The following is a 57,069-nucleotide window of genomic DNA, read 5'->3' as shown; positions in this document are numbered from 1 at the left end:
TACCAGTCCGATGGTCGGCGGCCGCATTGGCGCTTCCTCCTGCCCAATTTCACCAGCGATCCTCTGCAGCCGGAGCGCACCGAAATCCACTGGAACGACCTGGTGCGCGGCGAGGAAACCGTCGACCTTGCCTCGCTTTCCGACCCGGTTCTAATGCGCGAGGACGGCACCTATCTCTATACTCTGCCCTCGGTGGTCGATGACATCGAGATGGGGATCAGCCATGTCATCCGTGGCGACGACCACGTCACCAACACGGGCGTGCAGATCGCGCTGTTCCAGGCACTGGGTGCCGAGCCGCCGGTGTTCGGCCACCACAATCTGTTGACCACTGCATCGGGCGAGGGCCTGTCGAAGCGGAGCGGCGCGCTGTCCATCGAGAGCCTACGCGAGACCGGCATCGAACCGATGGCCGTTGCCTCGCTGGCCGTGCTTGTCGGCACGTCGGAAAACGTAGTGGCGGTGCCTGATATGACCGAACTTGCCCGGCGCTTCGATCCGGCCGCGACGTCGAAATCCGCCGCCAAATTCGATCCGGACGAGCTCTTCGTGCTCAACCGCACACTGCTCCACCATATGCCGTTTTCCGAGGCGCGCGACCGGCTGATGGTGCTCGGCATTTCCGGCGAACAGGCCGAGCCCTTCTGGCTGGCGGTGCGCGGCAATCTCGACAGGCTGGCCGATGCAGCCATCTGGTGGCGCACACTTCGCGACGGCCCGCAGGAGCAGCCGGACTTTTCCGACGTAGACCGCGATTTCCTTCGCCAGGCGTTCGACCTTTTGCCGGAAGACCCCTGGAACGGGTCGGTCTGGAAGGAGTGGACGGGCAGGATCAGGGAAGCGACCGGCCGCAAGGGCAAGGCGCTGTTCATGCCGCTCAGGCTGGCGCTTACCGGGCAGCCTTCGGGGCCGGAGCTTGCAGATCTGTTGCCGCTGCTGGGTCGGGAAGGAACGTTGGCCCGACGACCCTGACCTTGCGCCGTCCCGGCGGCGGCAAAGTCGTCGGCGAGGGTTTGACGGCGAGGCGTTTGATGGCTTCGCGTTCGAGCCCGCCTTCGACATTTGCCAAAGCCTCGGGGTCGGCGCCTTGATCGGCTTTGGCGACAGGCACCGGAATGAGCGGCTTGGTCTCCACATCGGCCTCGGTCTGTTCCGGGCTTGGCGGATTGCCGGCAATGATCTCGAAATTCTGTGCAGCGTTGCAGCCGCAGGCCGGCGGGCGCAACGTTTCGGGCTGCTTGTAGAGATAGGCGGTCGGCAGTTCGCTGTAGGGCCTGCCGGTTACCGAAGACGTCATGTCAGCCGAGTCGTCGCCAATGCCGCGCGTATAAAACACCTGCATCTTGGTGCCGGGGCAACTCGAATCGCAGTTCTTCTGGTCGCGCTCGAAATCGCCCAGCGAGGCGGCATTCGACATCGGGAAGAAATAGCCGTCGCAGGTGCGCACGCACATTGTGCGGAATTCGCCGCCAAGGCGTGGCAGGTCCATGCCGTCGGGCTGATTGATCATGGTGCGGACACCGCGCTCTTCGTCGGGATCGCTCGGCTCGTCCAGCGCATCGGGGTGATTTGTGGCGTCGCCCAAAAGCCGATCGAGCAGGCTTTCTTCGCCGTTTTCACGGTTCGCTTCGAGGACAGGCGCACGCCTCGAAGGCATGACGCTGTCGCGACAGCCATTGGCGTCGAGTGAGGCCAATATGCGTGCGCGATCGCGGCGCGAGCCGCCGCCGGCGAGCTGCGCGCGCTTGACCTGCAGGGCATAGAGATTGGCGTTCATGCGGTCGAGCGTGGCCTCGAGTGCGGCGCAAGCGTTGCGATTGCGGCCGAGCAGCGAAAAGCCGCAGCCGGCGCTGTCGGACTGGCGGCTTACCTTTGAAATCTGCTCGCGCTGCCGCACGATCGCATCATCGTATTTCCTGAGCAGGGCCGGCTTGCCGCCGCCACCGCGCGAAGCGGTCGCGAGATCCGCTTCCAGTTGCCGGCAAACTCGGGAGGCGGCCTGCGGCTGAGTGACGGCAAAGCCTGATAACGCCAGGGCACCAAGCAGCGCCGCGGCATTCGTCAGCTTCCACCCTCCGCCCGTCATTCGCCGTGAACTCCCTTTAACCGCCCGTCGCGAAAGCTACCGCTTTGCGGTCATTTATCAGCTTACCGCGAAAAGCCGTTTTAGCCCAGATTTACGACCGCCTGCGCCTTATGGGCCGCTTCGACCACGGCGAGCGCCGTCATGTTGACGACGCCACGTGACGTCACCGACGGCGTCAATATATGCGCCGGTCTGTCGGTGCCGAGCAGGATCGGGCCGACATGCAGCGCGTCCATCATCGCGCGCAGCGCGGTGAGCGTGACGTTCGCCGAATCGAGATTGGGGAAGACCAGCAGATTGGCTTCGCCCTTCAGCCGCGAATGCGGATAGACCCGCTGGCGCAGCTGCTCCGACAAGGCCGAGTCGGCATGCATCTCGCCGTCGCATTGCAGGTCTGGCGCGATGCGCGCCAGGATTGCCGCTGCCTGCCGCATCTTGAGCGCGCTTGGCGAATCGCGTGAGCCGAAATCCGAATGCGACAGCAGGGCGGCCTTGGGTTCGATGCCGAAGCGCTGGATTTCTTCGGCCGCCAACACCGTCATCTCTGCGATCTCCTCGGCCGTCGGATCGACGGTGACATGGGTGTCGGTGAGGAAAATGATGCCTCGCTGCGAGATCAGCATGGAAAGCGTCGACAGGTCATGATCCTTGATACCGGCGCGCGGGCCGATGATCAGGGTGACATTGCGCAAATGCCGCTCAAAACGTCCTTCCAGGCCGCAAACCATGGCGTCGGCATCGCCACGCTTGAGGGCAAGTGCGGCGATCACCGTGTTGTCGGTGCGCACCAAGGTGCGGGCGGCCTCCGTCGTGACGCCGCGCCGGCCGGCGAGTTCGATCAAAAGGTCGACATAGTGGCGATAGCGTGGGTCGTCCTCGGGATTGATCAGGCCGAAATCGACGCCCGGCTTGATGCGCAGTCCGTAGCGTTTCAGCCGCACCTCGATGACGTGCGGGCGGCCGATCAGGATCGGCTCGGCGATGCCTTCCTCCAGCACCACCTGGGCGGCACGCAACACGCGCTCATCCTCGCCGTCGGCATAGATGACGCGCTTGGCATTCGACGTCTTGGCCATCGTGAACACCGGCTTCATCACCAGGCCGGAGCGGAAGACGAAGCGGTTCAGCGTGTCGATATAAGCGGCAAAGTCGGTGATCGGCCGTGTCGCGACGCCAGTGTCGCAGGCGGCTTTGGCCACCGCCGGAGCGATGCGCAGGATCAGCCGCGGGTCGAAGGGCGAGGGGATCAGGAAATCAGGCCCGAAGATCGGTGTTTCGCCGGAATAGGCGCGCGCGGCGACATCTGACGGTTCCTCGCGGGCAAGGGCAGCGATCGCCCGCACCGCCGCCATCTTCATCTCTTCGTTGATGGCGCTGGCGCCGCAGTCCAGCGCGCCACGGAATATATAAGGAAAACAAAGTACGTTGTTGACCTGATTGGGGAAATCGGAACGGCCGGTGCAGATCATCGCGTCGGGTCGTGCCGCCCGTGCCGCTTCCGGCATGATCTCGGGATTGGGGTTGGCCAGCGCCAGGATCAGCGGTTTTGGCGCCATATGCTGGAGCAATTCCGGTTTCAGCACGCCGGCGGCTGAAAGCCCCAGGAACACGTCGGCGCCCGGCAGCACATCGGCCAGCGTGCGCGCCTCGGTGTCCTTCACATAAGGGTCCTTCCAGCGGTCCATCTCATCGACGCGGCCCTTGTAGGCGACGCCGAAACGGTCGGTGACCCAGATGTTTTCGATGCGCGCGCCCAGCAAAACCAGCAAGTTGAGGCAGGCAAGGGCCGCTGCCCCGGCGCCGGAGGTGACGATCTTGATGTCGGAGATCGTCTTGCCGGCGAATTCCAGCCCGTTGAGCACGGCGGCGGCGACGATGATCGCGGTGCCGTGCTGGTCGTCGTGGAAGACCGGTATGGCCATGCGGGCCTTCAGCCGTTCCTCGACCTCAAAACATTCGGGCGCCTTGATGTCCTCGAGGTTGATGCCGCCGAAGGTCGGCTCCAGCGCCGAGATGGTCTCGACCATCCGCTCGATGTCAGGCGCGTCAATCTCGATGTCGAAGACATCGATGCCGGCAAATTTCTTGAACAGCACCGCCTTGCCTTCCATCACCGGCTTGGAGGCCAGTGGGCCGATATTGCCCAAGCCGAGCACCGCCGAACCATTGGAGACGACGCCAACGAGATTGGCGCGCGCCGTGTAGTCGGCGGCCGCCGCCGGATTGTCGCGGATTTCCAGACAAGGCGCCGCGACGCCGGGCGAATAGGCAAGCGCCAGGTCGCGCTGGTTGCCGAGCGGCTTTGTTGCCTGGATTTCAAGCTTTCCAGGCCGTGGATGCTTGTGGAAATAAAGTGCGGCTTCGTCGAGGTCCGACCGGGCTGTTTTTTTGTTTTCGCCTTCCATACGGGCCTCCCTGCGATCCTGCCTTGAAGCCCTTTTAGCATGCAGCGTTGGATTTTCACGATGCCAAATGACGCAACCGCCAATTAGGCAGAAGAATTGTCAAAAACTCATTTATGTCAGATTGTTGCGCTGAAATCCTCACCTGCCATGTCGCTGCCGGGCTGATAACATGGGAGCGCATTGCGCGACCGCGGTATGTCCGATCGCCGGCGGTCAAGTCACGTCTGGCCGACCGTCAAGCAGTTTCCAGACGCTATCGACGATGGCCGGCCGTGGCCGCCGTTTCGCGATCACCGCAAGTGGCCACGCGGGCAGCGATGCGTCGGCGATCGCTGCATACCGGACGCCCTGAAATACAAGGCGCTGAGTCGATCGTGGCAGCAGGGCCGCGCCCAAGCCTGTGGACACGAGCGATAGCGTGGTCAGTGCCCGCGTCGCCTCCTGGACGATCCGAACGTCGAGGCCAGTCTTGGTGAATGTGTCTACGATGCGGGCATGGAGCGCCGGGCCTTGTGCAGCCGGAAACATGATGAGCCCGTGGCGGGCGATGTCCGCCAGCGTCACCCCGTGCGTCTGCCGGTCGTCAGGCAGAACGGCAATAAGGTCTTCAGCAGGATAGTCATGGACGTCGAGACGTTCGTCGGTCCCGAGCGGTGGATGCACGAAACCGATGTCGATCTCACTGCGCGACAGCGCCGCAATCTGCTCATTGGTGGACACCTCGATGAGCTTTGGATGGATGTCCGGATATTTCTCGCGAAGCCGGGACAGGAGGTGCGGCAGATGCTCGTAAAGGGCCGCCGACACGAAGCCGATCCTGATCTCGCCAGCTTCGCCGTCATGCGCTGCGCGGGCGACATGAAGCGCCGATTCGGCGTGCCGTATGGATGCTCGAGCCTCTTCGACGAAGGCCGAGCCGGCGCGCGTCAAGGTCAGGCGGCGGTTGGCCCGCTCGAACAGCTTGACGCCGAGCTCCTTCTCCAGGCGCCCGATCGATTGACTAAGCGGAGGCTGCGCCATGGCCAGCCGCAGTGCGGCACGACCCATATGCAAATCCTCCGCAACAGCCAGGAAATGTCGCAAGTGCCGAAGTTCCATATCTTGACGATATCAAAAACCCTCAGACGCGTCATCGATAAGATATCGAATAGCTGGCAGTCTTTGCGGAACGCAATTGCGACCGGAGACGTCATGATGTCCCATTTTACCGCCTTTCCCCTCGTGCTCACAGCAGCCGCTATGATCGCCGCTCCAGCACCGGCAGGAGAGCCGGATCTCGTCCGGGCCGACAGGTTCGTCGAACTTCGGACGGGCGAGCGCCTCTTCGTCCGGGAGGTGCGCCGTCTTGGCGCAGCGTCCGAAGCCAACTCCGCCGTCCTCCTCGTCCATGGCGCACGCGTGCCCGGCGTTGCGTCCTTCGATCTGCCTGTTGCGGGTGGGTCGCTTGCCGCCGACCTCGCGGCGGACGGGCACCTTGTCTATGTCCTGGATGTTCGCGGCTACGGCGCATCGAGCCGCCCTGCGGCCATGAACAGGCCGCCGGACAAGTCCGCTCCCCTGATGCGTACCGAAGACGTCGTGGCGGATATTTCCGCAGCGGTCGACGCTATCGCCAAATGGAGCGACGTTTCGAGGGTCAGCCTCGTCGGCTGGGCCACCGGCGGACATTGGGCCGGCGCCTACGCCAGCCGCTTTCCGCAGACGGTTGACCGGCTCATCCTCTACAACACGCTGCACGGAGGCTCAGACCAGCACTCCACTCTTGGCACCGGCTCGCCGCTCGAAAATCCCGACCGGCCCGGGACGTTCAATGTCCATACGTTCGGCGGTTATCGGATGAATACACGTCAGAGCCTATTCACTGCCTGGGACGACAGCATCCCGGTCGCGGACAAGGCCCAGTGGCGCGATCCCGCGGTCGCTGCGGCCTATGGCGATGCAGCACTCGCCTCCGACGAGACGGCGCCGACGCGCCAGCCGCCGAGTTTCCGGTCCCCAAGCGGCGCCATGGCCGACAGCTTCGAACTCGCCCTCGGTCGCCGGCAATGGGCGGCGGCGGCACTCACCATGCCAGTGCTCGTCATCCGCTCCGGACGGGATTTCTGGAGCCGGCCGGAGGACGCGAAGACAATCGTGGACGAAGCACCAAAAGCGGAACGTCTAGACATCCCAGACGCCACGCACTTCGTGCATCTCGATCGCGAGGCCGCAGGGCGCGGTGTGTTCCTCGACGCTGTGAAGCGGTTTCTCGATCGGCAGGAGGAATGACCATGAAGGGTAGTTCATGTGTCCTGCGGGAGCAGCAGCCGCAAAGGTGTCAGGTCGACCGCTTCCAGGCTTTGCGGCTACCTTCCACCCGATAGCTACTCACCGCGCGGTTGCGGGGCTACGCCTATCTCCGCCGCGCCACATCTCGACTCTCCCGTCTCCGCCATTTCCCTGCGCGTACAAACGTCAGACTTCGCTAGGCCGGCGCCGTTTCCTTGGATGTTCATGCTTTTTTGTCATCGATGAGCGCACCCATCGCGGCGAGGTGGTCGGCGAAGCCGGCAACGAACCGCCTGACCTTCAACGGAATGAAGCGGTTCGATGGATAGACCGCATGCACATGGTGCGACGCATAGTGCCAGTCCGGCAGCACATGTTCGAGCAAGCCTTCGGCGATGAGCGGATCGAGTATCACCCTGTGCCCGAGGCCGATGCCGACGCCGGACAGCAACGCCTGATGATTGAGCAGCGAATTGTCAGAGCGCATGGCCGGCCGGATTCGCACCTCGGCCTTTTCGCCGCCCGGGCCGGTGAGCGGCACGACATCGCGCTTCCGGATGTGGGCGTAAAGCAGATAATCATGGTCGGCGAGATCTTCCGGGCGCCGCGGCCGGCCCCGGCGGTCGAGATACTCTGGCGTCGCCGCGAGGCAGCGCCCGATCACGCCGAGCTTGCGCACGATCAGCCGGTTGTCATCGATGGTCCCCATACGGATCGCCACGTCGAGCCCCTCTGCGATCACATCGACGAAACTGTCGGTCAGCGCCACGTCGAGCAACAGTTCCGGATAGGCGCGCTTGAACTCGATCAGATAGCTGCCAAGCACGCCGGCGCCGAAGCTGGCCGGCGCGCCGACGGCGAGACGTCCGCACATCTTCGATTCGAGGCAGCCGACGCTGCGGTCCGCCTCCTCAATGCGCTCAATGATGTCGCGGGCGCGCTCCAGATAACGCCGGCCGGCTTCCGTTGGCGAAACATGGCGGGTCGTACGGTCAAAGAGCCGGACGCCTAGACGCTTTTCCAGTGCGCGGATCTGCTGGCTGACGGCCGGCTGGCTCAAGCCCAACTCGCGCGCTGCCGCCGAGAAGCTGGCGGTATCGCAGGCGCGTACGAAGCTGGTCAGCTCGGTCAAGCGGTCCATGATGGCAACCCTCCGTCGTGATTAATAAACAAGAGTAATAAGACATATAAGGAATCGGCAAGTTCAAAAAGCTGAGCCTATGACATAGATCCGCCTTGCTCCGCCTGGAGCTCTGGATCCCCAAGCTGGAGACGATGCAATGCCGCTTTCCCGCCGTCATTTTCTCGCCGGTGCCGGCTTAGCCGGCGGCACTCTCCTAGCCAATGTCTCCGTTCCGGCGTTGGCCCGCGCGCCGCTGGTCGACGCCGCAACGCTTGGCGCGCTGCGCCGCAATGTGGGATCGGTCCAGGTTACGGCGCTACTAGACGGCTATATCGACATTGGTTCCGAGCTGGTCATCGGACTCGCTGAGGCCGATGCGGAGCGGCTGGCTGAGGCCAGCTTCCAGAAGCCCGGACCGCACCGCGCACCGGTCAATGCCTATCTCATCAATCTGGGCGACCGTCTGGTGCTCGTCGACGCCGGTACGTCGGACAGCATGGGCCCGTCACTCGGCCGACTTCCGGCCGCTATCGAGGCGGCGGGCGTTTCTCCGGACCAGATCGACACGTTGCTGATTACCCACATGCATCCCGACCATATCAACGGCGTCCTGACTCCCGCCGGCCAGGCGCTGTTTCCCAATGCCGAGCTCATCGTCACCGCCGCCGATTACGCCTTTTGGCATGACGACGCGAACATGAACCAGGCGCCGGATGGGGCAAGGCCGTTCTTCATCGGCGCCCGCCAGGCCGCCGCCGCCTATGCGAACCGCGTGCGGCAGGTGGCTGGCGAAGGCGAGGCGGTGGGCGCGATCCGCACCGTGCCGCTGCCCGGCCACACTCCGGGCCATGCCGGCTTCATCGTGGAATCGGACGGCGAGGCACTGTTCATCTGGGGCGATGTCGTGCATATGGCGACCTACCAGTTCGCGCGCCCGGACTGGAGCATCGCCTTCGATGTCGATTCCAAGCTGGCTGCCGAAACGCGCAAGCGGACGCTCGACCGGGTCGCTGCTGACCGGATGCTGATCGCCGGCATGCATTTGCCGTTCCCCGGCATCGGCCATGTGGCGCGCGATGGCGACGCCTATCGCTTCGTGCCGGAAGAATGGCCCTATGCACTGTAGGGCGGCCAGCGCGGGCAGGGGCCATCATAGCCCAGCTGCTCAACACCACACCCGCCCCTCGCCAGCGCAGCCGATGTCTTTGAGACTTCGGACGATAAATCGGCTCCTTATGGTCTGGCACGGCAGAAGCCTGCTCACCTCCCTCGCGCCGCGCGAAACAGCGGCGTCGCCATCGACCGTTCGTCAGCCATCAGCTCAAACTGAACCGGCCGACCACTTTTCTGCTGCACCACGATCGCACGCGCCCGTATCTGCGGACCGACGACCAAGCTTCAGATCTTGATCTTCACGAGGTCGCATCGGTATCGTGGCGATAGGCGCGATCGGCCTCGGCTGCCAATTATGATCTGTCGCGAAATTCAGTTCTGCACCCGACTTCTGCGACAGGTATGATCCATGACGACGGCCAACTGCAAGGCCTGCTTCAGAGCCGTCACGATCGTCTCGCGGCGTTCCCAGCGGGTATCAAGCGTTCGGTACTAGAACGCGCTGACATAGGCGCCGCCGTCGACCGGTATGTTCTGCCCGGTCAGGTAGCCGGCATGAACTGAGCACAGGAAGGCGCAGATCTGGCCGAATTCCTCCGGCGTGCCGAGCCGCTTGGCCGGAACGTTGGCTGCTGCCTGGGTCTTGCGTGCGGCGGCAGCAGCCGGATCTTCGGGGGTGCCGGCTTCATGCGGGGGGCGCAGCCGATCGGTGTCGATCTTGCCCGGCAGCATGTTGTTGATCGTCACATTGCGGTCGATCACCGTCCGCGCGACGCCGGCCAGGAACGAAGTCAGGCCTGCGCGCGCGCCGGACGACAGATCGAGGCCGGGAATGGGAACATAGACCGACAGCGAGGTGATGTTGACGATGCGGCCGAAGCCGCGTTCGGCCATGCCGTCGATCACAGCCTGAACCAGTTCGACCGGGGTCACCATGTTCTGGGTGACGCCTTCGAGGATTTTTTCGCGGTCGAGTTCGCGGAAATCGCGAAGCGGCGGGCCGCCATTGTTGTTGACGAGGATATCGGGATCGGGACAGGCGGCAAGCAGCGCCTTTTGCACCTCGGGCTTCGACACGTCGCCGACGATTTCGGTGACCTCGACGCCAAATCTTTCCCGCAGTTCGGCGGCGGTCTTCGCCAATTGGTCGGCATTGCGCCCGTTGACGACCAGATCGCAACCGGCTTCGGCCAGCGCCATGGCGCAACCGCGCCCAAGTCCTTTGCTCGAAGCACAGACGATGGCCTTTTTTCCGCGAATACCGAGATCCATGGCGATTTCTCCTTTGATTGGCGCGGCAACCTACTCTTGAGGCTGGACCAATCGCAACCGTCATACGGTTGTTGCATGAATCGGGGCATAGGCTGCACGAGAGCAACGGTGAGAATCCAATGCCTGGCGCAGAGCCCCGCACTTTCCGCAGCATGTTCATCTCCGACGTCCATCTCGGATCGAAGGCGGCGAAGGCCGAGTTCCTGATCGATTTCCTGCGCCATCACGACGCCGATATCATCTATCTCGTCGGCGACATCGTCGACGGCTGGCGGCTAAGACGGAGCTGGCACTGGCCGCAGAGCCACAACGACGTCGTCCAGAAATTGCTACGTAAGGCGCGCAAGGGCGCCAGCATCACCTACATCGCCGGCAATCACGACGAGTTCGCGCGCCAGTTCCAAGGCGTGCATTTCGGCGGCATCGTCGTCGCCGACCGCGCCATTCACGAGACCGCCGACGGCAAACATCTTCTTGTTATCCATGGCGACCAGTTCGACACTGTCGTCCACAATGCGCGCTGGCTGGCCTATCTTGGCGACTATGCCTACGACGCGGCTATGCTCGTCAACCGCGTGGTGACGCGGCTTCGCCAACTGCTTGGCCTGCCTTATTGGTCGTTTTCGTCCTGGGCCAAGGTCAACGTCAAAAAGGCGGTAAATTTCATCGGCTCGTTCCAGACCATGCTAACCGAGGAAGCGCGCCGCTCGCATGTCGACGGCGTGATCTGTGGTCACATCCACCATGCCGCGATCGAAAATTATGAGGACGTGCAATACATCAACACCGGCGATTGGGTGGAGAGCTGCACCGCGGTGGTCGAGCATTTCGACGGCCGGATGGAGATCCTGCACTGGGCGCACGTCCTGCCGGAGGCCCCGGTCGGCAACGAAGTGCTCGTGCCGATCGACATCAAGGGCAGGGCAGTCCAGGCTGCCTGACCAAACCCTACCTCACCTCGCTTTAATGGATTAGTCCAAGCGGTTCCGCCGACTTTTTCAGCATGTTATGGAATTGGCGTGCGCTGCAGACCGACTCGGCTGAACGCTGCGCCGACGGATTGCCTGTTATGTCCTCCCTGCCGCCGCTTTCACCCGAACAGCTCGTCAAGCCGCGTCATTTCGAACTGCGCATGGGCCTGATCTTCTTCACGCTTTTCGTGCCGCTCGGGATACATTTGCCGTACTTCCCGCTGTGGTTGCAGGCAGAGGGTTTCGATGCCGAGCAGATAGCGGTCATTCTCGCAGCACCAATGTTCCTGCGCGTGGTGACGACGCCATTGCTTACAGCACTGGCCGACAGGGCGAGCGACCGCGCCCATGTTTATGTCGCGCTGATGGCCGCATCTGTGGCGTTGTCCGCCGGTTATTTTCTGACGCCGAGCTACGCCATGGTGCTCGCTGTTTCGCTGGCGCTCGCTGTGGTCTGGACACCGCATTCGCCGATTGCCGATTCGCTGGCACTGTCGGGAGTGCGCCGCTTCGGCTCCAACTACGCAGGCATGCGCAAATGGGGATCGATCTCCTATCTGTGCGCAAATCTTGCGGGCGGTTTCATCCTGTCGGCGACGGGCGCCCAGGCTGTTCCGATGATCATCTTCGTGGCGTTTGGCGCCGCACTTGTCGTCGGATTGATCGCGCCGCGGCTCGGCCGTCCGCGCCGTGCCTCGCTGCTTTCGGCGGCCGACATCCAGCAATCGGCGCCAAAACTCCTCAACGCCTATTTCCTGTATTTCTCCATCGGCGTCGGCGTCATCACCGCCAGCCACGCGTTTCTCTACGGCTTCGTGTCGATCTACTGGAAATCGATCGGCATCGGCGATCAGGTGGTCGGGCTGCTTTGGGGTTGGGGCGTGGTGGCCGAGATCGGCATGTTCATGGTCTTTACCCGGGTTTTCGGCTCCTTCTCGGTCGTGTCGATCATGGCGATGGCCGGGATAGGCGCGATCGTGCGCTGGATTGCCTTCCCCATGATCTGGCCGCTCGGCCTTGGCGTCGCCGGATTTTTCGCAGTCCAGACGCTGCATGCGGTCTCCGTGGCGCTGGTGCTGATCGGCCTGCAGAAAATGATCGGTGAGACGATCGCGGAGGAGCGCACCGGGGCCGCGCAAGGCATCGCCTATTTCTCCAACGGCTTTTTTACGGCCGTGGTGACGCTCTTGTCCGGCCGGCTTTATGACCGCTTCGGCGTGGACGGCTTTTTTGCCATGATCCCGATCGCCCTTATCGGCCTTGCGTTGATCGGGCTTGCCGCGCGTTCAGCCCCACAGCGTCGTATCGGGCGGTGACACCAGCGAACCCTGGTAGACGAGACCGGGAACACGGTCGCGGGCCAGCAGCAGCGGCCCGTCGAGATCGACGAAATCGGCATCCTGCGCCAAGAGCACGGCCGGCGCCATGGCCAATGACGTGCCGACCATGCAGCCGACCATGACGTCAAAACCAAGTACGCGGGCGCGATCGCGAAGGATGAGGGCAGCGGTCAAACCGCCCGACTTGTCGAGCTTGATGTTGACGGCATCGTAAAGGCCGACAAGCGAGGCAAGGCCCTCTGCCTCATGCACGCTTTCATCGGCGCAGATCGGCACCGGATGCGCGATTTGGCGAAGGATGCCGTCATGGCCCGCCGGCAGCGGCTGTTCAACCAGGGCGATGCCGTATTCGGCGGCAAAGGCGAGATTTGCAACGATGTTGTCGTCGCTCCAGCCCTCATTAGCGTCAAGGATGATGCGGCTCGCCGGTGCCGCCTCCCTAACCGCGCGGATACGGGCCATATCGTTGTCACCGCCGATCTTGACCTTGAGCAGCGGGCGCTGGGCGTTGGCGCGGGCCTGGGCTGCCATCGCTTCGGGCTCACCGAGCGACAGCGTGTAGGCCGTCTCAAGCGCGTTCGGCGGAGCCGTGCAGATGCTGAAAGCGACCGGCTTGCCTGTGATCTTCGCCTCCAGGTCCCATAGCGCGCAGTCGATGGCATTGCGGGCGGCTCCGGCGCGCATGGCATCGAGCAGCGCGGCCCGGCTGATGCCGCCAGCGATCTCGCCGCGCATCGCCTCGATCGCATCGCGCACACCGTCCATCGTTTCGCCATAGCGCTTGTAGGGGACGCATTCGCCGCGCCCGCTCTGGCCGTCCTCGTGGATCGTCACTGTGATAACCTCGGCTTCGGTTTTCGAACCGCGCGAAATGGTGAAGGTCCCGGCGATGGGAAAGCGCTCGGCCTCGACCGAAATGACACGCGCCATATTTTTCTGCTCCGGCTGTGCGACAACGAGCTTGTCGGCAAATCGACAGGTGGGTTCCGTCAGGTTAAACAGATTGGCCCGTCAGGCTAACAGGACGCCATGTTTACCATCCGCAAACGCCACGCAAGCGGCACGACCGCCAAGGAGGCCGACCACCAGCCGCGCATCGCGGTCGGTGAGGAGGGTGGCGTTCTGGGCTGCGCCTTCTCCGGAAACTGGACGACGCGCACCGTGACGCTGGTCGACGCCGAGATGCGCAAGATCGAGAAGCGCAGCGGGTTCCAGACGCTGGCGCTCGACCTTTCGCATATCGAGAAGATGGATACCGCCGGAGCCTGGCTGATCGACCGCCTGGTCAGCGCCTTCGAAAAGAAAGGCGTCGAGATCAGGCTGCAAGGGCAAAGCGAGATTGCCTCGATCCTGCTCGGCGCCGTTGGCGACGCGGTCCGGCGCGAACCCGATTCCGGCGGCACAAAGCCGCCCAACATCATCATTCGCGCGCTAGAGGCGGTTGGCCGGCGCGTCTATGAAATGCGCGACGATTTCCTGGCCGCGATGAACATATTGGGCGCCACGATACGCGGCGCGCAGATGAAGCTCGGCCGCGGCCATGCGGTCAATCCCGCGGCGATCTTCAACCAGATCGATCGCATGGGCGTCGGCGCCATCCCGGTGGTCGTGCTGATGTCGGCCATCGTCGGCGCGATCGTCGCCCAGCAAGGCGCCTACCAGCTCAGCTATTTCGGCGCCGATATCTTCGTCGTCGATCTGGTCGGCGTGCTGATCCTGCGCGAACTCGGCGTGCTGATGACCGCGATCATGATCGCCGGCCGTTCGGGCAGCGCCATTACGGCTGAAATCGGCTCGATGAAAATGCGCGAGGAGGTCGACGCGCTGAAGGTCATCGGGCTCAATCCAATCGGCGTGCTGGTGTTTCCGCGGCTGGTCGCGCTGGTGATCGCACTGCCTTGCCTGACGATCATCGCCAATTTCGCCGCACTCGGCGGCGGCATCCTGGCCGCATGGCTCTACTCCGACATCGCACCGGCGGCGTTCATCGACCGGCTGCGTGTCGCCATCGATCTCAGCACCATCTTTGCCGGGCTGATCAAGGCGCCGTTCATGGCCATGATCATCGGCACGATTGCCTCGGTCGAAGGCATGAAGGTTGGCGGCAGCGCCGAATCGCTGGGACAACACGTCACCGCTTCGGTGGTGAAGTCGATCTTCGTGGTCATCATCCTCGATGGGCTTTTCGCCATGTTCTACGCGGCGATCGAGTTCTGACATGGCGACGCAGGGCAGCACAAAGGCGACTGGGGTTGCGGAAGGGGCCGACGAAGACGAGATCGTGCTTTCCGCGCACGACATCACCGTGTCCTTCGGCGACAAGGTCATTCTCGACAGATTGTCGCTCGATATCAGGCGCGGCGAGATCCTCGGCTTTGTCGGCGCCTCCGGTGCCGGCAAGTCGGTTCTCCTGCGCACCATCCTCGGCCTGGTCCACAAGCAGTCGGGAACGATCAAGCTGTTCGGCGTCGATGTCGAAAAGGCGAGCGAGAGGGAGCGTCTTCGCATCGACATGCGCCTTGGCGTCCTCTTCCAGCACGGCGCGCTGTTTTCGGCGCTCACGGTTCTCGAAAACGTGCAGGTGCCGATGCGCGAATATCTCGACCTGCCCAGAAAGCTGATGGACGAGCTGGCGTTGCTCAAGGTCGAACTGGTCGGGTTGCCGCCGGATGCGGCGCAGAAATTTCCGTCCGAGCTTTCCGGCGGCATGATCAAGCGCGCGGCGCTGGCGCGCGCACTGGCGCTCGACCCCGACATCGTGTTCCTGGACGAGCCGACCTCCGGCCTCGATCCGATCAGTGCGGCTGAATTCGACGAACTGGTCGTCAAACTGCGCGATACCATGGATCTGACCGTGTACATGGTCACGCACGATCTCGACACGCTGTTCACAGCTTGTGATCGGGTGGCCGTGCTCGGCAAAAAGAAAGTGCTGGTCGAAGGCACGATCGACGACATGCTCAGAAGCGAGGAACCCTGGGTGAAATCCTATTTTCGCGGAAAACGTGCGCGGCAACTTGATCTTGCGGCCCGCGCGTAGCCATAAGTGGATAAATGGAAACCAGAGCCAACTACGTCATTGTCGGCATTTTCACGCTAGCCGCGATCCTGGCAGCGTTCGCGTTCGTCTATTGGACGGCCGCGATCGGCGACAGAGGTGAGACGGCGATGCTGCGGGTGCGCATTCCGGGATCGGCTTCCGGCCTCGGCCGCGGCAGCTTCGTGCTGTTCAACGGCGTCAGGGTTGGGGATGTCAGGCGCGTCTATATCGACGTCGATAATCCGACCGCCGCCATAGCTGACGCCGAAATAGACCGCATGACGCCGATCACCAAATCGACGCAGGCCGACATCGGCCTCGCCGGCCTCACCGGTCAGGCCAATATCGAACTCAAGGGCGCCGACCCCAAGGAAGTAAATCTTCTCGACCAGGCGGAGGCGGAGGGCCGCGTCGCCGAGATCGTCGCCAACCCGTCGGCGGTCACCAATCTCTTGCAGACGGCGCAGAACATCTTCACCCGCGCCGATACGGTTCTCACCCAGCTCGAAGGCTTCACCAGGGACGTTCGCGGGCCGCTGACGCAGACCGTCAACAATGTGCAGACCTTTTCCGACGCGCTGGCCAAGAACTCCGACGGCATCGACAAATTCCTCGCCAGCGTCAGTTCGCTTTCGGACGAGTTGAGGGGTGTCTCGGGCAAGCTCGACGGCACGCTGAAGGCGGCGGAAGGACTGCTCAACGCCGTCGACAAGGACCAGATCAAGAGCATCGTCGCCAACGTCGACACGGTGACCACGAACCTGAAGGAAACCAGCAAGCAGTTCGACAGGGTCGTCAGGAATATCGACACGGCGGTAGGGTCGATCAACAATTTCGCTCAAAGGACGCAAGGCACGCTGGCCAAAGTCGACGGCGTTCTCGACGGCATCGACCCGGCACAGGTTCGCACCGCGCTGGCCAACATCCAGAAGGCCAGCGAAAACGCCAACGAGGCTGCCGCCGACATCGCCAAGGTGACCAGCAAATTTGCCAACCGGGCCGACGATATCGACCAGACCATCAAGGACGCGCAGCAGCTCGCGGAGCGTCTCAACGACGCTTCGGTGCGCGTCGACGGCATCCTCGCCAAGGTCGATACATTGCTCGGCTCAGGTCAGGCCGACGGCATGATAGCCGATGCCAGGAATACGCTGAGATCGTTCAAGCAGGTCGCCGACACCCTGAACGCCCGCCTCGGCACCATCACCGACAATCTGGCCCGATTCTCCGGTCAGGGCCTGCAGAACGTCGAAGCGCTGGTCCAGGACAGCCGCCGTTCGATCAGCCGCATCGAAGAGGCGGTGACGGATCTCAGCCGAAATCCGCAGCGTATCCTGTCAGGCGGCGAAGGCGAGGTTCGGCAATTCGACGGCAGGGTGCGGCGTTGACTTCGGCCTTCGCCCGCCCCAAGAACAGCGGGCAAGTGCGCTACGGATGCGGGTTGCTCATACGATTCGGGGACAACGGGGATCGCGTGTGAAGTCGGTCGTGCTTAAATTGGGCGGGGTCAAATCGGGCGGGCTTAAAGCGGGTGTGGCATTGCTTACGCTTTTGGTAGCCGGTTGCGCGTTTTTGCCGGGCGGCGGGCCGGCGCCTCTGGACACATTCGAACTGTCGGCGCCGCCGCTCGATGCGCGCGGCCGCAGCCGCCGCCAGATCCTCATTGCCCAACCCTCCGCGCTCAAGGCGCTGGACAGCCAGAACATCGTCATCAAGCCGTCCGTGCGCTCGATCCAGTACCTCAAGGGCGCGCAATGGGCCGATCGGCTGCCGCTGATCGTGCAGGCGCGGCTGGCCGAGACATTCCAGCGCTCGGGCAGCTTCGCCGGTGTGGGCAAGCCGGGCGAGGGGCTGGCGATCGACTACCAGGTCATCGTCGAGGTCCGTTCCTTTGAAGTCAGGGTCGACCGCGGCGAACATGCCGAAGTCGAGCTGTTCGTGCGGATACTGAACGACCGCAATGGCGAGGTGCGCGCCTCGAAGAGCTTTACCGCGACCGCGCCCGTCTCGGGCAGCGGCAACCAGGCCTATGTCAGCGCGCTCGACAATGCGTTCGGCGATGCAGCCAAGGACATCGTCCGCTGGACCGATTCGGTGATCTGACACAGCCAGGGCCGCCGGGCGGAGCTTAGGATCAAACTCAATCATCTGGCTGCCGCCAATGGCCGAGACGGGTGGGGAACTGCCGTCCGTTTCGACGACTGGAACGAGCAGGGGGCGCCAATTACCGACCTTCCCGGCGCTTCTCCAAAGCCGCCCTTCGCGCCACAGCTTTGAATCGACCTCGGACGTAGACAGCGACTTGCATGAAGGTCTGACTTGGCTACGGCCAGCGGCTTTGGGGGCGATGGAAAGCCGCAACGTTCGCCTGCTTCGCCGCGGAGAGGCTGTGTGTTCGGCCGGGGACATAGCGCCAGCAAACAAGCTCCGGATCCGCTGCCTTGCCTCCCGCAGCGACGACGCCCAGAGCTCCAGCGCCTCGATCGAAACGCCCGTCATCCATGATCTCCGAATCATGGCGACCCATCGATTCAGCAACCAGAAAAGAACGCAGCTGCAACGCTAGGACGCGTCGGTGGAGAATTTGTGTATCGTAGTCGACTTCAGCGTTTCGCCCGGTTTCAGCACCGTCGTCGGAAATGACGGCTTGTTCGGCGAATCCGGGAAGTGCTGCGTCTCAAGGCAGAAGCCGTCGGTCTGGCGGTATTGCTGACCGGCCGCGCCGACGAGCGTCGAATCGAGGAAGTTGCCGCTGTAGAACTGGACGCCAGGCTCGGTAGTCGAGATCTCCATGATCCGGCCCGAGCGCGGCTCGTAGACTCGGGCGGCGAGCGAAAGTCCACCACCCGACCGGTTCAGCACGAAGTTGTGATCGTATCCGCGGCCATAGACCATCTGTGGGTCGTTCGAGCGGATGCGTGCGCCGATCGGCGCCCCTTGGCGGAAGTCGAACGGCGTGGCGGTCACGGAGGCGAGCTGCCCGGTCGGGATCAAGGTCGCGTCGACCGGCGTGTAGCGATCGGCGTTGATCGTGAGGATGTGATCGTCGATCCCACCCGTGCCGTCGCCGGCGAGATTGAAGTAGGAATGACTCGTGAGATTGACCACGGTTGGTTTGTCGGTCGTCGCCTCGTAGTCGATGCGCAGCTCGTTGTCGTTGGTGAGGCTATAGACGACCTGGACCGTGAGCGTGCCGGGATAGCCTTCCTCGCCATCCTTGCTCGTGTAGTTGAGCCGCGCTGCGGCGCCGCTGACGCTGCTCAGCGGCTCGACCGCCCAGACGACCTTGTCGAAGCCTTTCGTGCCGCCGTGCAAGCTGTTCGGCCCGTTATTGGCGGCGAGTTGGTATTGCGTGCCGTCGAGCGTGAACTTCGCGCCGCCGATGCGATTGCCGTAGCGCCCGATCAAGGCGCCGAAATAGGGGTTCATGGATTCGTAGTCGGCGAGTTCCTTGAAGCCGAGCACGACGTTGTCGAGCTTGCCCCAGCGGTCGGGCACATTGATCGCCGTGATGATACCGCCATAGGCGGTGAACTTGACGGACGCGCCCCTGTCGTTGGTGAGCGTGTAGAGATCGACGGCTTTGCCGTCCTGCGTGTTTCCGAATGGGGTCTTGTCCACAGAGCCGGCGCCGGCGCTCGTTCCCGTCAGCAGCACGCCCATGCCGAGCACGGCCGCGCCGAGCACTGACCTATGCCAGGTACGCGACCTGTTTGGTTCAATCGGCGTCATGGTTTCCTCCCTCGATAGGCCTCTTCGCCGGCGGCTTCTGACGAGCCGCCTGGAAGACCAATTCTAAGCCCATCGGGGTATCAAGGTAAGCGCGTCCTGGTAGAGATCGTACAATAGCACCCGTGCTTGAAAAGCGTGTGCCGGATACCGCCGGTCGCATCAGCTCATTGCCTGATCAAAATTGCCGTCGGTGCATGAATCGCAGGACGGGTATCCGCCTGATTCCCGACTTCGACTTGCTGCTAGTTGGTGTCGCAAAGCCACCCAATTGAGACGTAGAACGCTCCATTAGCGGTAAAATCCGAGCCGATACCCAGGTCGGCTCGGTTGCGACATTTCCGGACCAACATCGAGGCGACCCTGTCGGTCGCCTCTCCGACCCGTTGGCCGACCTTCGTGTTGCTTCGCTGCAAGGACCGCACAGGGGTTAGCGGTTCGACGTCGCTGCGGGCGAACATAGTAGAACGGGGTGCCAGATCATTATCAAAAGATCTGACCGTCATTGAGCTTCCTGAAAGGCAAAGGCCGCTTGGACGTGGGTGCGGGATTGGCATCTTCCAGTGTCGCTCGCGATGCGGTCGGGGCGGAGATGGCGAACCCGGCGCTTTCGGACCAGCGGGCCGAGGCGGTGGCGACTGCGCTGACCAACGTCTTCGACATCGCGCCCGAGAACATGGAGACGCAACGGGTCGAAAAGCGGTCGCAGGAGCCTAACATGAAGGTCTGCGGCCCCGGTTCCAAAAAACCTCAGAACTTGTGTCGGATTGGTCAGGACCCGTTCGTCCTTGGGCAGGATCGACACTCCAATCACAAGGATAAATGATATGCCCAGTACCGTACGCCTGCACCGCGTCCTGGCAACCAGCCCAGAAAAAGTCTATCGCGCATTCGTTGAGGCGGACGCGCTCGCGAAATGGCTACCGCCCAACGGCTTTACCTGCACGGTTTATCATCTGGAACCCAAAGTCGGCGGCACATTCAAAATGTCGTTCCGCAACTTCACAACGGACAAAAGCCACTCGTTTGGCGGCGAATATATCGAGCTCGTTCCGGGCGAACGCCTGCGCTATACGGACAAGTTCGACGATCCTGACTTGCCCGGCGAGATGCAGGTGACGGTGATACTGAAGAGAGTATCAGTCGGCACGGAGCTGGATATCACGCAGGCAGGCGTGCCGGACGTCATTCCAGCTGAGGCGTGTTATCTCGGTTGGCAGGAGTCGCTGCGAAACCTGGCAAGGCTCGTCGAACCGGAGATCAATCAATAGAGCATCATCCCAAAGGGGTCGGCACGGCATGAAAAGGCGGGAAAATTTCCCGCCTTTTTCCTGTTCCCTTGTCGTCTGATCAATGCAGGCGGCCACTGGCGTGGGCAAGCATCGTATAGACCTTGCCGGTGTCCGACGTCAGGTAGGTCTGCGCCATCATGTTGTCGCGGTCGTTGCGCGACACGTCCTTGAGCAGCTTTTCGAAATCGTCGCAGTAGCGGTCGACGGCGACGCGGAACTCCGCCTCCATCTGATATTTGCGGCGAATCTCGTCGAAAGTCTGCTGGCCCTTCAGCGTGTAGAGACGCCGCGTGAACACGTCACGCTCGCCGCGCCGGTAGCGGTTCCAAAGCTCGATCGAGGCGTCGTGATCGATGGCGCGGGCGATGTCGACGGAAAGCGAGTTAAGCGACTCCACGACGTGAAGCGGCGAGCGCTGGGCAGGTGCCGAGCGTGGCGCTTCCAAAGGTGCCGCCGGCTTGGCGCCCTCTTCGCGCGATGCCCCGGTCAAAAGATCGCGCACCCAGCCGCCCTGCGGCGTACGGCCATTGGGGTCCCGCTGGCGCGGCGCCGTCTCAGCCGGGCGTTCCAGGTCGAGCGTGCCGCGCAGTGCGGTGTCACCCGATGGCGCCTGCGGGCCAAGAGGCTCCGGTTGCGGGCCCGGAGGACGGCGCTGCGGCTCAGCGCCGCGCGCCGCAGGCGCCTGCGGTGCCGGACGCGGGTTGCGCGGCTCCGAGGAGTCGGTGTTGCGGCCCGATTTCGCGACGATTTCAGATAGTTCCTTCAGCGCGTTGATCTGCTCGGAAACGGCGCGGCGGATGGCGGTGGTCGATTCCTTTGCCTCTTCCGGCATCTCGATCACGCCCTTCTTGAGCTCGGCGCGGGTGAGGTCGAGCTCGCTCTTGATCGAGCCGGCGGTGCGTCGCATCTCCTCGGTCGCGTCGGCGAAGCGCTTCGTTGCCGAATCGACGACGTCGGAGATGGCGGTCCGGATCTTGTCCGCCGACTCCAGCGTCTTGCCTTCGGCGTTCTGCAACGTCTGGCCGACCAGATCCTCGAACGAGCGCATGACCTTTTCGAGATCCTCCGACTTCTTGACCAGGCCGACGGCGAGATCCTCCAGCGACGACTGCCTTTCCAACGTGTGTTCAAGGTTGCTCTGGGCCGAGCTCAACAGATCCGAAGCACTGGACAGCAATCGGCTGTGCTCGTCGAACTTGGTGGCGATCGAGGCAACCTCGCGCAAGGTCGCGGATGACAGCTCGGTAAGCCGTGTCGTGTTCGAATCGACCAGGCGTGCCGAACTGGCGAAGGTCTGCGCGGCTTTTTCCGTGGTCGCTGCAAAGCTTTGCGTGCTGCCGGTCAGGCGTTCGTCGACCTGGCCGAGATTGGCCGCCGCCTGCTCGATCAACTGACCGAGCTGCGAGCTAGAGGTGCTCATACGGCCGATGAGATCGGCGACACTGTCGGCGAGCGTCGAGCGCGCGCCTTCGACGGCCGACAATGTTTCGGCCGTGCGGCTGGCGAGCGCATTGACGAGGGTGGCGTTTTCACTGCGGAGCTTCTCGGTGGCGCGTTCGGTCACCTCTTCCATGCTCTTTTGCAGTTCCGAGCCGCCCTGGGCGAAGCGCTCGACCAGCGGCCGTGCCGTTTCGTCGAGGATTTTCGAGATCTCGGCCGAACGTGCCGCAAGCATCGTGTTGAGCTCGCGGGTGTTGGTGCCGATGGTCTTCGCCGCGTCGTTGGTGCTCTGGCCGATATGTTGGCCGACCGCAGTGAAGGTTTCGGCGATCGCGTTGGCGCGCGAAATAAGTTGCGCCTCAGCGGTCGAAACCTGTTCGTTGAGCTTCTGGCCTATCGTTTCGGTGGTGTAGACGAGACGGTTTTCGACGCCGGCAACCTGCTCCTCGACGCGAGCCGCCGCAGCCGCCGCGCTGGATGCCAGGCGCTCGTCGGCGCCGGCGAGCGCCTGCTCGATTTCACGGGCGTGGACGGCAAGTTCCTCACCGGTCTGCCGCGCACGTTCGGCAACCCGCTGCTCGGTGCTGGCGAAGGCCCCGACGATGTTGTCGGCATGTTCTCCGATCGTCGACGTGCTGTCGGCGATTCGGGATACCAGACGGTGATCCGCCTCGTCGAAGATACGGCCGATCTCCGACGCGCGGGCCGACAGCGCCTCCGAACCTTCGGCGATGCGCGAGATCAGCTGTTGGTCGGCGGCATCGAAAATGCGGCCAAGGTCCGATGCTCGCGCTGCGAGCGCTTCGGCCGATTCGCCGATGCGCACGCCGAGCCGTTCGTCGGCGCCTTCGAAATTGCGCAGGATGTCGCCGGCCCGTGCCGCCAGCGACTGCGCCGTTTCGACCGCGCGGGCAACCAGCTTCTGGTCCGCCGCATCGAATGTACCGGCGATCTCGCTGGCACGAGCGGCCAGTCGGTCGGCCGTCTCCTGGGCGCGCGTCAGCAAGGAGTTCGATGTGTCGTCGACCCGGGCCATGATTGCGCTCGATGTATCCTCGGCGCGGGCAATGAGCGCAGTCGACGTGTCTTCGGCACGTTCGGCGAGGCGGCGGTCCGCCTCCTCGAAGGTGCGGGCGATATCCTCCGCCCTGGCGAGCAAGGCGGCCGAGGTCTGCTCGGCACGCTCGGCGATCTTGCGGTCGGCGTCGCTGAACGCCGCGCCGGCCTGCTCATGCAGCGCGCTGGTGACTTCCATTACCTTTTCACGCAGCGCTCCCGCGACGAAGACGGCGCTCTTTTCGAGCACGCTGCGGACGTTGTCGACACCGGTCGACAGCGCGCGCTCCATGGTTCCGGCGCGCTCCTCGATGATGCCGGTCTGACGGCTGAACGCCTGCTCGATCTTTTCGACGTCAGCGGCAATGGCGTCCGAAATGTCGGTGCTTCTGGCGGCGATCTGGTCGATATGGCCGGACAGGGAACGGTCGACTTCCTTGCGCGTATCGGCGAGCTTGGAGAGATCTTCCTCCAGCGCACGGGTCAGCGCGTCGCGGCCTTCGGCCAGCTTGCCGACATGCCCGGCGATGATGTCGTCCACCTCGCCGCGGCTCGCCGCAATTTTCTGCAGGTCTGCTTCCAGCGCTCGTCTAAGGATATCGCGGCCTTCGGCCAGTTTCTCGACCTGGCCGGCAACCAGCCCGTCGATGCTCGACCGGCTTTCCGCCAGTTTGGCGAGGTCGTCTTCAAGCGCCTTGGACAGGATCGAGCGGTCCTGGATGAGCTTCTCGGCGTGGCTGTTTACGAGACCGTTGACGCTGCCGAGATCGGTCTCCAGCGCCCGCGCAAACTCTGCACGATTGTCGGTCAGCTGCTGCGACTGGTCGGCGACGACACCCTTGAGGGTATTGAGGTCTGCTTCCAACGCGCGTCTGAGGATGTCGCGGCCTTCGGCCAGCTTCTCGACCTGGCCGGCAACCAGCCCGTCGATGCTTGACCGGCTTTCCGCCAGTTTGGCGAGGTCGTCTTCGAGTGCCTTGGACAGGGTCGAGCGCTCCTGGAGGAGTTTCTCGGCATGGCTGTTTACAAGACCGTTGACGCTGCCGAGATCGGCTTCCAGCGCCTGCGCAAACTGAGCGCGATTGTCGGTCAGCTGCTGCGACTGGTCGGCGACGACACCCTTGATGGTATTGAGGTCTGCTTCCAGCGCACGTCTGAGAATGTCGCGGCCTTCGGCCAGCTTTTCGACTTGGCCGGCAACCAGCCCGTCGATGCTCGACCGGCTTTCCGCCAGCTTGGCGAGGTCGTCTTCGAGCGCCTTGGACAGGGTCGAGCGGTCTTCCGCCAGCTTTTCGGACTGGTCTGCGATAACGCTCTTGATCGTGTTGAGATCGGATTCCAGCGCGCGCTTGAGAATGTCGCGGCCCTCGGCCAGCTTCTCGACCTGGCCGGTGACCAGACCATCGATGCTCGACCGGCTTTCGGCCAGCTTGGCGAGGTCGTCTTCGAGTGCCTTCGACAGGATCGAACGGTCCTCGGCGAGCCTGTTCATGTGATCAGAGATAAGGCCATTCACGCTCTGCAGGTCCGTTTCCAACGCCTTTGAGAGCTGACCACGATCTTCCGCCAGCTTTTCGGACTGGCCTGCTATGACGTCCTTGATCGTGTTGAGATCGGACTCCAGCGCGCGCTTGAGAATGTCGCGGCCTTCGGCCAGCTTCTCGACCTGGCCGGTAACCAGACCATCGATGCTCGACCGGCTTTCAGCCAGTTTGGCGAGGTCGTCTTCGAGTGCCTTCGACAGGATTGAACGGTCCTCGGCGAGCCTGTTCATGTGATCGGAGATAAGCCCGTTCACGCTCTGCAGGTCGATTTCCAACGCCTTCGAGAGCTGGCCACGGTCTTCCGCCAGCTTTTCGGACTGGCCTGCTATGACGTCCTTGATCGTGTTGAGATCGGACTCCAGCGCGCGCTTTAGGATGTCGCGGCCTTCGGCCAGCTTCTCGACCTGACCGGCGACCAGCCCGTCGATGCTCGACCGGCTTTCCGCCAATTTGGCGAGGTCTGCCTCGAGCGTTTGCGAAAGCTGGCTGCGATCGTCGGCGAGCCTGCCCGAATGGTCCTCGATCAGGCCTCGGATACCGGACAGGTCGTTTTCGAGCGAGCGCGAAAGCAGGCTGCGGTCTTCCGCCAGTTTGGCGGAATGGCTCTGGATGAGATCCTTGATGCCGACAATGTCGGTTTCCAACGCCTTGGCAAGTATGGCGCGACCTTCGGCGATCTTCTCGACCTGACCGGCGACCAGGCCGTCGATGCTGGCGCGACTGTCGGCCAGCTTGCCGAGATCGGCCTCGAGGGCGCGTGAAAGAATGCTGCGGCCTTCGGCGAGCTTGCCAACATGGCCGGCAACCATCTCGTCAATGATCGTACGGGCTTGTACGAGTTTTCCGGAGTCTTCGTTCAAGGCTTGTGAAAGCCTATTGCGGCCCTCTTCGAGCCTTTCGAGATGGCTGCCGAGCGAAGCATCGATGGCGGCGCTTGACTCGTTGACCTTGCGCAGATCCTCTTCGAGGGCGCGCGAGATCAGGTTGCGGCCTTCGGCAAGCTTCTGCACCTGGTCGGTGACAGCCGCGTCGATGCCGGCGCGGCTTTCGGCGAATTTCGCAAGATCGGCCTGCATTGCCGCCGCCATGCGTTCGCGGCTTTCGGAAAGCTTGCGGCTGTGGTTCTCGACGGCTTCTTCGATGCCGACGCGGGCATCGGAAAGCCGCTGGATGTCGGCGTCGAAGGAACGCGACACCACATGACGGGCCGCTTCCATGCGCCCTGCGAAATCGCCTGCGCGTGCTTCAAGCATGGACGAAGTCGACGAAACAATGTCGGCCATGTCGGCGCCGATCTGGGTCTTGCCCTGATCGATCATCGCCGACAGCGTCTCCTTGCTCTCCTGGAAGGTATGGGCGATTTCGCGCGCGCGCTCGACCAGCGTCTCGTTGATCTGGCGTGCGCGAGCCTCGAGCGCGGCGTTGAGCTTCTGGGTGCCGGTGTCCAGCGCTTCGGCGCGGGTCTGAAATTCACTAATCAGCGCCTGGCCGCGTTCGGCCAGCGTCCGCTCGATGCCGTCAAGGCTGGCTTCAAATTCGGAGTTGAGCGTACGCGCGGCGCCGCCGAGCAACGACACCATGCCGGAGGTCCGATCGTCGAGCAGGTCGGTCAGCGACCGGGTGAGGCCGTCGGTCGTGTCCGTCAGCTTGGCGATGCGCGTATCGAGAAGGCTGGCGAAGGCTTCGCCGGAGGTCGACAGCCGGTCCGTGATCGATTCGAGCCGGCCTTCCACCGAATCGAAGATCGACAACGAGCTTTGGTTGATCCTGTCGATCAGGGTGTCGCCGGAATTGGTTATGGTCATCGACAGGTTGGTCGAGGCGTTGAGAATGCTGTCGCGAATGATGTCGCTGGCCGCCCCGATTTCGTCCTTCAGCGTCTCATGCGCGCCGGTGATCGAGGCGCGCACGCGTTCGGCGTGGCTGACCACCGCTTCGCGCTCGCTGCCCAGCCCGTCGACAAGCGAGCGGATGCGGGATTCATTCTCCGAGTAGGAGCGTTCGATCTGGTTCACCTCGCTGTGCACCAGGGTTTCGAGCTCGACGGCACGCGCAAGCGTGCGCTCGATGCCTTCACCCATGGCCGCCACCTCGCGGCGGACGGCTTGCCCGATCATCATGACGCGATCCTGGGCAATGTTTTCCGGCTCGGTCAGGCGGAAGGCCACTTCCGTCATCGACTGAGCCGCGATGCGCATCTCCTGCGCGCGGCGAATCATGGCTGCAAACGCCCAAAACAGCAGCACGGGCAGGATCGCAGCGATCGCCAGGCCGATCAGTTCGGGACGGGCGAAAAACTGGCCGGGCGTGCGGATTTGCCAGATGCCTGGTCCAAACAGCAAGTTGGCCAATGCCCCGGCGCCCGCGATCCAGGCAAGCGAAACGAGCGCCACGACCCAGTAGATCGTGTTCGAGGCACGCCGATTGAGGGTATGCAGCAGCGTTTTGTAATCTTTTTGACGAGGGTCATTGGCCGGCGTGAAGCCGGCCGGCTGCGTGCCATTGCGCGTTTCCACAGGGCGCAGTTCAGCCTTTGCCGCGGGTTTTGTTTTCTGGTCCTGGGCTTTTTGGTCCTGGTTGGCGGCAGGCTGCGTCTTCTGGCTCTGGCTGGCGACGGGCTCGGCATTCTCGCTCTGGCTGGCGACAGGCTCGGCATTCTGGTTACGGCCTTCGCGTGCCAACTCGTCGGCAGCCTGCGATATCTGCGCTTCCAGATCTTCCATGGACGCTGCGATGTCGAGGTCGCCGCCGGCATCGCCGCTCAGATCGATTTCAAGTGCTTTTTCGAGTTCCCTGGCTACGTCGTTGTCGAGCGTTCTCGTCGTTGTTTTCTTCGCCATGCCTTCGCTACCCTGTACAAGCTGCCGCGGGACTTATTGATTCTGCTTGTCGTGTCCCACGCAAGAGGCTGAAAATGGACCTGTCGTATCGTAATGACACACCGGGGTAAAGAAAACATGCATTCGGCGCGATACGTAAAACTTTAAATATAAGGTTAACAAAACTGTGATTCCGGCGCCGTTATCGCAACATTTTTCCGGGCCAATCATTAACCCGTCATCCACAGGATGGGCCTATTTTTTGCGGCTGGATGAACGGAGTTGCAGAATCATGCGTGGCGAAAACGGCATTGCCTTCTCGATGCCCGGCGGCGACGTATCGGGAACGGCCGGGTCGCGGCCGGTGGACTTGGCGCATTTGGCGCGTCAGACGATGGGCGACCGCAACCTCGAACAGGAGGTGCTGGCGCTGTTCGTGCAGCAGGCGCTGTCCGTTCGCGACAGGATCGTCGACGCCGATGTGGGGCAAAGACTGCTTCTTGCGCACGGGCTGAAAGGTTCGGCGCGCGGCGTCGGCGCCTTCGCTATTGCCGATTGCGCCAGCGCGATCGAACTTCAACCTGAAGATACCAATACCCTCAAGCGGCTTGGCGCCCTGATCGAAGAAGTCCGCGATTTCGTCGCCGCCATCAGCCGTTAAACCGATTTCCGAAAAAAACGGCATAGAGCGCCGCTTTCGCGCGGCAGTTGACTTGTCTGCTGGAGTGATTATCTCGGCTGGAACTCCCTTCAGGTGACAAATGACCAAGCTGACCTTCATCGCCCATGACGGCACACATTTTGACGTGGATGCCGAAAACGGCTCGACCGTCATGGAGAACGCGATCCGCAACGCCGTGCCGGGGATCGAGGCCGAGTGCGGTGGCGCCTGCGCCTGCGCGACCTGCCACGTCTATGTCGACGAGGCATGGACGGCGGAAGTCGGGGAGCCGGAAGCGATGGAAGAGGACATGCTGGACTTCGCCTACGATGTCCAGCCGAACTCACGGCTCTCCTGTCAGATCAAGGTGCGCGACGCTCTCGACGGCCTGGTTGTGCGCGTGCCCGCCCGCCAGGGCTGAAGCGTGAAGGCTGAAGCGTTGTAGCCGATTTTTCGGGTCCCGGCTTGGCAGCGGGCCAATGGTCATGCAGTGTCTCGCCGTTCTCTATAGCGCCGCGCATCCTCTTGGACACGCAAAGGGCGCTATAGCACCGTGATTTGGCGGATGATCTCCAGCGAAAATCGATTTCGATTTTCGCGGTCGTGCGGATTGAAGGCGCATTCATGACCGATATCACCAGGACGGACGTATTGATTGTCGGGGCAGGGCCGGTCGGCCTGTTCGCCGTGTTCGAGCTCGGCCTCTTCGACATGAAATGCCATCTCATCGACATACTCGATCGCCCTGGCGGGCAATGCGCCGAACTCTATCCGGAAAAGCCGATCTACGACATTCCCGGCTGGCCATCGATTTCGGCGCAGGGCTTGGTCGACAGGCTCCTTGAGCAGATCGCGCCGTTCAAGCCCGACTTCACCTTCAACCGCATGGTCTCGAGCCTCGAAAAGCTGGAGGACGGCAGCTTTCGCGTCCTCACTGACGAGAACGAGGTTTTTGAAGCCAAGGTTGTGGTTATCGCGGCCGGCGGCGGCTCATTCCAGCCGAAGCGGCCGCCGATCCCGCACATTGAGATTTATGAGGGCAAGAGCGTCTTCTACTCGGTTCGCCGGATGGAGGAATTTCGCGGCCACGACCTCATTATCGTCGGCGGCGGCGATTCGGCGCTCGACTGGACGCTGAACCTGCAGCCGGTGGCCAAGAGCGTGACGCTAGTCCACCGGCGGCCGGAGTTTCGCGCGGCGCCCGACAGCGTCAACAAGATGTACGCCATGCAGGAGATGAAGGAACTGGATTTCCAGGTAGGGCAGGTGGCGGGATTGTCCGGCGCCGACGGCCAGCTTTCCTCCGCGACCATCAAAGGCCCCAGCGGCGATATCGAGGTGCCGTGCACGCGGATGCTGCCATTCTTCGGCCTGACCATGAAGCTAGGACCGATCGCCGAGTGGGGGCTCAATCTTCACGAGAACTTGATCCCGGTCGACACCGAGAAATTCCAGACATCGGTACCGGGCATCTTCGCCGTCGGCGACATCAACTGGTACCCCGGCAAGCTGAAGCTGATCCTGTCGGGCTTCCATGAGGTCGCTCTGATGGCGCAAGCGGCCAAGCGCATCGTCAGCCCCGGCGAGCGCATCGTGTTCCAGTATACGACCTCGTCGACCAGTCTGCAGAAGAAGCTTGGCGTCGCCGGCTGACGCCCCACTCTTACTCCACGAAAATCGACCTTACCATCTGGCCTGAGCTAACCCGGCAGCCGGCCGTTCTCGATGCGCTCCATGCGATAGCGCAGCAGCCGCAGGATGCGGCTTTCGAAATTGATTGTCTCGACGCGATCGAATTGCATCTGGGCCCGGTCGTGCTTGGCAAGAATAGCGGCGGCGATTTCCGCGGCCTTGGCCTTGGCCTGCTGGCAAGTCTTCTGCGGATAGGTCGCCTTCAGCGCATCCTCGAGGTCGCGGGCATGGTTCTTGGCGATCTCGACATGGCGATCCTCATGGCGCTTGATGTCGGCGGACAATGTATCCCAAAACAGCCTTACGCCCGCATCAGCCTTGCGCGAGCGGCGCCACTCGGGAAGGATCACCTTGACTTTGAGAGTGACGTTGGCGTCAGCAATCGCGCAGGAATTCGATTTTTCTGCATAGCTGATGCGGGTGGTGAACGCCATCTGCGTCGCGCCTGGATGCCGCATCCCTGTACTTTTTACCAGGGGCCCAAGTTTCGTAAGCTGGGTGCCGATATCATCGAGCGTCCTGCCGCCGATGCTAAAGTAGCTATATGTCTTTACCAAACTCGCCGTGCCCGCGGGCAAGGCAGAAAACGCGAGCATCAGGGCGCAAAGCAGTGATCGTTTCATCATGTTGCCTCTTTGCCCACCATGCGCTACGGCCGCTGCCGGCGCAACGGAATTGATCTTTGGCGGATCACACATGGTTGATGGACAATGACGACACGGCGATGGCAACTGGCGCATGGGCGTCATCTCGACCTCGGCGGCAAAGCGGTGATCGTCGGTATCCTCAATGTCACGCCGGACAGTTTTTCCGACGGGGGACTGTTCGTTGCGCCCGAACAGGCGATGGCCCAGGCCCGCCGGATGGTGGAAGAGGGGGCCTCCGTCATTGACGTCGGTGGAGAATCGACACGCCCCGGCGCATCTCCGGTAGCCGTCGAGGAGGAGCAGGCCCGTGTGCTGCCTGTCATCGAGGCGCTCGCCAGGCTTGGCAAGGCGCTGATTTCGGTCGACAGCTATCGCGAGGACACCGCTCGGCTTGCCGTCGCCGCCGGCGCCCATATCGTCAACGATGTCTGGGGCCTGCAGCGCGAACCGGGCGTCGCGCGGGTCGCTGCCGAGACCGGCGCCGGGCTGGTCATCATGCACACCGGACGTGACAGGCAAAAACTGCCCGACGTTATCGAGGATCAGTTTTCCTTCCTCAGGAAGTCACTGGAAATCGCCCGGCAAAGCGGCGTTGCCGACGACCAAATCGTGCTCGATCCGGGCTTTGGCTTCGCCAAGGAAACAGCGGAGGAAAATCTCGACCTGATGGCACGGTTTTCCGAACTTGATGCCTTGGGCTTTCCGCTGATGGCGGGTACATCGCGAAAGCGCTTCATCGGTGTCGTCACCGGCCGCGACGCCTCGGCCAGGGGAGCCGGAACAGCGGCGACGAGCGTTATCCTGAGACTCAAGGGCGCGCAGCTTTTTCGCGTCCACGATGTCGCAATCAATGTGGATGCGCTGGCGCTTGCGGATGCTATGCTGGCCCGTGAAACCACCGCATAGGCTCGAAAATCATAATCGATTTTTGGAAAGCAGGATGCGTAGATTGAAAGCGTTAGAGCGTAGTTTTTGCGTCCAAGTGGATGCACATCGCTCTAATCGAGCGGGACGCTGAGCGATGTATGTCATCCGCATGAAGAACTGCGCCTTCTTCGCCCGGCACGGCGTGCTGGATGAGGAGGAAACGCTCGGCCAGCGTTTCTATGTCGACGCTGCGCTCTCCGTCGAACCCGGCCGCGCGCTGGTCGATGATTCCATCGAGGATACCGTCCACTATGGTGTCGCCTTCGGAGTGATCGAAAAGATCATAACCGGCGAGAGGCGTTTTCTGATAGAAGCGCTGGCGCTGGAGGTGGCCCGGGCGCTGACGGCCCGGTTTCCTCAGATCAAAAAGGCCGAGATCACCGTGCGAAAGCCGAATGCGCCAGTGCCCGGTGTGCTCGATCATGTCGAGGTGACCGTTGTCTGGCCAGAATAACACGGTTTACCTCAGCCTTGGCGGCAATCTCGGCGACCCGGCAAGGTCGATGGGCGCTGCGCTGCGTATGCTGGACGCTGACGAGAACGCGCTAGTCGTTGTCGTCTCCTCGCTTTACCGTACGCCGCCTTGGGGCAAGCTCGACCAGCCTGATTTTCTCAATGCGGCTGCCGAAATTTCGACTGTGCTCGCACCACACGCATTGCTCGATCTCTGTCTCGACGTCGAGCGCAGACTGAAGCGGGTGCGCGAGGAGCGCTGGGGCCCACGGCTGATCGACATCGACATTTTGGTGTTCGGCGATCGGATTATCCACGAATCCGGGCTGGAAGTGCCGCATCCGCGCATGCTGGAGCGCGCTTTCGTTCTGGCGCCGCTGGCCGAGATCGCGCCTGACCTCACCGTCGACGGCAGAAGCGTGGCGGAGCGGCTTGCCGCGCTCGACAGCGCCGGCATCGAGCGACTGCCGTCTGGCCGGGATTGGTGGCTGACCTAAAGCATCGGACCAAAACCTCTAACCAGTTTTGGCTCCGATGCACTGAGCTCAGCCGGAAAATCCGCCCCCGTCGAGGAACACCTGTTCCTCCGGCGTCGTCTCGCGGCCAAGGATCCTGTTTCGATGCGGAAAGCGGCCGAAGCGCTGAATGATCTCCAGGTGCTCGACCGCATATTTCAGATAGGATTGGGCTTTGGCGGTAAAAAGGTCCATCGATTTAAGCTGGTCGGCGATATGCTCCGAATGCTCATACGGCAAATAGAGGAAGGCGCGCAGGTCTTCGTCGAGCGCCAGATCCTGGCCGGCGGCGGTCGCCTTTTCGGCAAAATGCCTCGCCAGCGGGTCGGTTGCATACATATGGCCGGTGCCGCGAAAGCAGTTTCGCGGGAACTGGTCGAGCAAGATCATCAGTGCCAGTGAGCCTTCGGCATGCTCCGACCAGTTATCGCATTCACGCCGTGCGGCAGCATAGTGCAGGTCGAGAAACCGGTTGCGGAACTCCGCGTCGAAGGCGTCATTCTTTTCGAACCACGCATCTTTCCCGGCGTCACGCCAGAATCTGGTGACGGAGAGCGCACGTTCGTCCAGTTCGGTCATCTGTTTGCTCCAGGTATTTAGTCCGCGGGCTCGGATTTGTGCAGAACGCCGGCAGTTTCTTCATTGAGCGCCTGACCGGTGCGGCGCGGCTGGCTGAGCGGTGTCGGAATGGGCGTGCCGATATTGCCCTTGAGGAAGCGCGCTCCGGCGCGAACGCCTTCGGCGAGCTGCAACTCGAAACGGGCAGCGTCACGGCGGCGGACATCCTCGATCACCTCGGCGACTTCCGCCGGGTCGACGCCCAGCGCTTCTAGTGTGGAGCCGCCGAAGACAAGCGCCGATTCGAAGGTTTCGCGAATCTGGAAATCGACGCCGGCACGGATCAGCTGCAATGCGGTTCCGCGGTCGAAGGCGCGTGCCAGCACGGTCAGCAGGGGAAACTCCGCCTTGATGAGCTCTGCGATGCGGACGGCGACATCTGGCTTGTCGACGCAGATCAACACGGCGCGCGCGCGGCCGGCGCCTGCGGCACGCAAAATGTCCAGCCGCGTGCCGTCGCCATAATAGACCTTGAAACCGAAATCAGCTGCCGCCTGGATCATCTCGACCTCATTGTCGATGATCGAGACATCGATCCCGCGCAACAGCAGCGGCTGGCTGGCGATCTGGCCGAAGCGGCCGAAGCCGATGATCAGCACGCTGCCGGTAAGGCCATCGGCGATGTCGACGCCTTCGAGCGACTGCTCGTCGCGCGGCGTCAGATACTGCAATGCCAGAATGGCCAGCGGTGTCAGCACCATGGAGATGATCACGATCGCCGTCAGGGTCGCGTTAGCCTGGCTGTCGATGATGCCGACTACCGCGGCGGCCGAATAGAGGACGAAGGCGAATTCGCCGCCTTGCGCCATGAAGACGGCACGCTCGAGCGCTTCTCGATGACTGGTCTTGAGGATGCGGGCGACGAGGTAGATGCCGATCGCCTTTATCACCATGTAGGCGACGACGTAGATGGCGACAAGGCGCCAGTTCTGGACGACCACATGCAGGTCGAGCGACATGCCGACAGCGAGGAAAAACAGCCCGAGCAGCACACCGCGGAATGGTTCGACGTCGGCCTCCAGCTGATGGCGGAAGGTGGACTCCGACAAAAGCACGCCGGCCAGGAAGGCGCCCATCGCCATCGACAGGCCGCTGAGCTGCATGGCAAGCGCCGACCCCAGAACGACCAGAAGGGCGGCTGCGGTCATCACTTCGCGGGCGCGGGCGTCCGCCAGGATGCGGAAGAACGGATTGAGCAGATAACGCCCGGCCAGCACCAGCCCAACGATGGCGGCAAGGCCTATGCCCACCTCCGTCAGCCGCTGCGTCAAGCTCATATCGGCGCCGCCCGGCGCCAGGAAGGCGATCAGGGCCAGCAACGGCACGATCGCCAAGTCCTCGAGCAGCAGGATGGAGACGATGCGCTGGCCTTTGGGCGCAGCGATCTCACCACGTTCCTCCAGAAGCTGCATGACGATCGCTGTCGAGGTCAGCACGAAGCCGGCGCCGGCGACGAAGGATTGCGAGATCGGAAAACCTCCCGCCAGTCCGACGCCGGTCAGCAACAGCGCGCATACGCCGACCTGCAATGCCCCAAGGCCAAAGATCTCTCGCCTGAGGCCCCACAGCCGCGACGGCTGCATCTCCAGCCCGATGATGAACAGGAACATGACGACGCCGAGCTCGGCGACGTGAAGAATCGCTTCCGATTCGGAAAAGATGCCGATGCCGAACGGGCCGATGACCACGCCGGCCGCCAGATAGCCGAGGATGGAACCAAGCCCCACGCGCTTGAAGATCGGTACGGCGACAACACCTGCGGCGAGCAGCGCCACCACGTGGATTAGATCGCTGCCCGCTGCTTCTGCTGCCATGCCTGCCGTTCCGTTCTCTCTAGAGACCGCTGCACGTGCTGCGGCATCGAGCAGCCAAGATAGGGGCTTCGGCTGAAATCGAACAGTCCGAATCCGGTGCAGCAGTGTTGCAGGCGCGCTCCACAGCTTTATGCACCCGCTGCGCTGCGTGTTGCAGCAATCGGGCGCTAAAGACGCGCGGCTTTGGCCGTGAAGGGCGGACGACGATCAAATCCGCGCCTTTTTTTGAGGGAGACGACTGACATGAAGATTTTTTGCTTGTTGCCGTTGGCATCGCGGCACTTGCCGGATCGGCCTGCTCGAACGCGCCGGACTGCACGACTGAAGTGCTGACCAAGAAAGCTCAGGACATGACTGCAGCCCTTCAGGAGGCGATTACCAAGGATCCGGCCAAGGCGGCCGATCTCACCGCCAAGGTTCAGGCGGTCACAGCCAAGTATCAGGGCGCTACGACGGCGGACGAGGCCTGCAAGGCCTATGACGAGCTGACTGCCGCCATCAAGGCCTGAGAATCGATTTGAGTTTGCAAAAGAAGCGGTGGCCGTGGCTGCCGTTTTTTTATAGCGCGGCGCCGCACGTCCTGTCGGACGCGCAGATAAGCGCTCAGTTCGGCGCGATGGAGCCGACTTCGACCGTATCGACGCGCTTCAGCTTCATGCCGATGACCGGCACCAGTTGCTGGTCGACGCGCACCGCAACCGTCACCGTCATCGAATTGTCGTTGGGGACAAGAGCTTGCATCACGCCGCGCAACTGATTGCGGTTGATGGTGAAGACGACCTTGTTGGCGCTGACCACGTTACCGCCGATAATGTCGAGGCCGGAACCGGCGGCACCGCCCATGAAGCTGCCCTTGTAGCCCTCGCGGCCCTTGTGCTGGATCGTCGCCGACATCTGCTGGGTGAACATGCCGACCCGACAACCGCCGTCGAGCGACATGCCGATCTTGCCGTCAGGTGTCGAGCCGGTGAAATTGCAGGTGAATTTCGTGCCCTTGTATTTGCCGGCGACGATTTCCCCCGGGCCGACCCATTCGCCTTCCACCGATTGAAAGAACTTCTTGTCTCGTTCTGCTGCAAAGGTCTTTTCGGCCATGCCGGCAGTTGTTGAAACCACGACCGCTATGGGCAGGACACTGGACAAGATCACGCTTTTCATCGACGACATCCGGCAACAAAGAGTCTGGTTTGGAACCCGTCCGACCATGAACAAGATTGGTTAATGCATCGTCACCACTAGCGCATGGCCCCGAAAATCGGAAGCGATTTGCGCTGGGATCGTGCGCGAAATCAAAGGGCTACAGCGTCCACCAGGACGTGCGGTGCTGGAGACGGTTGTCACGTGTCGGAAGCGGATGTCTCCTTCTGCTTTTTGGTTGCAAACGATGTCAGCGCGGACAGGAAATCACCCATGCCGGGCCGTCTCGCGGCGCTGAAGGGCAGGGGCCTTGCGGTCTCCATCGCAGCAATGCCGATGCGCGCCGTCATCATGCCGTTGACGACACCTTCGCCAAGCTTGGCCGAGAGCCGAGCAGCGAGGCCATGGCCGACGATCTGCTGAACGAAACTGTCGCCGACCGCAATCGAGCCGGTCACCGCCAGATGAGCGAGAACGCTGCGCGCCAGCCGGAAGAACCCCAGCGTGCCCGGCCGGCCGCCATAAAGCTCCGACAGGCGGCGAATCAGCCGGCCCGCTTCGAACACGACATAGGCGACGTCGACCAGAGCGCGAGGGCTGACCGCCGTCACCAGCGACACGCGCTTTGCCGCTTCGAGGATCATCACCTTGGCGCGCGCATCGAGGGGGCCGAGGATTTCGGTCTCGGCCAGGCGCACCAGATTGCCACCGTCGATGATCTCGTCGCGCAGGTCAGCCAGAGCGCGTCTGCCGGCCGCGGTTTCGGGCTTGGCCGCGACGAAGGCCGAGAGTTCGTCGACCACGGCGCGAGCGGCCTTCGGATCGTCGCGGGCAATGGCGTCGAGTGCCCGCTTCTGTAGTTTTTCGACCTCGGCGAGGCGGGTGATCGCCAGGAATTCGCGGACGAGGATGATCAGAAGCGCCAGCAGCGCGATCGCGGCCATGCCGGCGGCCAGCCAGCCCAGCCATTCGGCACGCGCGAACAGATCGCGAATCAGCTGGTCGGTCCAAAGGCCGAGCGCCAGCGAAACCAGAACGCCCAATGCGCCGAAGAACAGGGTGCCGAACGTTGAACGCTTCCGCGGCGCGGTCGCCGGCGGCGGTTCGGCGGCGATGATGTCCGGCTCGGCGAAAACGTCGATTTCCGCCGGAATGACGACGGCAAGATCAGCCTTCACGGTGCGCGGCTTTCTGGCCGATGGAACGTCGGGCTGGCGCAAGGCTGCCCTTTCTTTTGGCGGGGCTTCCGGCTCGATGCGAAATGCCGCCGGCTTGCGGGGCGCGGTCATGCCAGATGATCTCCGATCAGGAACTGCAGGGCGCGGTCGAGCCTGATATGCGGCAGCGACAGCGTGACGCCTTCAGCCGTGCGTTCGAGCTTTGGCGGGCGAAAGCGCACGAAGCGTATCGCCGGGTCCTCATCGGTTTGCCGATGGCCCGGGTTCTGCCGATGGTCTGGTCCAGAGACATCGAACACTGCATCAATTTTCTCCGGCAAATCACCGGGAAATATGGCTGTTTCGGTTCTTCCATCGAATGTTTCGCCGTTGATCTTTTCACCTTTCAACGGTGTGCCAATGATGACCGGCAGCGTCTCACGGCCTTGCTTGACCGTGCCTTCGCGGGTCGCGCGCACCGCCGCCAGGGCGACCACGTCGACATCGGCGCCGGTGAAATTTGCTCGCGCCACGGCGCGGTCGGCAAGCCGCCGCACGATCGCCTGCAGCCGATCGTGGCTTTCGTGATGCAGATGGTCCGCCTTCGTCGCCGCCACCAATATGCGGTCGATCCGCCTTGAAAAAAAGTCAGTCAGGAAATTGCCGCGGCCGGGGCGGAAGCAGGCGAGGATTTCGGTCACCGCACGTTCGAGATCGGCCATCGCGCCGGGGCCTGCGTTCAGGGCCTGCAGGGCGTCTATCACCACGATCTGGCGGTCGAGGCGCGTGATGTGCTCCCGGAAGAACGGCTTTACGACGTATGTTTTGTAGGCCTCGTAGCGCCGCTCCATCATCGCCTGAAGCGACCCGGAACGCGCCCGCCGCTCACTCAGGCCCGGCAAGGGCGCGAAGGTCAGCGCCGGCGAGCCCTCAAGATCGCCGGGCATCAGGAAACGGCCGGGCGGCAGGGTCGAAAGCGCCCGCGCGTCGAGCTTGCATGCCTTGAGGTAAGCGGCGAAGCTCTCTGCGAGGCGTCGCGCCGTCATCTCGTCGGCGTCCGCATTCAGGTCGACTGCGGCGGAGAGCGAGCGCCATTCCTGCGAAAGGTCGGCGCGCACCGGCAGCACGGCCATCTCGAACGCTTCGCGCGAGAAATCAGCGTAGGATTTACCGAGCAACGGTAGGTCCAGCAGCCATTCGCCAGGATAGTCGACGATATCGACCGACAATCGGCCTGATGAAAACATGCGGCTCCAGGCGGAGGCCGATTCATATTCGATGGTGAGCCTCAGCTCGGAAATGGCACGTGTCGAATCCGGCCACAGGCGATCGTTGACCAAAGCCGCTACGTGATCCTCGTACTGGAATCGCGGTACGGCGTCATCCGGTTGCTCTTCGAGGAAGGCACGGGCGATGCGTCCCGATTTCTGCGCCGAGAACAGCGGCAAGCGCCCGCCATGGATCAGATTGTGGACAAAGGCTGAGATGAACACCGTCTTGCCCGCGCGGGAAAGGCCAGTGACACCCAGTCGCAGTGATGGCGAAAAAAGCCCGGTAGCGCGCCCCGACAGCGTATCCAGGGCAATCTTCGCCTCGTCGGTGAAAGTGGTCAGCGATGATGCCAAAATGCGGTCTCTCGGGGCTTCGGTACGATCCGATATAGACGCTGCTGCCTAGGTTTGAAATGGCGTCAGAGATCGGCCGGCGTCACGAAGGCTTCGAGATAGCCGGTGCCTTGCGCGGCGTTGGCAAGACTGGCCGGAAAGCGGACGACGGCAAGGCCGGAAGTCGGAAAGCCGTGATTCAGCATTCCCATCGCAGCCTCGTCGCCGTCGCCCGAAAGCGCGATAGTGAGATCTTCCGTCATCGGGTTGTGGCCGATGATGAGCAGCGAGCTACGCCCGCCATTGCTGCGGATGAGGTTGAGATAGCCGGCGGCGTCCTCACTGTAGAGCGTGTCCAGGAACAGGACCCGGCCTGTATCGATGTGGCCGGCCAGACCTTCCAGGGTCTGGCGCGCTCGCTTTGCGTTTGAGCAAAGGGTGAGGTCCGGAATGTAGCTGCGGGCCCGCATGGCCGCACCCATCGTGTCGGTGTCGGCGACGCCGGATGCGTCGAGGGGACGATCGAAATCGCGCATGCCCGGCAGAGCCCACCCGGCCTTGGCATGCCTCAACAGATAAAGCTTGCTCACCGGCCCCTCGCTTGTGCCAAACACCGAAACTCGTCAAAAGGCGATGCAGGATTAGCCATGACAAACGCCTTGCGCACAATGGCCGGCACCCTTCAAACCCAACGAATCATACGCGAATTCGGTCGCGCCCTTCATGCGAATGATGCGGCCCATAGCATTTTGCCCGACATTAACAATTGCGTGAAACTGTCGTCGATTGCGCTTGTGCAGTATTCGGTCCGCGAATATATAGGCGCCAAAATTGGGGCTGTTTGGGTGAGTCGAATGAACGACATCGTTACCGCCGATTACGTACCCTCCGAAGACGAGCCGTTCATGAACGAGCGGCAGAAATCCTACTTTCGCCTGAAGCTCGTCACTTGGAAGAACGACATACTGCGCGAAGCGCGCGAAACTCTCGAAATCCTACAGCAGGAAAACGCCAACCACCCCGATCTCGCCGATCGCGCCTCTTCGGAAACCGACCGCGCCATCGAACTTCGCGCCCGCGATCGCCAGCGAAAACTCATTTCAAAGATCGATTCCGCGCTTCAGCGCATTGATGAAGGCACTTACGGTTATTGTGAGGAAACCGGCGAGCCCATCGCGCTGAAGCGGCTCGATGCGCGTCCGATCGCGACCTTGTCGATCGAGGCGCAGGAGCGCCACGAGCGCCGCGAGAAGGTCTACCGCGACGACTGACGCACAGGCGAATCGCCTAAAAGCAGCAATAGCGAATTTTGTCATGGCCGGTCTCCGGCCATTTTTTTGTTGCCTGTTCGCTGGCCCGCTTCTGGCCGGTTATCTTTTCTGGCTGGAAAGCTCGCCTAGAAGCTTCGTCATCTCGTCATCGAGAGAAGACGGCGCCGTTGCCGCCGGCTTGCTCTCCGGCGCGGGCTGCGGGACATCAAACGAGACCTCGAGCTCCCTCATCAGCGTATCGTCAATGGAATCCTGCTTTGCCGGGGAATCCTGTCTTGCCGGCGATGGCGCGGGTCGAACGGCATTGGCGTAGGCGGGCAGCGGCGTGATGGTCGCCGATTGATGGCTTTGCGCTGGCTTCGGCGCTGGCGCTGGTGCAGTCTGATGGGGCCGGACAGGCGTGGGGGCCGCGCTTACCGGCTGCGGAGGCGGTGCTTGCCTCATTGGCGCAGGAGCCGGTTGAGGCGCGCGCGGCCGCGGTGCCGGCTGATGGCCACCGCCATCTCCGGTCAGCGCAGGACGGCGCAGCGCCGACAGCCGGATGTCGCGTTCAACGACGACGTCTGTCGGGCCCCCGATCAGCAGCAGGTGCTCGATGTCGTCGCGGCGCACCAGCACCAACCGGCGGTGGCTGTCGACAGCGGTGGCGTCCATGACCGCCAGCCGCGTCTTGCGGTTCCTGCCGCCGGCAACGAATGTTCCGAAGGTCAGATTGCGGACCAGCTTGACGATGAGGAGAATGATGACCAAAAGGACAAGCGCGACAAACGTCCACAGGATTGCCGCGGCATAACCCGGACCCGCCACACTATCCAGCCACTGCAGCATTGGTGCCCCCCAATATCGGCTTTCGAAGAAGACGCGACACTAGACTGTTGCGGCACGCCACTGCAAGTCGCCTTTCGCGCCTCTTGAACAGCTTGAAACACCAATGTGGTGGATTTGAAGTCCCTACGAATTGAGGGCGTCAGCGTTCCGGAATTTCAAATCCACCACACTGGATTTTCAGCACGTTGCTGATGTGGTGAATCCGAAATTCGCTCCCCGCAGCACCCAGGGTAATGCGAATTTCGGATTCACCACACCAGGCGCCGAACGGGCGTCATTTTTAGCGGACATTTGCCGCCAAGGCCTTTTCCGGACCCTGAGAATGTGATTCAACCGGGCAGGGGCAAGTACCGGATTTCACGAGCAGGGGGCACATGGCCAAGGAAGCGCGCGGCGATTTCTATCCGGTACCGATCGTCGACCAGAACACGCGACCGGGTGCGGTCACCCGGCTCATCGTCTTCATCGTCGTCCTGACTGGCGCCGCGATCGTCTTCGGCCTTTTCCGCGAACGTCTTGGCGACCCATTCCTGCTTGGAATGCTTGGTGTGCTGGCGATGATCGGTGTCGGCTTCCTGTTCGCCACCGCCATCGGCTTCGTGCAGATCACACCGCGCTCGACGAGTGACGAGCTGTCGAAAGCCTTCGTCGATTCGATGTCGCAAGGTCTTCTGGTCACCGACACCAAGGGTCGTGTCGTCTACGCCAACCGGGCCTATGCCGACATGACGGGCGCGGCGTCCGCGGCTGATCTCAAGACGGTCGAAGGTTTGCTGTCCGACGTTCCCGAGGCCTCAGTGACCATATACCGGCTCGCCTCTGGCCTGCGCGACGGCCAGCCCGGCGACGGGGAGTTTCGGCTTGCCCAATCCATCCGACCCGGCGCCGAGCCGGGCGCGCGCTGGTATCGTGCCCGCGCCCGCGCCTTCAGCGTCCCGGGCCAGCGGCAGCCCTTGCTCGCCTGGCAACTCGCCGACATCTCCGAAGAACGGGCCGAGCAAGAGCGGTTTTTCCTCGATCTGCAGGAGGCCATCGATCATCTCGACCATGCGCCGGCCGGCTTCTTTTCGGCCGATCAGGAAGGCCGCGTCACCTATATCAACGCCACGCTTGCGGAGTGGCTGGGCATCGACCTGACGAGTTTCACGCCTGGCGCCGTCGCCCTTCCGGAGATCGTCGCCGGCGATGGCATGGCGCTGGTCCGCTCGGTCAAGGCCGATCCGGGCACCACGCGCAATGCGGTCATCGATCTCGATCTGACGACAGTGAAGGGCGAGGCGCTGCCCGTGCGTTTCATGCATAGGGTCTCGGCCAGCCGCGAGGGCGTCAACGGTCCGACGCGCACCATCGTGCTCAACCGGACGCAAGGCGAGGACGCTTCCGCCGACCTTCGCGCCTCGGAGATCCGCTTCACCCGCTTTTTCAATTCGACGCCGATGGCAATAGCAGCTGTCGACAACAGCGGGCGCATCTTGCGCACCAACGCGCCTTTCCTGTCGCTGTTTTCCTCCGTCGTCGACGGGGACGCGGTCGATCGGCGCGTGCGGCTGGACTCGGTGATCCATGAGCGCGACCGGCCCGCCTTTGCCGCGGCGTTCGAGAAAGCGCGACAAAGGCAGGCTGACATCGAACCAATCGATACGCTGCTGCCCGGCAATGAAGAACGGCATATGCGCTTCTACGTCAACGCGGTCGCCGACGGCACCGGCGAGGGCGCCGAAGAATCGGCCATCGTCTACGCCGTCGAGACCACCGAGCAAAAGGCGCTCGAGGGCCAGATGGCTCAAAGCCAGAAGATGCAGGCGGTCGGCCAGCTTGCCGGCGGCATCGCACACGACTTCAACAATGTGCTGACCGCCATCATCATGGCGTCGGACCTTTTGTTGACCAATCATCGCCCCTCGGACCCGTCCTTCCCGGACATCATGAACATCAAGCAGAACGCCAACCGGGCGGCGTCGCTGGTGCGGCAGCTTCTGGCCTTCTCGCGCAAGCAGACGCTGCGGCCGGAGGTGCTCAACCTGACCGACGTGCTAGCCGATCTGCGGATGCTGCTGGCCCGTCTGGTCGGCAACGACATAAAGCTGAAGGTCGATCATGGCCGCGATCTGTGGCCGGTGAAGGTCGACATCGGGCAGTTCGAGCAGGTGGTGGTCAATCTGGCGGTTAATGCGCGCGATGCGATGCCGAACGGCGGCGACCTCACCGTGCGCACCCGGAATGTGACCACAGAGGAGAGCAAGAGCCTTCCCTACCGCGAACTTGCGCCGGCCGATTATGTGGTGGTCGAAGTCGAAGACACCGGCAGCGGCATCGCCCCCGAAGTACTCAAGAAGATTTTCGAACCCTTCTTCACCACCAAGGAGGTCGGCAAGGGCACTGGCCTCGGCCTGTCGATGGTCTATGGCATCATCAAGCAGACAGGCGGCTTCATCTTCTGCGAATCCGAGGTCGGCAAGGGATCGGTGTTCCGCATCTTCCTGCCGCGCTACATTGCAGAGGCGAGAACGGGGGGCGAACCCGGCGAGGCGCCGGCTGCACCGGCAAAGATCGCCGACGCAGCCAAGGATCTGTCTGGTTCGGCCACGGTGCTGCTCGTCGAGGACGAAGATGCCGTGCGGATGGGCGGCATGCGGGCCCTGACGTCGCGCGGCTATACCGTCCACGAAGCGTCCTCAGGCGTCGAGGCGCTGGAAGTCTTCGAAGCGCTCGGCGGCAAGGTCGACATTGTCGTTTCCGATGTGGTGATGCCTGAGATGGATGGGCCGACGCTGCTTGGCGAATTGCGCAAGCGGCAGCCGGACATCAAATTCGTCTTCGTTTCCGGCTACGCGGAGGATGCGTTCGCTAAAAACCTGCCGGCAGACGCGCATTTCGGTTTCCTGCCGAAGCCGTTTTCGCTCAAGCAACTGGCCACAATCGTCAAGGATGTGCTGGAATCTTAGGGCTTACTAATTCTCGCACTTGCGAAATGGCGCGAGACTGCCATGATTATGGGCGAAACGGGCGGCGGGTTTTGGGGGAGCATGCCGTGACGCCGCACAACGAGGCAGGCAAGGGTGATTATGCCGCAACAGTGCTGTTGCCGGGCGACCCGCAGCGTGCCGAATGGATGGCGGAAACCTTTCTGGAGGCGCCGCGCTGCGTTAACCGTCGAAGGGAAGCCCTCGGTTTTACCGGCCTGTTTCGCGGCAAGCCCGTGAGCATCCAGTCCACCGGCATCGGCGTCTCGTCATTCCTGATCTACGCGCATGAATTGCTGGATTTCCACGGCGTGAGGACACTGATCCGCACCGGTACCTGTGGTGCCCTAACTGCCGCGGTTAAACTGCGCAGCCTGGTGATCTCGCAGTCGGTGCGCGGTGAAAGTGCCGAGAGCGGCCAGGTTTTTGGGCTCTATGGTGCTGATGCCGGCCCCGATCCGGCGCTATTTTCCCGAGCCTTAGCCCGAGCTGCCGGAATCGGCATCGAACATCAGGCTGGGCTGACCATCTGCAGCGATATATTCTATCATCCTCAGGGGCGCGATCGCTTCGCCGAAGCGCAGGCCCACGGCGCGCTGGCCGTGGATATGGAGACCAGTGCGCTCTATCGCATCGCGGCGCATTTCGGCGCCCGGGCGCTGTCGATCCTGACTGTCGTCGACAATGTGGTGACCGGCGAGCAAACCGATTATTCCGAACGCCAGGCGCTTTTCACCGATATGACCCGCCTGGCGCTCGATGTTGCGAGCGAAAGTTAAGCTGCTTGCCGCTTCGGGGCCGTGTGTTCTTCGATGCCCGGCCGATGGCCGCGCAGATAGAGGGCACAGGTCGTGCGCAACATCGAGGCGAAGTTCGGAATCTGGCCATTGATCTCTATGGCCTCGTCATAAAGCTTCGAGATGAATTTCGGCGTCGTTAAGCCTTGGCTGTCGGCGATCTCGTCGAGCAATGCCCAGAACGTCGCCTCGAGCTGGATACTCGTCGAGTGCCCATCGATGCGGATCGATCGATTGATCTGCCGGTAGCCCTCCGGATCCTGCCCGGCAAAAACCCTGCACATCGTTACCTCCCGTTCTTAGTGGTCTTGGCCATTCTTGTTGATTTTAGGCGCAATCAGCAGCGATTCGCGCCTTTGAGCAGTGCCTATTGCGGCCAATTATCTTCAGCCGGAAAGCGGAAAACAGCAATCGGACTTTCGTCCTTAGGCGGTTTGCCACCCCGTCGTTAGATTAGGGCGTGGTAATCGGCTGCCACCACCTTTGCCGCAACCCGCGCATAATCACGCCGACGCGCATGAGGCGCTGGTGCGACGGAGTGTCATTTGGCGAAGACGATCCACACCATGATCCGGGTTCTGGACGAGGCCCGTTCCATCGACTTCTACCGGAAAGCCTTTGGGCTGGACGTCGCTGAACGGCTCGATTTCGAAACCTTCACGCTCGTCTATCTGAGCAATGCCGAGGCGGGCTTCGAAGTCGAGCTCACCGTCAATAAGGGCCGCCAGGAGCCTTATGCGCTCGGCGACGGCTACGGCCATCTCGCGGTTTCGGTCGCCGATCTGGACAGCGAACATGACCGGCTCGGCGCGCTTGGCCTGAGCCCGAAGAAGATCGTCTTGTTCAACCGCGACGGAGCGCTGCTCGCGCGCTTCTTCTTCATCGAGGATCCCGACGGTTACAAGATCGAGGTTCTGCAGCGTCAGGGTCGGTTCAAATAGGAGACATTACGGCCGCGCCGGCCAGCGGGCGCCAGCCAGGGCACCTTCGGGTGCGAACAGCAAGCAAAGGGAGGAACAAATGGTCACGATTTATGAGAGAAAGCCGGCCGATGAAAGGAAGCCCGGGCTATCGCGCCGCGAGCTTCTGAAGCGCGGCGGTGTCGGCGCGTTGCTGGTCATTTTCGGGTAGTGCCGTCATCAGCTCGGAACATGCCTGGGGTCTCGAAACATCTGCGCTCAAGCCCGAAACCATGGCGACCCTGATCCAGATGGCGCGCGACATCTACCCGCACGACCAAGTGCCTGACAAATATTACGCAATCGCCGTCAAGGCCCATGACGAGCAGGCCGGCAAAGACCCAGCCCATAAGGACCTCATCGAAAACGGCATCGCCGAACTCGACTCGAAGTCGGGTAAGGGTGGCTACACCAGCCTCGGCTGGGAGGAGCAGCGCGTTGCCGTGCTAAGAGAGATCGAGGACACGCCGTTCTTCCAGGCAGTCCGTGGCGGGCTTGTCGTCGGTCTCTACAACCAGAAAGAGGTCTGGCCGATCTTCGGCTACGAGGGCGAGTCCTACTCCAAGGGCGGCTACATGGCGCGCGGGTTCGACGACATCGAGTGGCTCTGAGCCCCCGTCGTCCCAAACCGTACACAATAGACATCATGGGAGGAAACCATGGCAGCACCATTTGATCTCACGAACGACGGCGTGGTTGTCATGATCGGCTCCGGCGCCGGCGGCGGCACGCTCGGCAACGAACTCGCCCAGAAAGGCATCGATGTCGTCATCCTGGAGGCGGGCGCACGCCACGAATACGAGGATTTCATCAACGACGAGTGGGACTCATTCGCCCAACTCGCCTGGACGGACAAGCGCACGACCTCGGGCGACTGGCGGGTGGCGAAAGATTTTCCCAATCTGCCGGCATGGATCGTCAAGGCGGTCGGCGGCTCGACCACGCACTGGGCGGGCGCCTCGCTGCGGTTTCAGGAGCATGAATTCAGAACGCTTTCGACCTACGGAAAACTAGAAGGCGCGAACCTGCTCGATTGGCCGATCACGCTTGCCGAGCTGGAGCCCTACTACGCAAAGGCCGAAGATAAGCTGGGCGTGACGCTCACCAACAACATCCCAGGCCTTCCCGGCAACAACAACTTCAAGGTGATGAAGGCCGGCGCCGACAAGCTCGGCTATAAGGAGTGCCACACCGGCCGGATGGCAATCAATTCCGAGCCGCGCGACGACCGCAATGCCTGCCAGCAGACCGGCTTCTGCTTCCAGGGCTGCAAATGGGGCGCCAAATGGTCGACGCTCTACAGCGAAATTCCCAAGGGCGAGGCGACCGGCCATCTCGAGGTCAGGCCGAACGCCATGGCTATCAAGATCAATCACGATGCATCAGGCAAGGTGACCGGCGTCGTCTATGCCGACAAGGACGGCAGACTGCAGGAACAGAAGGCCCGCATCGTCGCCGTGGCCGGAAATTCGATCGAGAGCCCCCGGCTGCTGCTCAATTCGGCATCGAGCCAGTTTCCCGACGGTCTTGCCAATTCATCGGGGCAGGTCGGCAAGAACTACATGCGCCACACCACGGGCTCGGTCTACGGCATCTTCGACAAGCCGGTGCATATGTATCGCGGCACCACCATGGCCGGTATCATCCGCGACGAGGCCCGCAACGATCCTTCGCGCGGCTTCGTCGGCGGCTACGAGCTTGAGACGCTGTCGCTCGGCCTGCCGTTCATGGCCGCCTTCCTCAATCCCGGCGCCTGGGGGCGTTCCTTCACCACGGCGCTCGACCACTACGACCATATGGCCGGCATGTGGATCGTCGGCGAAGACATGCCGCGCGAGGAAAACCGCATCACGCTGCATGCCGATCTCAAGGACGAGCACGGCATGGCGGTGGCGGACGTCCATTTCGACGACCATGCCAACGACACGGCAATGCGAGACCACGCCTACAAGCAGGGCTCGGCGCTTTACGCAGCGGTGGGTGCGACCCGGACCTTCCCGACGCCACCCTATCCGTCGACCCACAATCTCGGCACCAACCGGATGAGCGAGAAGGCGGCCGACGGCGTCGTCAACAAGCATGGCCAGGCGCACGACATCAAGAACCTGTTCGTGTCGGATGGCAGCCAGTTCACCACCGGCGGCGCTGAAAATCCAACATTGACGATCGTGTCGCTGGCGATCCGTCAGGCCGACTATATCGCTGAACAGATGTCGGCCAAGAGCATTTAGCGATACCCTCTCGACTGCCTGTTGGCGCGGAACCTCGCAAGGTTTCGCGCCTCTTCTTGTCGGCTGTTCAACGCTTCGTGCAGGTCGAGGCGGTGAAGGCGCCGTCAGGCTGCTTCATGATGATGTCGAAGGACGGGCTGGTTTGACCGTCCAGGATGGCTTGCGTGAGCGAGATCGAGTTGCCGCCGGTCGTATAGCCGCCCAACGGGCCCAACCATGTAATCTCGCCATTTGTATCCATCTGATAGTTGTAGCCCTGCCGGGCGGTTCCGAAGGTCACCGGACCGCTATAGACATTTCCCTTGATGGTGATGTCGCCAAGGCTGAGGAACATGCCAAGCAGATAGACTTCGCAGTGATAGGTCCCGTCCGGCAATTTGCCGTGGGTGAAATCGGCGCGTGCACTGCCGATGGCCGCAACCAGAAGCATGGTGCTGAAAATACGAGAAATCCTGGAGGTCATGACGTCGCTCTTTTGAAGATCGAGCTTGCCGCATTTTCCTGCGGCGCTGCAACCTTTCGTCGTCCTTGATACGGTGTTGCTCAAAATTCATGCATTAATTCGTGAGTGATCAAAACTTAGGCGAGAGCGGAGAATTTTTTCTCAAACAGAACACCTGCGGCGGCGCTTAACTTTGGCGGCTAATATATTAAGTAGCTGATAGGGCAAGGAAATCTAAGCCCACTCAATTTCGCTCCCGCGGTTGGCACAGCCGTTGCATGGTCTGTTTGCGATGCGATCAACCAGCTAGGGAGTTTGAAATATGAGGGGCAGTTTCTCGACAATAACAAAAATGTTTTCGGCAGGCGCGGTCACAGCCGGCTTGCTGATGAGTGTCCCGGCCAGGGCGGCTGACGACACGATCAAGGTGGGTATTCTCCACTCGCTGTCGGGGACCATGGCGATTTCGGAGACGACGCTGAAGGACGCCATGCTGATGCTTATCGAAGAGCAGAATGCAAAGGGCGGCCTGCTCGGCAAGAAGCTCGAAGCGGTCGTCGTCGATCCGGCTTCGAACTGGCCGCTGTTCGCCGAAAAGGCACGCGAGCTGATCTCCAAGAACAAGGTCGCGGCGGTGTTCGGTTGCTGGACCTCGGTGTCGCGCAAATCGGTGCTGCCGGTGTTCAGCGAACTCGACAACATCCTTTTCTACCCCGTCCAGTATGAGGGCGAGGAGAGCGAGCGCAACGTGTTCTACACCGGTGCGGCGCCGAACCAGCAGGCTATTCCGGCCGTCGACTATCTGATGAGCGAGGATGGCGGCTCGGTGAAGCGCTGGGTGCTTGAAGGCACCGACTACGTCTATCCGCGCACCACCAACAAGATCCTCGAAGCCTATCTGAAAGCCAAGGGCGTCGCTGCCGAAGACATCATGGTCAACTACACGCCGTTCGGCTTCTCCGATTGGCAGACCGAGGTCGCGGCGATCAAGAAGTTCGGCTCCGCCGGCAAGAAGACCGCCGTCGTCTCGACGGTCAATGGCGACGCCAACGTGCCGTTCTACAAGGAGCTTGGCAACCAGGGCATCAAGGCCGAGGATATCCCGGTCATGGCCTTCTCGGTCGGCGAGGAAGAGCTTGCCGGCCTCGACACCGCGCCGCTCGTCGGCCATCTCGCCGCCTGGAACTATTTTCAGAGCATCGATACCCCCGAGAACGCCAAGTTCATCGCCGACTGGCACAAATTCATCAAGAACGACAAGCGCACCACCAACGACCCGATGGAAGCCCATTATGTCGGCTTCAACATGTGGGTGAAGGCGGTCGAGAAGGCCGGCACCACCGATCCTGACAAGGTCATCGACGCCGTCATCGGCGTCTCGGTGCCGAACCTGACCGGTGGCTATTCGACCATGATGCCGAACCATCACATCACCAAGCCGGTGCTGATCGGCGAAATCCAGGCCGACGGCCAGTTCGAGACCGTCTCGCAGACGCCTGGCCTGGTGATGGGCGACGAGTGGTCCGACTATCTGGCCGATTCGAAGGACCTGATCTCCGACTGGCGCGCGCCTTTGTCCTGCGGCAACTTCAATGTCGCAACCGGCAAGTGCGGCGGCAAGGGAACCAACTGATCCTCCCGGGTCTGACGGTCGTGGATTTCTCCACGACCGGGACCGCGACGCGTCCGGGCGAGCTCGTCTCTCCTCCAGTCCGCCCGGACGCGAAGTTTCAACCCTCAAGAGTCGCCAGAAATCGATGATCCTCACCCGTGCGATCGGCCTGACGCTGCTGCTCCTCCTGGGGATGCTGTCGCCGTCGAACGCTGCCGAAGCGGATCTGCGCGCCATCATCGCCAAATTTGCCACTGCCTCGAATTTCTCGGCCACCGAAGCTGTCGTGCGGGAGCTGGCCGCCACCGGTGACACTGCCGTCGAACGTCCGCTTGGCGCGCTTGCCGAGGGCGATCTTTACGTCCGCAAGGCCGATTCGCTGGTTTTCATCGGCAAGGCAGCTGGCGGCAGCGTTGCGCTGCTCGACCCGCTGAGCGGTGAGAAATCCGGCGACGCGGCCAAAAGCGAGATCACCAAGATCAAGGTCAACAACACGCTGCGCCGCGCCATCCGCGATGCGCTGGGCACGCTGACGCTCGGCGCGAAAGATCCGGCCGCGCGCATTGCCGCCGCCGACACCATGTTCAGGACGCCCGACGCGACAAACATCGAGCCGCTCGATGCCGCAATCGCCAGCGAAACCGTGGCAAGCGTCAAAGCGCTGCTCGAGCAGGCCCGAGCCGCATCGGTTCTGGTGTCCGACAGGCCGGAGGCCGACAAGCTGGCGGCGGTCGCCCTGATCGGCGGGCGCGGCGATCGCAATGCCCTGTCCCTGCTCACCGCCATCGAGGCCAATTCCGAAGGCGCGGTCAAGGACGCGGCGACGGCGGCGATCGCCAACATCAATTCAACGCTGGCGCTTTGGGATGCGGGCCAGAACATCTGGTACGGCATCTCGCTCGGATCGGTGCTGCTGCTGGCGGCGATCGGCCTCGCCATCACCTTTGGCGTCATGGGCGTCATCAACATGGCGCATGGCGAAATGGTGATGCTCGGCGCCTACACGACCTTTGTTGTGCAGGAGGTGATCCGAACCTCCTTTCCCGGTCTGTTCGACTGGTCGCTGGTTATCGCGCTGCCGCTCGCCTTCTCGGTCGCGGCGCTAGTCGGCCTGGTCATCGAGCGGGGCGTGATCCGCTTTCTCTACGGCCGGCCCTTGGAGACGCTGCTGGCGACATGGGGCGTCTCGTTGATCCTGCAGCAGGCGGTGCGCACCATTTTCGGGCCGACCAACCAGGAGGTCGGCAATCCATCGTGGATGTCGGGTTCGTTCTATATCGGCCAGCTTGCGGTGACCTGGAACCGGCTCTGGATACTGGTATTCGCGCTCGGCGTGTTCGCGGTGCTGCTTTATGTGATGAAGCGCACCCCCTGGGGTCTGCAGATGCGCGCCGTCACCGCCAATCGCCGCATGGCCGCTTCGATGGGCATCAGGACGCCGTGGGTCGACGCGCTGACCTTTGCCTTGGGTTCCGGCATTGCCGGCATCGCCGGTGTCGCGCTCAGCCAGATCGACAATGTCTCGCCCAATCTCGGCCGCGGCTACATCATCGACAGCTTCATGGTCGTCGTCTTCGGCGGCGTCGGCAATCTCTGGGGCACGCTGGTCGGCGCCTTCTCGCTCGGCATCGTCAACAAGTTCCTCGAACCCTATGCCGGGGCAGTTCTCGGCAAGATCGTCGTGCTGGTCCTCATCATCCTGTTCATCCAGAAACGCCCGCGCGGCCTGTTCGCGCTGAAGGGCAGGTCGGTGGAAGCATGATCACCGGACGCTTCTTCGCCGCCGGCGCCGACCGCCGCATCGCCATCACGATCTTCATCCTTTTGGCGGTCGCCATCATCGTGCCGCTGCTCAATCTTGCGGTCCCGCCGACGAGTGCGTTCTACGTACCGTCCTATGTCGTCGCGCTCACCGGCAAGTACCTTTGCTACGCGCTGCTCGCCTTGGCGCTCGATCTCGTCTGGGGCTATTGCGGCATCCTTTCGCTCGGCCACGGCGCCTTCTTCGCGCTCGGCGGCTATGCGATGGGCATGTATCTGATGCGCCAGATCGGCTCACGCGGCGTTTACGGCAATCCGCTGCTGCCGGACTTCATGGTGTTCCTGAATTATGGGGAATTGCCGTGGTTCTGGTACGGTTTCGACCAGTTCTGGTTTGCCGCGATCATGGTGCTTGCAGTGCCCGGCCTGCTCGCCTTCGTTTTCGGCTGGTTCGCCTTCCGCAGCCGCGTCACCGGCGTCTATCTGTCGATCATCACCCAGGCAATGACCTATGCGCTGCTGCTTGCGTTTTTCCGCAACGACATGGGTTTCGGCGGCAACAACGGCCTGACCGACTTCAAGGATATTCTCGGCTACAACGTGCAGGCCGATGCGACACGCTCGGCATTGTTTGCGGCCAGCGCCGTCACGCTGGCGCTCGCCGTCTTCGTCACCTGGGCGATCGTCGGTTCCAAATACGGCAAGCTGCTGATGGCGGTGCGCGACGCCGAGAGCCGCACGCGCTTTCTCGGCTGGCGCGCCGAAAACGTCAAACTGTTCGCCTTCACCGTGTCGGCTGTCATGGCCGGCATTGCCGGCGCGCTCTACGTGCCGCAGGTCGGCATTATCAATCCAGGCGAGTTCGAGCCGTCCAATTCGATCGAGGTCGTGGTATGGGCGGCCGTCGGCGGGCGCGGCACCATTGTCGGGCCGATCATCGGCGCGCTCATGGTCAACGCCGGCAAATCCTGGTTCACCGGCGTGCTGCCGGCGTTCTGGCTGTTTGCGCTGGGCGGACTGTTCGTCGCCGTCACGCTGTTCCTGCCAAAGGGCATTGTCGGCATGTGGGATTCCTGGCGCGACAACGCCAAGGCGCTGCGTGCAGCCTCGATCAATGAGGAGTTTGGCACCGATCCTGCCGTCCCGCCACCGCCGAAGATCGTTCGCTCGGCTGCGAGAACGCCTGGCGACTGGTCCGCATCCGGCCCCGAACCCCAGCCGGCGGAGTGACGCAATGTCGAAGAGCAACACCATCCTTTATCTCGACGGCGTCTCGGTTTCCTTCGACGGCTTTCGCGCCATCAACAATTTGTCGCTGGTGCTCGACAAGGGCGAGATGCGGGCGATCATCGGTCCCAACGGCGCCGGCAAGACCACGATGATGGACATCGTCACCGGCAAGACGCGCCCCGACGCGGGCGAGGTTTACTTCGACGGGCAGGTCGACCTGACGAAACATGACGAAGCCGAGATCGCCATGATGGGCATCGGCAGGAAATTCCAGAAGCCGACGGTTTTCGAAAGCCACACGATCGAGGACAACCTGATGCTGGCGCTGAAGGGCCCACGCTCGATCTTCCCGGCACTGTTCCATCGCCGCTCGGCGGCGGAGGCGCGGCAGATCGACGACATCCTCGGCCTCATCCGGCTCGGTGACAAGCGCGACGAGCTCGCCGCCATTCTCAGCCACGGCCAGAAGCAATGGCTCGAGATCGGTATGCTGCTGGCGCAGGATCCGAAGCTGCTTTTGGTCGACGAACCGGTCGCCGGCATGACCGACGCCGAGACCGAGGAGACCGCGCGATTGCTCAAGGATATAGCGCGCGACCATTCGGTCATCGTCGTCGAGCACGACATGCATTTCGTGCGCGAGCTCGGCGTCAAGGTCACCTGCCTGCACGAAGGCTCGGTGCTCTCCGAAGGCTCGCTCGATTTCGTTTCGGCCGACGAGCGTGTCGTCGAAGTCTATCTGGGGAGATGATCATGGTCTGGCGCGTTCCGTTCCATCATTTCGATCTTTCGTTCTTCAGGCGCTGGAGAAGGCGCTGACCATGCTCGAAGTCTCCAACGCCACGCTGCACTATGGCGCCGCCCAGGCGCTGCGTGGCGTCACGCTGAAGGCCGGCGCCGGCAAGATCACCTGCGTGCTCGGCCGCAACGGCGTCGGCAAAACCAGTTTGATGAGATCGATCGTCGGTCACCACCGGCTGACGAGCGGAAGCGTTGCCTTCGAGGGGAAGGCGCTCGACCGGAGCGCGGCGTATGATCGCGCCCGGTCGGGCATCGCATTCGTGCCGCAGGGCAGGGAGATCTTCCCGCTGCTCACCGTGCGGGAAAACCTCGAATCGGGCTTTGCGCCATTGAAGCGCGCCGACCGCAACATTCCCGGCCACGTCTTCGAATTGTTCCCCGTGCTGAAGCAGATGCTCGGGCGCCGGGGCGGCGACCTTTCCGGCGGCCAGCAGCAGCAGCTTGCCATCGGCAGGGCACTGGTGATGCGGCCGAAACTGCTGGTGCTCGACGAGCCGACCGAAGGCATCCAGCCGTCGATCATCAAGGATATCAGCCGCGCCATTCGCTATCTGCGTGACCAGGCAGGCATCGCCGTGCTGCTGGTTGAACAGTATCTTGATTTCTGCCGGGAACTGGCGGACGAGGTCAACATCATGGACCGCGGCCAGATCGTCCACACCGGCCCGGCCGAGGATCTCGACCGCGCCGATGTCCGCAAGTTCCTGACTGTCTAAAGCCTCAGTGGCGAATCCCAAACCTCTAGGATTAGCTGAACCATCTCTCCCGTCGTCATCCTGGGGCGAAGCAAGGAGCGAAGCGACGCGGTGCAGACCCCACGAATCCATGCCGTGACACCCGCCGAAGAGTGCAGGGGCGAAGAGAAAAAGCCGTTCTCCGGCGCCCCCCTATCCTGGACTCTGCACCGTGGCGATGCTCTGAAGTCACGGCATTGACCCTTGCGTCTTCACTCCGCTTCGCGTCGCTGCGCCCAAGGATGACGAAATAACGAAGGTTTACGAGATTTTCTTCAACGACACCGTTTGCAACTCTGGCGCGCCGAAGATTGCATGCTAGGCTTTACTTGGCCTTGTTGAGTCGGCCGCTTTCCGTATCAGTCTCGTTGACAGATCAAGGTGAGGCGTGGGCTCAGCCGGCACGTTCCGTGCAAGCAGCCCCCTTCTTGAGATCTGATTGTTGTTCAACGCATTTGGGGCACTTGGGCCAGGGCAGCCGATGGAACGTTACGTCGAGGACTACCAGAAACGACGGCTCACCGAGCGCGTCGACATCATGACCGCCATCAACATTCTGAAATCACAAGGATACGACCACGACGAGCTGATCGCAGAGATCACCAAGGTCTTCTATGTCGACCTCGATACCTACAACGAGGTCGTGAAGGCGGCGTGAGGGGTGACGGAAGGGGCGGATGCGCTAAACCGCGAAGCGGCTAGCTTGCGCGTCGGAAGGTCGAGGCGGCGACGCGGTTGCGACCGCCGCGCTTGGCGGCATAGAGCGCCTTGTCGGCCGCGCTGAGCACCTTGTCGAAGCTTATGCCGTCCTTGCTGCCGAAAGCGTATCCGGCGCTGACCGTACATGTCAGGGGACGGGTTTCGGTCGCGATGACGCGCGCGGCGAAGGCGGTGCGTATACGCTCGGCGATGAATTCCACCGTTTCGGGCAGGGTCCGCTTCAGAACCAGCGCGAATTCCTCTCCGCCCATGCGCGCGGCGACATCGGTCGGGCGAAGGTTCTCGACCAGTTCCTCGGCGAACACTTTCAGCACCTGATCGCCCGTGGCGTGGCCGAATTCGTCGTTGATGGCCTTGAAGCGGTCGAGGTCGAACACGACCACAGCCGTGAACGCCCCGATCGGAGCGCCGCCATTGAGGTCGAACAAAGCGCGACGATTGAGCAGGCCGGTCAGCGGATCGGTCAGCGCATCCAGACGGTGATGCCGAGCCAGACGGCCTTGGTTGAGCGCCAGCGAAAGGGCGCCGATGCCGGTCATGCTGGCGATGACCACGACGAGGCTCAGATCCTCGGCCCAGTTGCTGGGCGCATGTCCGAGGACAAGCTTCCCATCCCATGCAAGAGCCATGGCACACAGCACAAAGGAAATGCCGGTGGTCGAGTAGAGCACGGTAAGGCCGATGATCGGGACAGGGGCTTCCGTACGCCCGATCCAGTACTGATAGGCCGTTGCAAATAGAAGCAGGGCGGCGAGGAGATTTTCGAACATGAAGCCGAGCCCGTCATAGCCTAGCGCCATCGGCGGCAGCGCCAGGGCCAGCGAGATGCAGCTGCCGAGAACCGTCAGCGGGATCGGCGACAGGCCGCTCCTGAACTGGTAGGCGGCGCCCAGCATGGTCGAGAACCCAACCAGGAGCAGGGCGAACGTCGCGACTCCGAGAATGCGTCCGGGCGTCTCGATATAGTCCTTGTAGATAACAACGTCGCCGACGATCAACAAAGCGCTGATCGCCCATGTCAGCAGAAACTTTTCAGTTCGCGCGGTCAGCCAGATGCCGAACAATGTCAGGCTCAGGCAGGCGGCGGAAAAACCGACAGCCAGCAGAAGTGAGTGGTAGTCAAGCGACATGCCCTAACCCGCGGCTGCCTTAGCTCCGCGGATTCATGCAGCAAGGAGGTATCGATAAGGTTACGACGGCGGTGAAGGTGTCACAATTCGAGATCGTCAGCCTGTGACGCGTTTCATCAGCGCCATGGCGCCGAACGGTGCGCGGACCTTGCCCTCGGTGATGAAGTAGACGAACACATCACGCGGTTTTACCGGTGCGTCGGTCGAGGGATCGACGCGCGGCAGGTCGACCGGCGCCTTGCCTTCCGACCAGGTTTTGGCACGCGCCGCCCACTCATCGAGCCCCTTCGGCGTGTAGCAGTCGGGATTGTCGTCGCTGCCGGTCTGCAGCCGCGCATAGATGAAATCGCCGGTGATGTCGGCGATCCCTGGATATTTGGCGTGATCGGCATAGACGATCGCGACCTTGTATTTGCGCGCCAGGGCGGCGAATTCCGGCACGACGAAGCTATCGTTGCGCACCTCCACCGCATGGCGCAGCGCAACGCCGTCCTGCTTTTCAGGCAATAGCTTGAGGAAGGCCTCGAAATCGTCCGGGTCGAACTTTTTCGTCGGCGCGAACTGCCACAGGATCGGCCCGAGCTTGTCGCCGAGTGCGGCGACGCCCGACTCCAGGAAGCGCGTCATCGACTCGCCGGCCTCGCCGAGCACGCGTCGGTTGGTGACGAAGCGGTTGCCTTTAAGCGAATAGACGAAGCCATCCGGCGCTTCGTTAGCCCATTTGACGAAGGTCGGCTCCTTGAAACTCGAATAATAGGTGCCGTTGACCTCGATGCTCGGCACCTGCCGGGTTGCGTAGTGCAGTTGCTTCGCCTCGGACAGTTTGTCCGGATAGAAGGACGTGTCCCATGGCTCGAAGCTCCAGCC

General features: G+C 62.4%; 49 protein-coding genes and 1 pseudogene (2 of these 50 cut by a window edge). 30 read left to right on the top strand and 20 right to left on the bottom strand.

From position 1 onward, the window contains the following. Positions 1–972: the 3' portion of a glutamate--tRNA ligase gene (gene gltX, locus CIT31_RS22875; RefSeq protein ID WP_095520481.1), read on the top strand. Its footprint begins 402 nt before the window's first position; 972 of the gene's 1,374 nt are visible here — the last part of the coding sequence; its start codon lies beyond the left edge, outside the window; the stop codon is at positions 970–972. Here the strand turns inward: gltX and CIT31_RS22870 are convergent. The 3 genes from CIT31_RS22870 to CIT31_RS22860 form a co-directional block, all read right to left on the bottom strand. Beyond that, positions 890–2,086: a DUF2865 domain-containing protein gene (locus CIT31_RS22870; protein WP_095520480.1), complete on the bottom strand. Its 1,197-nt coding sequence runs from the start codon at positions 2,084–2,086 to the stop codon at positions 890–892. The genes gltX and CIT31_RS22870 overlap by 83 nt on opposite strands. Before the next feature lie 80 nt (positions 2,087–2,166). Continuing rightward, entirely contained in the window at positions 2,167–4,491 is a 2,325-nt protein-coding gene (locus CIT31_RS22865) for an NADP-dependent malic enzyme (protein WP_095520479.1), read from the bottom strand. A gap of 213 nt (positions 4,492–4,704) precedes the next feature. After that, complete coding sequence (locus CIT31_RS22860; protein ID WP_245316429.1) at positions 4,705–5,538, bottom strand: LysR family transcriptional regulator; 834 nt, start codon at positions 5,536–5,538, stop codon at positions 4,705–4,707. A 147-nt stretch (positions 5,539–5,685) separates the two neighbouring features. Here CIT31_RS22860 and CIT31_RS22855 point away from each other — a divergent pair, with 147 nt between their 5' ends. Continuing rightward, positions 5,686–6,759, top strand: a complete 1,074-nt coding sequence (locus CIT31_RS22855; RefSeq protein WP_095520559.1) for an alpha/beta fold hydrolase — start codon at positions 5,686–5,688, stop codon at positions 6,757–6,759. 223 nt (positions 6,760–6,982) lie between these two features. Here CIT31_RS22855 and CIT31_RS22850 read toward each other — a convergent pair whose 3' ends face one another. Continuing rightward, complete coding sequence (locus CIT31_RS22850; RefSeq protein ID WP_095520477.1) at positions 6,983–7,900, bottom strand: LysR family transcriptional regulator; 918 nt, start codon at positions 7,898–7,900, stop codon at positions 6,983–6,985. Between the two features lie 139 nt (positions 7,901–8,039). Here CIT31_RS22850 and CIT31_RS22845 point away from each other — a divergent pair, with 139 nt between their 5' ends. Beyond that, the gene (locus CIT31_RS22845; RefSeq protein WP_095520476.1) at positions 8,040–9,008 is read left to right on the top strand and encodes an MBL fold metallo-hydrolase; all 969 of its coding nucleotides are present in this window, start codon (positions 8,040–8,042) and stop codon (positions 9,006–9,008) included. 479 nt (positions 9,009–9,487) lie between these two features. Here the strand turns inward: CIT31_RS22845 and CIT31_RS22835 are convergent, their stop codons facing one another. Then, positions 9,488–10,267, bottom strand: a complete 780-nt coding sequence (locus CIT31_RS22835) for an SDR family oxidoreductase (protein WP_065009509.1) — start codon at positions 10,265–10,267, stop codon at positions 9,488–9,490. Between the two features lie 119 nt (positions 10,268–10,386). On the opposite strand from CIT31_RS22835, the gene CIT31_RS22830 reads away from it, so the two are divergent. Together CIT31_RS22830 and CIT31_RS22825 are read left to right on the top strand one after the other, a co-directional pair. Next, positions 10,387–11,208 carry a UDP-2,3-diacylglucosamine diphosphatase gene (locus tag CIT31_RS22830; protein WP_082982503.1) on the top strand — a complete coding sequence of 274 codons (822 nt, stop codon included), beginning with the start codon at positions 10,387–10,389 and terminating at the stop codon, positions 11,206–11,208. 128 nt (positions 11,209–11,336) lie between these two features. Then, positions 11,337–12,554 (top strand): MFS transporter, encoded by a 1,218-nt coding sequence (locus tag CIT31_RS22825; protein ID WP_095520475.1) that lies wholly within the window; start codon positions 11,337–11,339, stop codon positions 12,552–12,554. Here CIT31_RS22825 and dgcA read toward each other — a convergent pair. Next, on the bottom strand, positions 12,525–13,508 hold the full coding sequence (gene dgcA, locus CIT31_RS22820) for an N-acetyl-D-Glu racemase DgcA (protein WP_095520474.1): 984 nt from the start codon (positions 13,506–13,508) through the stop codon (positions 12,525–12,527). The two genes, CIT31_RS22825 and dgcA, sit on opposite strands and share 30 nt — an antisense overlap. A 99-nt stretch (positions 13,509–13,607) precedes the next feature. On the opposite strand from dgcA, the gene CIT31_RS22815 reads away from it, so the two are divergent. Genes CIT31_RS22815 through CIT31_RS22800 form a run of 4 tightly spaced genes read left to right on the top strand, consistent with a single transcriptional unit; the run spans position 13,608 to position 17,721 of the window. Further along, complete coding sequence (locus CIT31_RS22815) at positions 13,608–14,795, top strand: ABC transporter permease (RefSeq protein ID WP_095520473.1); 1,188 nt, start codon at positions 13,608–13,610, stop codon at positions 14,793–14,795. 1 nt (position 14,796) lies between these two features. After that, positions 14,797–15,618 carry an ABC transporter ATP-binding protein gene (locus CIT31_RS22810; RefSeq protein ID WP_095520472.1) on the top strand — a complete coding sequence of 274 codons (822 nt, stop codon included), beginning with the start codon at positions 14,797–14,799 and terminating at the stop codon, positions 15,616–15,618. Between the two features lie 14 nt (positions 15,619–15,632). Then, positions 15,633–17,006: an MlaD family protein gene (locus CIT31_RS22805; RefSeq protein ID WP_095520471.1), complete on the top strand. Its 1,374-nt coding sequence runs from the start codon at positions 15,633–15,635 to the stop codon at positions 17,004–17,006. 46 nt (positions 17,007–17,052) lie between these two features. Beyond that, positions 17,053–17,721, top strand: coding sequence for an ABC-type transport auxiliary lipoprotein family protein (locus CIT31_RS22800; RefSeq protein ID WP_206073401.1), 669 nt, complete (start codon positions 17,053–17,055; stop codon positions 17,719–17,721). Between the two features lie 459 nt (positions 17,722–18,180). Here CIT31_RS22800 and CIT31_RS22790 read toward each other — a convergent pair whose 3' ends face one another. Then, on the bottom strand, positions 18,181–19,350 hold the full coding sequence (locus CIT31_RS22790; RefSeq protein ID WP_095520468.1) for an aldose epimerase family protein: 1,170 nt from the start codon (positions 19,348–19,350) through the stop codon (positions 18,181–18,183). 502 nt (positions 19,351–19,852) lie between these two features. On the opposite strand from CIT31_RS22790, the gene CIT31_RS22780 reads away from it, so the two are divergent. Together CIT31_RS22780 and CIT31_RS22775 are read left to right on the top strand one after the other, a co-directional pair. After that, complete coding sequence (locus tag CIT31_RS22780; RefSeq protein WP_095520466.1) at positions 19,853–20,173, top strand: OmpA family protein; 321 nt, start codon at positions 19,853–19,855, stop codon at positions 20,171–20,173. A 1-nt stretch (position 20,174) separates the two neighbouring features. After that, on the top strand, positions 20,175–20,618 hold the full coding sequence (locus CIT31_RS22775) for an SRPBCC family protein (protein WP_095520465.1): 444 nt from the start codon (positions 20,175–20,177) through the stop codon (positions 20,616–20,618). A 79-nt stretch (positions 20,619–20,697) separates the two neighbouring features. Here CIT31_RS22775 and CIT31_RS22770 read toward each other — a convergent pair whose 3' ends face one another. Continuing rightward, positions 20,698–27,519: a kinesin gene (locus tag CIT31_RS22770; protein WP_095520464.1), complete on the bottom strand. Its 6,822-nt coding sequence runs from the start codon at positions 27,517–27,519 to the stop codon at positions 20,698–20,700. A gap of 271 nt (positions 27,520–27,790) precedes the next feature. On the opposite strand from CIT31_RS22770, the gene CIT31_RS22765 reads away from it, so the two are divergent. From CIT31_RS22765 to CIT31_RS22755, 3 genes are all read left to right on the top strand, one after another. Next, positions 27,791–28,159, top strand: coding sequence for an Hpt domain-containing protein (locus CIT31_RS22765; RefSeq protein ID WP_095520463.1), 369 nt, complete (start codon positions 27,791–27,793; stop codon positions 28,157–28,159). Between the two features lie 100 nt (positions 28,160–28,259). Next, on the top strand, positions 28,260–28,580 hold the full coding sequence (locus CIT31_RS22760) for a 2Fe-2S iron-sulfur cluster-binding protein (RefSeq protein ID WP_006334837.1): 321 nt from the start codon (positions 28,260–28,262) through the stop codon (positions 28,578–28,580). Positions 28,581–28,783: 203 nt separating this feature from the next. Next, complete coding sequence (locus CIT31_RS22755) at positions 28,784–29,812, top strand: NAD(P)/FAD-dependent oxidoreductase (protein WP_095520558.1); 1,029 nt, start codon at positions 28,784–28,786, stop codon at positions 29,810–29,812. Positions 29,813–29,859: 47 nt separating this feature from the next. On the opposite strand, the gene CIT31_RS22750 is transcribed toward CIT31_RS22755, so the two are convergent. Then, on the bottom strand, positions 29,860–30,477 hold the full coding sequence (locus CIT31_RS22750; protein ID WP_095520557.1) for a DUF922 domain-containing Zn-dependent protease: 618 nt from the start codon (positions 30,475–30,477) through the stop codon (positions 29,860–29,862). 84 nt (positions 30,478–30,561) lie between these two features. Here CIT31_RS22750 and folP point away from each other — a divergent pair, with 84 nt between their 5' ends. The 3 genes from folP to folK all read left to right on the top strand — a co-directional run bounded on the left by folP (position 30,562) and on the right by folK (position 32,375). Continuing rightward, entirely contained in the window at positions 30,562–31,404 is an 843-nt protein-coding gene (gene folP / locus CIT31_RS22745) for a dihydropteroate synthase (RefSeq protein WP_029352937.1), read from the top strand. A gap of 115 nt (positions 31,405–31,519) precedes the next feature. Then, entirely contained in the window at positions 31,520–31,879 is a 360-nt protein-coding gene (folB, locus tag CIT31_RS22740; protein WP_029352935.1) for a dihydroneopterin aldolase, read from the top strand. Continuing rightward, complete coding sequence (folK, locus tag CIT31_RS22735; RefSeq protein WP_095520462.1) at positions 31,863–32,375, top strand: 2-amino-4-hydroxy-6-hydroxymethyldihydropteridine diphosphokinase; 513 nt, start codon at positions 31,863–31,865, stop codon at positions 32,373–32,375. Before folB ends, folK begins: the two co-directional genes overlap by 17 nt. Positions 32,376–32,423: 48 nt before the next feature. Here folK and CIT31_RS22730 read toward each other — a convergent pair whose 3' ends face one another. Next, positions 32,424–32,972: a DUF924 family protein gene (locus CIT31_RS22730; RefSeq protein ID WP_095520461.1), complete on the bottom strand. Its 549-nt coding sequence runs from the start codon at positions 32,970–32,972 to the stop codon at positions 32,424–32,426. A gap of 17 nt (positions 32,973–32,989) precedes the next feature. After that, a complete protein-coding gene (locus tag CIT31_RS22725; protein ID WP_095520460.1) occupies positions 32,990–34,825 on the bottom strand; it encodes a monovalent cation:proton antiporter-2 (CPA2) family protein in 1,836 nt (611 codons plus the stop codon). 254 nt (positions 34,826–35,079) lie between these two features. On the opposite strand from CIT31_RS22725, the gene CIT31_RS22720 reads away from it, so the two are divergent. Then, a complete protein-coding gene (locus CIT31_RS22720) occupies positions 35,080–35,334 on the top strand; it encodes a hypothetical protein (RefSeq protein WP_095520459.1) in 255 nt (84 codons plus the stop codon). A gap of 94 nt (positions 35,335–35,428) precedes the next feature. Here the strand turns inward: CIT31_RS22720 and CIT31_RS22715 are convergent, their stop codons facing one another. From CIT31_RS22715 to CIT31_RS22700, 4 genes are all read right to left on the bottom strand, one after another. Next, positions 35,429–35,983, bottom strand: coding sequence for a hypothetical protein (locus CIT31_RS22715; RefSeq protein WP_029352927.1), 555 nt, complete (start codon positions 35,981–35,983; stop codon positions 35,429–35,431). Positions 35,984–36,162: 179 nt separating this feature from the next. Continuing rightward, on the bottom strand, positions 36,163–37,251 hold the full coding sequence (locus CIT31_RS22710; RefSeq protein WP_095520458.1) for a YcjF family protein: 1,089 nt from the start codon (positions 37,249–37,251) through the stop codon (positions 36,163–36,165). Further along, the gene (locus tag CIT31_RS22705; RefSeq protein WP_095520457.1) at positions 37,248–38,744 is read right to left on the bottom strand and encodes a YcjX family GTP-binding protein; all 1,497 of its coding nucleotides are present in this window, start codon (positions 38,742–38,744) and stop codon (positions 37,248–37,250) included. Before CIT31_RS22705 ends, CIT31_RS22710 begins: the two co-directional genes overlap by 4 nt. Before the next feature lie 65 nt (positions 38,745–38,809). Then, positions 38,810–39,313: a SixA phosphatase family protein gene (locus CIT31_RS22700; protein WP_095520456.1), complete on the bottom strand. Its 504-nt coding sequence runs from the start codon at positions 39,311–39,313 to the stop codon at positions 38,810–38,812. Positions 39,314–39,577: 264 nt separating this feature from the next. On the opposite strand from CIT31_RS22700, the gene dksA reads away from it, so the two are divergent. After that, a complete protein-coding gene (gene dksA / locus CIT31_RS22695; RefSeq protein ID WP_006202025.1) occupies positions 39,578–39,994 on the top strand; it encodes an RNA polymerase-binding protein DksA in 417 nt (138 codons plus the stop codon). A gap of 99 nt (positions 39,995–40,093) precedes the next feature. On the opposite strand, the gene CIT31_RS22690 is transcribed toward dksA, so the two are convergent. Then, positions 40,094–40,822: a flagellar biosynthetic protein FliO gene (locus CIT31_RS22690; protein ID WP_165778530.1), complete on the bottom strand. Its 729-nt coding sequence runs from the start codon at positions 40,820–40,822 to the stop codon at positions 40,094–40,096. 374 nt (positions 40,823–41,196) lie between these two features. Between CIT31_RS22690 and cckA the strand changes: the two genes are divergently transcribed. Further along, the gene (cckA, locus tag CIT31_RS22685) at positions 41,197–43,767 is read left to right on the top strand and encodes a cell cycle histidine kinase CckA (protein WP_095520455.1); all 2,571 of its coding nucleotides are present in this window, start codon (positions 41,197–41,199) and stop codon (positions 43,765–43,767) included. An 86-nt stretch (positions 43,768–43,853) separates the two neighbouring features. Next, positions 43,854–44,564 (top strand): purine-nucleoside phosphorylase, encoded by a 711-nt coding sequence (locus CIT31_RS22680; RefSeq protein ID WP_095520454.1) that lies wholly within the window; start codon positions 43,854–43,856, stop codon positions 44,562–44,564. Here the strand turns inward: CIT31_RS22680 and CIT31_RS22675 are convergent. Then, positions 44,561–44,866: a ribbon-helix-helix domain-containing protein gene (locus CIT31_RS22675; protein ID WP_077384009.1), complete on the bottom strand. Its 306-nt coding sequence runs from the start codon at positions 44,864–44,866 to the stop codon at positions 44,561–44,563. The genes CIT31_RS22680 and CIT31_RS22675 overlap by 4 nt on opposite strands. 261 nt (positions 44,867–45,127) lie before the next feature. On the opposite strand from CIT31_RS22675, the gene CIT31_RS22670 reads away from it, so the two are divergent. The 3 genes and pseudogenes from CIT31_RS22670 to CIT31_RS22660 all read left to right on the top strand — a co-directional run bounded on the left by CIT31_RS22670 (position 45,128) and on the right by CIT31_RS22660 (position 47,772). Next, positions 45,128–45,523 carry a VOC family protein gene (locus CIT31_RS22670; RefSeq protein ID WP_095520453.1) on the top strand — a complete coding sequence of 132 codons (396 nt, stop codon included), beginning with the start codon at positions 45,128–45,130 and terminating at the stop codon, positions 45,521–45,523. Positions 45,524–45,602: 79 nt separating this feature from the next. Next, positions 45,603–46,152, top strand: a pseudogene (locus CIT31_RS22665) (gluconate 2-dehydrogenase subunit 3 family protein). A gap of 48 nt (positions 46,153–46,200) precedes the next feature. Further along, positions 46,201–47,772, top strand: coding sequence for a GMC family oxidoreductase (locus CIT31_RS22660; protein ID WP_095520452.1), 1,572 nt, complete (start codon positions 46,201–46,203; stop codon positions 47,770–47,772). Between the two features lie 67 nt (positions 47,773–47,839). On the opposite strand, the gene CIT31_RS22655 is transcribed toward CIT31_RS22660, so the two are convergent. After that, positions 47,840–48,235, bottom strand: a complete 396-nt coding sequence (locus tag CIT31_RS22655) for a hypothetical protein (RefSeq protein ID WP_095520555.1) — start codon at positions 48,233–48,235, stop codon at positions 47,840–47,842. A gap of 301 nt (positions 48,236–48,536) precedes the next feature. Between CIT31_RS22655 and urtA the strand changes: the two genes are divergently transcribed. From urtA to CIT31_RS22625, 6 genes are all read left to right on the top strand, one after another. Beyond that, positions 48,537–49,847 (top strand): urea ABC transporter substrate-binding protein, encoded by a 1,311-nt coding sequence (urtA, locus tag CIT31_RS22650; protein ID WP_095520451.1) that lies wholly within the window; start codon positions 48,537–48,539, stop codon positions 49,845–49,847. A 124-nt stretch (positions 49,848–49,971) separates the two neighbouring features. Further along, positions 49,972–51,588: an urea ABC transporter permease subunit UrtB gene (gene urtB, locus CIT31_RS22645; RefSeq protein ID WP_095520450.1), complete on the top strand. Its 1,617-nt coding sequence runs from the start codon at positions 49,972–49,974 to the stop codon at positions 51,586–51,588. Continuing rightward, entirely contained in the window at positions 51,585–52,817 is a 1,233-nt protein-coding gene (gene urtC, locus CIT31_RS22640) for an urea ABC transporter permease subunit UrtC (protein ID WP_095520449.1), read from the top strand. Before urtB ends, urtC begins: the two co-directional genes overlap by 4 nt. A gap of 4 nt (positions 52,818–52,821) precedes the next feature. Then, positions 52,822–53,568 (top strand): urea ABC transporter ATP-binding protein UrtD, encoded by a 747-nt coding sequence (urtD, locus tag CIT31_RS22635; protein ID WP_095520448.1) that lies wholly within the window; start codon positions 52,822–52,824, stop codon positions 53,566–53,568. 70 nt (positions 53,569–53,638) lie between these two features. Further along, the gene (gene urtE, locus CIT31_RS22630; protein WP_095520447.1) at positions 53,639–54,334 is read left to right on the top strand and encodes an urea ABC transporter ATP-binding subunit UrtE; all 696 of its coding nucleotides are present in this window, start codon (positions 53,639–53,641) and stop codon (positions 54,332–54,334) included. A gap of 499 nt (positions 54,335–54,833) precedes the next feature. Then, positions 54,834–55,010 (top strand): hypothetical protein, encoded by a 177-nt coding sequence (locus CIT31_RS22625; protein ID WP_082982505.1) that lies wholly within the window; start codon positions 54,834–54,836, stop codon positions 55,008–55,010. 40 nt (positions 55,011–55,050) lie between these two features. Here the strand turns inward: CIT31_RS22625 and CIT31_RS22620 are convergent, their stop codons facing one another. Then, positions 55,051–56,202, bottom strand: coding sequence for a GGDEF domain-containing protein (locus CIT31_RS22620; protein WP_095520446.1), 1,152 nt, complete (start codon positions 56,200–56,202; stop codon positions 55,051–55,053). A gap of 96 nt (positions 56,203–56,298) precedes the next feature. After that, on the bottom strand, positions 56,299–57,069 hold the 3' portion of the coding sequence (locus CIT31_RS22615) for a DUF72 domain-containing protein (protein ID WP_095520445.1). Its footprint extends 36 nt past the window's final position; the window shows 771 of its 807 coding nt (coding positions 37–807); its start codon lies off the right edge, out of view — the gene reads right to left on this strand; the stop codon is at positions 56,299–56,301.

It is taken from the genome of Mesorhizobium wenxiniae (assembly GCF_002284535.1).
Lineage (GTDB): Bacteria > Pseudomonadota > Alphaproteobacteria > Rhizobiales > Rhizobiaceae > Mesorhizobium > Mesorhizobium wenxiniae.
The sequence above is the reverse complement of the archived record's forward strand: the minus strand, read 5'-3'. Positions and strand labels throughout refer to the sequence as shown.

Excerpts from the sequence above, each read along its gene's own strand:
- CIT31_RS22620 (WP_095520446.1), bottom strand. The coding sequence starts at position 56,202 with ATGTCGCTTGACTACCACTCACTTCTGCTGGCTGTCGGTTTTTCCGCC.
- CIT31_RS22775 (WP_095520465.1), top strand. The coding sequence starts at position 20,175 with ATGCCCAGTACCGTACGCCTGCACCGCGTCCTGGCAACCAGCCCAGAA.
- urtA (WP_095520451.1), top strand. The coding sequence starts at position 48,537 with ATGAGGGGCAGTTTCTCGACAATAACAAAAATGTTTTCGGCAGGCGCG.
- CIT31_RS22725 (WP_095520460.1), bottom strand. The coding sequence starts at position 34,825 with ATGGCAGCAGAAGCAGCGGGCAGCGATCTAATCCACGTGGTGGCGCTG.
- dgcA (WP_095520474.1), bottom strand. The coding sequence starts at position 13,508 with ATGGCGCGTGTCATTTCGGTCGAGGCCGAGCGCTTTCCCATCGCCGGG.
- CIT31_RS22760 (WP_006334837.1), top strand. The coding sequence starts at position 28,260 with ATGACCAAGCTGACCTTCATCGCCCATGACGGCACACATTTTGACGTG.
- CIT31_RS22855 (WP_095520559.1), top strand. The coding sequence starts at position 5,686 with ATGTCCCATTTTACCGCCTTTCCCCTCGTGCTCACAGCAGCCGCTATG.
- CIT31_RS22825 (WP_095520475.1), top strand. The coding sequence starts at position 11,337 with ATGTCCTCCCTGCCGCCGCTTTCACCCGAACAGCTCGTCAAGCCGCGT.
- CIT31_RS22690 (WP_165778530.1), bottom strand. The coding sequence starts at position 40,822 with ATGCTGCAGTGGCTGGATAGTGTGGCGGGTCCGGGTTATGCCGCGGCA.
- CIT31_RS22675 (WP_077384009.1), bottom strand. The coding sequence starts at position 44,866 with ATGTGCAGGGTTTTTGCCGGGCAGGATCCGGAGGGCTACCGGCAGATC.
- CIT31_RS22850 (WP_095520477.1), bottom strand. The coding sequence starts at position 7,900 with ATGGACCGCTTGACCGAGCTGACCAGCTTCGTACGCGCCTGCGATACC.
- CIT31_RS22800 (WP_206073401.1), top strand. The coding sequence starts at position 17,053 with ATGCGGGTTGCTCATACGATTCGGGGACAACGGGGATCGCGTGTGAAG.
- CIT31_RS22845 (WP_095520476.1), top strand. The coding sequence starts at position 8,040 with ATGCCGCTTTCCCGCCGTCATTTTCTCGCCGGTGCCGGCTTAGCCGGC.
- folP (WP_029352937.1), top strand. The coding sequence starts at position 30,562 with ATGACGACACGGCGATGGCAACTGGCGCATGGGCGTCATCTCGACCTC.
- CIT31_RS22830 (WP_082982503.1), top strand. The coding sequence starts at position 10,387 with ATGCCTGGCGCAGAGCCCCGCACTTTCCGCAGCATGTTCATCTCCGAC.
- urtB (WP_095520450.1), top strand. The coding sequence starts at position 49,972 with ATGATCCTCACCCGTGCGATCGGCCTGACGCTGCTGCTCCTCCTGGGG.
- CIT31_RS22870 (WP_095520480.1), bottom strand. The coding sequence starts at position 2,086 with ATGACGGGCGGAGGGTGGAAGCTGACGAATGCCGCGGCGCTGCTTGGT.
- CIT31_RS22810 (WP_095520472.1), top strand. The coding sequence starts at position 14,797 with ATGGCGACGCAGGGCAGCACAAAGGCGACTGGGGTTGCGGAAGGGGCC.
- CIT31_RS22710 (WP_095520458.1), bottom strand. The coding sequence starts at position 37,251 with ATGACCGCGCCCCGCAAGCCGGCGGCATTTCGCATCGAGCCGGAAGCC.
- CIT31_RS22755 (WP_095520558.1), top strand. The coding sequence starts at position 28,784 with ATGACCGATATCACCAGGACGGACGTATTGATTGTCGGGGCAGGGCCG.
- CIT31_RS22730 (WP_095520461.1), bottom strand. The coding sequence starts at position 32,972 with ATGACCGAACTGGACGAACGTGCGCTCTCCGTCACCAGATTCTGGCGT.
- dksA (WP_006202025.1), top strand. The coding sequence starts at position 39,578 with ATGAACGACATCGTTACCGCCGATTACGTACCCTCCGAAGACGAGCCG.
- CIT31_RS22860 (WP_245316429.1), bottom strand. The coding sequence starts at position 5,538 with ATGGGTCGTGCCGCACTGCGGCTGGCCATGGCGCAGCCTCCGCTTAGT.
- CIT31_RS22790 (WP_095520468.1), bottom strand. The coding sequence starts at position 19,350 with ATGACGCCGATTGAACCAAACAGGTCGCGTACCTGGCATAGGTCAGTG.
- cckA (WP_095520455.1), top strand. The coding sequence starts at position 41,197 with ATGGCCAAGGAAGCGCGCGGCGATTTCTATCCGGTACCGATCGTCGAC.
- CIT31_RS22655 (WP_095520555.1), bottom strand. The coding sequence starts at position 48,235 with ATGACCTCCAGGATTTCTCGTATTTTCAGCACCATGCTTCTGGTTGCG.
- urtE (WP_095520447.1), top strand. The coding sequence starts at position 53,639 with ATGCTCGAAGTCTCCAACGCCACGCTGCACTATGGCGCCGCCCAGGCG.
- folB (WP_029352935.1), top strand. The coding sequence starts at position 31,520 with ATGTATGTCATCCGCATGAAGAACTGCGCCTTCTTCGCCCGGCACGGC.
- CIT31_RS22865 (WP_095520479.1), bottom strand. The coding sequence starts at position 4,491 with ATGGAAGGCGAAAACAAAAAAACAGCCCGGTCGGACCTCGACGAAGCC.
- CIT31_RS22815 (WP_095520473.1), top strand. The coding sequence starts at position 13,608 with ATGTTTACCATCCGCAAACGCCACGCAAGCGGCACGACCGCCAAGGAG.
- CIT31_RS22805 (WP_095520471.1), top strand. The coding sequence starts at position 15,633 with ATGGAAACCAGAGCCAACTACGTCATTGTCGGCATTTTCACGCTAGCC.
- CIT31_RS22835 (WP_065009509.1), bottom strand. The coding sequence starts at position 10,267 with ATGGATCTCGGTATTCGCGGAAAAAAGGCCATCGTCTGTGCTTCGAGC.
- CIT31_RS22750 (WP_095520557.1), bottom strand. The coding sequence starts at position 30,477 with ATGATGAAACGATCACTGCTTTGCGCCCTGATGCTCGCGTTTTCTGCC.
- CIT31_RS22715 (WP_029352927.1), bottom strand. The coding sequence starts at position 35,983 with ATGAAAAGCGTGATCTTGTCCAGTGTCCTGCCCATAGCGGTCGTGGTT.
- CIT31_RS22770 (WP_095520464.1), bottom strand. The coding sequence starts at position 27,519 with ATGGCGAAGAAAACAACGACGAGAACGCTCGACAACGACGTAGCCAGG.
- urtD (WP_095520448.1), top strand. The coding sequence starts at position 52,822 with ATGTCGAAGAGCAACACCATCCTTTATCTCGACGGCGTCTCGGTTTCC.
- CIT31_RS22625 (WP_082982505.1), top strand. The coding sequence starts at position 54,834 with ATGGAACGTTACGTCGAGGACTACCAGAAACGACGGCTCACCGAGCGC.
- CIT31_RS22765 (WP_095520463.1), top strand. The coding sequence starts at position 27,791 with ATGCGTGGCGAAAACGGCATTGCCTTCTCGATGCCCGGCGGCGACGTA.
- urtC (WP_095520449.1), top strand. The coding sequence starts at position 51,585 with ATGATCACCGGACGCTTCTTCGCCGCCGGCGCCGACCGCCGCATCGCC.
- CIT31_RS22660 (WP_095520452.1), top strand. The coding sequence starts at position 46,201 with ATGGCAGCACCATTTGATCTCACGAACGACGGCGTGGTTGTCATGATC.